This window comes from Polaromonas sp. P1_G1, from assembly GCF_056405595.1.
Window position 1 is genome coordinate 113031 of sequence record NZ_JBFUBU010000008.1, and the last position, 54837, is coordinate 167867.

The window sequence follows — 54837 nt, forward strand, 5'->3', positions numbered from 1 at the left end:
TCGTTGGAGTGTGAATACTAGGCAGGCAATTGGTGAGCAGTTGTAAGACAAAGGCCCGAATTGGCCTTCAGCAAGCCGCGAGCGAAGCCCTTAAACTAGCCGTTTCGTGAATTCCGTCACACGGCCTTCCTATTGGCGCAACAGCGCTTTGTCCGTCCTTTCCTCTCAATCCCAAATCCCATGAATAAAGTCCAACTCGGCTCCAGCGACCTGCAGGTGACACCTATTTGCCTGGGCACCATGACCTTCGGTGAACAGGTGGATGAAAAAACCTCGCATGCCATCCTGGACCGTTCGCTGTCGCGCGGCGTCAACTTCATCGACACAGCCGAGATGTATTCGGTGCCGGCGCGCGCCGAAACCTGCGGCTCGACCGAAACCATCATCGGCAACTGGTTCGCCAAAAATCCGTCGGCGCGCAACAAGTTGGTGCTGGCTACCAAGGTGGCCGGCCCCTCGCGCGGCATGCCCTGGGTGCGCGACGGCAGCGGCATGACGGCCAAAGACATCGTGGCTTCGTGCGACGCCAGCCTCAAGCGCCTGCAGACCGAGGTGATAGACCTCTATCAGATCCACTGGCCCGAGCGCCACGTGCCGGCCTTCGGCGCGCTGTACTACAACCCTTCGCAGGAGCGTTCCGCCACCTCCATCCATGAACAGCTGCAGGCGCTGGCCGGCCTGGTCAAGGCGGGCAAGGTGCGCGCCATCGGCCTGTCGAACGAAACCCCTTACGGCGTGCACGAGTTCGTGCGCCTGGCCGAACAGCACGGCCTGCCGCGCGTGGCCGCGGTGCAAAACCCGTACTGCCTGATCAACCGCACCGTGGAAAACGGCCTGGACGAAACCATGCACCGCCTGGGCGTTTCGCTGCTGGCCTATTCGCCGCTGGGCTTCGGCCTGCTGACCGGCAAGTACGACGAATCGGGCTTCGAAGGCCCGACCGCGCCGAAAGAGGCGCGCATCGCCAAGTTCGAATCGACGCGCAAGCAGCGCTGGGGCCGCCCCGAGGCGCTGGCCGCCGCGCGCCGCTACAACGCGCTGGCGCGCGCCAACGGCCTGACGCCCACGCAGCTGGCCCTGGCCTTTTGCTATACCAAGTGGCAGGTGGCCAGCACCATCATCGGCGTGACCTCGGTCGCGCAGCTGGATGAAGACCTGGACGCCTGGGGCACAAAACTGTCACCCGAAGTCCTGGCCGAGATCGACAAAATCAGGTGGGAGTCTCGCGACCCGGCACTGTAAGCCCGGGTTTGTCGCGCACTGCACCATGGCCAAAAAAGACGGCAAGAAGGATCACGTCAGCGAAACGCCGGCTACGCAGTTGTTGAAGGCGAATAAAGTCGACTTCACCGAGCACCCCTACGAGTACCTGGAACACGGCGGCGCCCAGCACAGTGCCGAGGTGCTGGGATTTGACCCCTTCACCGTCGTCAAGACTTTGGTCATGCAGGACCAGGACGCCAGGCCGCTGCTGGTGCTGATGCACGGCAACCGCAAGGTCTCGACCAAAAACCTGGCGCGGCAGATAGGCGCCAAGTCGGTCGAGCCCTGCAAGCCCGAGGTCGCCAACCGCCACAGCGGCTACCTGGTGGGCGGGACCTCGCCCTTCGGCACGCGCAAAATCATGCCTGTCTATATCGAGGAAAGCATCCTGGCTTTGCCTAGAATCGCCATCAACGGCGGGCGGCGCGGCTACCTGGTGGGGATAGACCCGCAGGCCTGTGTCACATTGCTCGGTGCAAAATCGGTGAACTGCGCGCTCAGCCTGGACAATGCCGCCGGCTACGGCTGACCCCGGCCCCCAGGGGCCCGCAGCCACCACACATATAAAGAGGGAGACCCCATGGTTTACGCATACTCAATTGGCGCCACGCTGCTGGCCTACCTGCTCGGTTCGCTGTCCTTCGCGGTCATCGTCAGCAAGCTCATGGGCCTGAGCGACCCTCGCAGCTACGGCAGCAAAAACCCGGGCGCCACCAATGTGCTTCGTTCAGGCAGCAAGCCGGCCGCCGTGGCGACCCTGTTGCTGGACGGCCTCAAGGGCTGGCTGCCGGTGGTGCTGGTCAAATGGATGGGCGCCGACTACGGCCTGGGCGACGGCACGGTGGCAGCCGTCGGCTTCGCGGCTTTTCTCGGGCATTTGTACCCGGTGTTCTTCCAGTTCAAGGGCGGCAAGGGCGTGGCGACGGCGGCGGGCGTGCTGCTGGGCGTGAGCTGGATCCTGGGTCTGGCGACGCTGGCCACCTGGGTGATCATCGCCTTTTTCTCGCGTTATTCCTCGCTGGCCTCGCTGGTCTCGGCGGCCTTCGCGCCCCTGTACTACCTGTTCGGCGACCGCGAGGCCTGGTATGTCGACAAGGCCATCCTGGTGGTGATGTTCGCCATTAGCGCGCTGCTGGTGTATCGCCACCGCGAGAACATCAGCAAGCTGCTGAAGGGAACAGAGTCGAAACTGGGAAGCGGAAAAAAGAGCTGAGGCGGGCGGCATTGCGCGCCAGCCTGCGCTGCGATGAGGTAAATGCAGCCGTCTTAAGAGGCGCTCACAAAACCCAGCGAAGCGGTCCTGGCTAGGCGCGTCGCCGCAGACAGTACACCAGTACGGCAAGGCGGCGCAACAACGCCAGGAGGGTTTTTGAGCGGCTCAAAACCGCCGCGTTAAAACCATTTCTTCGTTCGTGCGATTCATCTGGAAGCGAGTAAGAAAGCTGTTGCCCAGCAGGATGAACGGCATTTCGCGCGCGGCCACCACGGCCGGCACATTGAAGACTTCCACATCACCGACGCGCACCGAGGCAAGCATGGTCTGCCAGCCGAGGATGGTGCCGTTGGCGGTGGTCAGCTGCACGGGCCGGCCCGATTTGTAGTCAATGCCCATGCGCTCGGCATCGGCCAGCGACATCGACACGGCGCTGGCGCCGGTGTCCACCAGGAACTGGGCCATCTTGCCGTTGATCTGGCCCTGGGTCATGAAGTGCCCGCCGCTGCCGGCCGTCAGCACGATGCGGCTGCCCTGTCCGGCCTGCGTGCCTGGGCCTCCGCCGGCACCCACGCTCATGGGCGCATCACCGATACGCAGGGAATGGCGCTTGCCGCCGAGGTCCACCACGGCCTGGTCGCCGGAGGTGGAGACGACCTTGACGCCCTGGTGTGTTTCCCCGGGGGCGACGGTCTTGGGTGGGCCGCCGTCCACAATCAGCAAGGCCTTGTTGCCCAGCATGCCGGCCAGGCCCACGGTCTGGGCTTGCGCGGCGGCGTGAGGCAGGGCCAGCGCAAGCAGCAAAGCCGCCAGTGGACAGGCACCGCGAAAGGCGGCGGTTGCGCCTTGCCATACCCGCGCAGGGGATTTCATCTCAATCCCGGAAATTGTTGAAGCTCAGCGGGAAGTCGCTGATTTCGGCGCGGATCATGGCCATGGCGGCCTGCAGGTCGTCGCGCTTGGCGCCGGTCACGCGCACCGCGTCGCCCTGGATGGAGGCCTGCACCTTGACCTTGCTGCCCTTGATGAGCTGCTGGATCTTCTTGGCCTGTTCGGCCTCGATGCCGTTGCGCACCTTGGTCACCTGCTTGACCTTGTCGCCGCCGATTTTTTCGGACTTGCCGATGTCGAGGAAGCGGATGTCGACGCCGGCCTTGGTGAGCTTGTTGCGCAGGATGTCGTTCATCTGGTCGAGCTGGAAGTCGCTGTCGCCGATCAGCGTGATGTCTTTTTCCTTCAGCTCGATGGAGGCGGAGGTGCCCTTGAAGTCGAAGCGCGTGGCGATTTCCTTGCCGGTGTTTTCCACGGCGTTTTTGACCTTGACCAGATCGGCTTCAAGAACGGTGTCGAAAGAGGGCATGATGCGAATCTTTGTTACGGGTGTTGGGGTGAGACAATCTCCCGGATGTTAGTCGAGAAAAACGTTCCGCTCCAGCATTCCAACAGCTTTGGCATCGTGGCCAAGGCCCTGAGCCTGGTCCGGGTGGCCGGCGAGGGCGATATCGCCGCCGTGCTGCAAGACCCGGCCCTGAAGGCCGCACCCAAGTTCGTGCTGGGCGGGGGCAGCAACATCGTGTTGACCGGCGACGTCAAGCCGCTGGTGCTCAAGGTCGAAATCATGGGCAAGCGCCTGGTGGGCGAAACCGCCAAGGCCTGGATCGTGGAGGCGGGCGCCGGCGAGAACTGGCACGAGCTCGTCGCCTGGACCTTGCAAAACGGCTATCCGGGCCTGGAAAACCTGGCGCTGATCCCGGGCACGGTGGGTGCCTCGCCGGTGCAGAACATTGGCGCCTACGGCGTAGAACTGCAGGACCGCTTCGAGTCGCTGGACGCCGTGGACTTGACGACGGGCCAGCCCTTCACCCTCGAAGCCGCGCAATGCGCTTTCGGTTACCGCGATTCGGTGTTCAAGCACAGCAGTTCGGCGCCGGGGCCGGGCGGCCACGGCTTCGGCTTGGCGGACAAGGCCCTTATCACCCGCGTGCGCCTGGCCCTGCCCAAGGCCTGGAAGTCGGTGCTGGGCTACGCCGACATCGAGAAAAAAATGCAGCAGTCCGGCATCCAGGCGCCCGGCGCTCAGCAGATCTATGAATGGATCTGCGAGATCCGCAAGGCCAAGCTACCCGACCCGCAGGTGATCGGCAACGCCGGCAGTTTTTTCAAGAACCCCACGGTATCGCCCGAACAGTGCGCCGACATCATCCAGCGCGAGCCCAAGATTGTTCATTACCACCTGGCCGACGGCTCGGTGAAGCTGGCCGCGGGCTGGCTGATAGACGCCTGCGGCTGGAAAGGCAAATCCGTCGGCAACGCCGGCGTTTACGAAAAACAGGCGCTGGTGCTGGTCAACCGCGGCGGCTCCGCCGACCCGGTCACCGGCGGCGAGGTCATGACCCTGGCCAAGGCGATCCAGACCAGTGTGTATGAACGCTTCGGCATCCTGCTCGAGCCTGAACCGGTGGTGGTCTGAGCATGGTGCGGCTTGCCAAGGTTTACAGAGGCCCCGAGGTATCGCCCTGGCGCCGGCTGGCGCTGCGTTATTCGCGTTCGACCGCCGCCATGCTGGCGTTCGCCTGGGTCAGCCTGTTGCTGGTTGCCATCTTCGCGGGCTGGCGGCCGCCGGGCTGGACGATGACCACGATTTCCGTGTTGTTCGCCTTCATGCTGACGGCCGGCGTCTGGGCCGCCCGTGAACGCGGCCGCTTGGTCCGCGAAGCGCCGCTGCCCAGGTTCCTCAGGCGCAAGCTGATGGACAGCTACCCAAACCTGAGCCTCAGGGATGCTGAACTGGTCGAGCGCGGGCTGCGCCAGTTTTTCATCGCCTGCCAGCGCAGCAACAAGCGCTTTGTCGCCATGCCGTCGCAGGTGGTCGACAGCATGTGGCATGAGTTCATCCTGCACACCTCGGCCTACCGCGAATGGTGCGACCTGGTGATAGGGCGCTTCATCGACCACGTGCCGGCCGAAGTACTGGGCCGCAAAGCCTCGACCAACGACGGCCTGCGCCGCGCCTGGTTCTGGTCCTGCCGCGACGAGTCCATCAATCCCAAGCAGCCCAGCCGCCTGCCGCTGCTGTTCGCGTTGGACGCCAAGTTCGCGATTCCCGGCGGCTTTGTCTACCTGGCCGATTGCAAGGGCTTGCGCCGTGAGGACTCGCAGGCGGGTGCCCATTGCGGTGAAAGCTTTTCGGACGGCAGCTACAGCGGCGATGCCGACGGGTTTGGCGGCAGCGAATCCTCCAGCAGCAGTGATGGCGACAGTTCCGGCAGTGGCTCCGACGGTAGCAGCGGGTGCGGCTCGGGTTGCGGCGGCGGGGGCGACTGATCGCGCCTTCGATCCGAGTTTCGGACCATGAAAAAAGCCGCCCTCGGGCGGCTTTTTTACGGAGTCTCGCGGCTTACTCGCCGGTTTTTTTACTCAGTTGCGGGATGGCCGCGCCCGGTTCCAGCGACAGCAGGCCGGAGCGCGTGTAGATGCCCAGCTTGTCGCGCGTGTCGACGATGTCCAGGTTGCGCATGGTCAGCTGGCCGATGCGGTCGGCCGGCGAGAAGGGCGCGTCCTCGACTTTTTCCATGCTCAGGCGCTCGGGCTTGTAGGTCAGGTTGCTGGAGACAGTGTTCAGGATGGAATAGTCGTTGCCGCGGCGCAGTTCCACCGTGACCTCTCCGGTGATGGCGCTGGCCACCCAGCGCTGGGCGGTTTCGCGCAGCATGATGGCCTGCGGGTCGAACCAGCGGCCCTGGTAGAGCAGGCGGCCCAGCTTGCGGCCGTTGTCGCGGTATTGCTCGATGGTGTCTTCGTTGTGGATGCCGGTGACCAGGCGCTCGTAGGCAATGAACAGCAGGGCCAGGCCCGGAGCTTCGTAGATGCCGCGGCTTTTGGCTTCGATGATGCGGTTTTCGATCTGGTCGCTCATGCCCAGGCCGTGGCGTCCGCCGATGCGGTTGGCTTCGAGGATCAGCTCGACCATGCTGCTGAAGGTCTTGCCGTTCAGCGCGACGGGCCGGCCTTCTTCAAAGCGCACCGTGACTTCCTCGCGCTTGACCTCGACTTCGTCTTTCCAGAAGGCCACGCCCATGATGGGGTTCACGATCTTCATGCCGGTGGCGAGCTCTTCCAGGTCTTTGGCCTCGTGCGTGGCGCCCAGCATGTTGGAGTCTGTCGAGTAGGCTTTTTCGGCCGACATCTTGTAGCCGAAGCCGGCCTTGGTCATGAAGGCCGACATTTCGGCGCGGCCGCCGAGTTCATCGATGAAGAGCTGGTCCAGCCAGGGCTTGTAGATCTTCAGGCCCGGGTTGGTCAGCAGGCCGTAGCGGTAGAAGCGCTCGATGTCGTTGCCCTTGAAGGTGCTGCCGTCGCCCCAGATGTTGACGTCGTCGTCTTTCATCGCCGACACCAGCATGGTGCCGGTCACGGCGCGTCCCAGGGGCGTGGTGTTGAAGTAGGTCACACCCGCGGTCGTGATGTGGAAGGCGCCGCTTTGCAGGGCGGCAATGCCTTCGGCCGCCAACTGGCTGCGGCAGTCGATCAGGCGGGCTTTTTCGGCGCCGTACTGCATGGCCTTGCGCGGGATTTCGTCGTAGTCGGGCTCATCGGGCTGGCCCAGGTTGGCGGTGTAGGCGTAGGGGATCGCGCCCTTGAGCTTCATCCAGTGCAAGGCGGCGCTGGTGTCGAGTCCGCCGGAGAAGGCGATGCCGACTTTCTGGCCGGCGGGGAGGTTCTGGAGGATGGTGGCCATGAGGGGTTCCTGAAAGGCGTGGGAAGGATTAACCGAAGTGGCAGATGTAGTGGTAGGCCGCTTCGCCTGCGGCAACGCGGATCTCGAATGTGGCATTGCCGGGTACGCTGAATTTTTCGCCGGCCGAGGACTTCACCCAGCTGTCGCTGCCGGCCAGCTTGTATTCGCAGGCGCCGGCCACGCATTCCATGATCTCGGGCGCACCGGTGTTGAAGGTCAGGGTGGCCGGCAGGATCACGCCCACCGATTTTTTGCTGCCGTCGGCAAAGGTGATGCCGTGGCTCACGCATTTGCCGTCAAAGTACACATTGGCCTGGGTGCTGACGCTGACGTTGTCGATTTTTTCGGTGGGCATGAAGAATGGGGCTGAAAAGAAGCAGGAAAGGGCGGGGAAGGGCTGGGACGGCGCCAAAAACCCCTGATTTTAGGTCACGCCGCGCCCCGGGGCCGGGCTGCCGTGAATCCGTTGGGCCTTCTGTCGCGTATCCCCTGTCAATACCTCACAATGATCCTCATGAAATCAGAAAGCCCTGACCTTCAATTGATCGCGCTGATCGAGCGCGTGGCCCGGGCCGATGAATCAGCCCTGCGGCAGCTGTACGACCTGAGCTCGTCCAAGCTTTACGGTGTCGCGGTGCGGGTGGTGGGCAATCGCGAATGGGCCGAAGACGTGCTGCAGGAGGCTTTCCTGAACATCTGGCGCATTGCCGGTGACTACAAGGCCACCCTCTCGCCGCCCATGGCCTGGATGGGCTTGATCGTCAGGAGCCGCGGCCTGGATTTTCTGCGCCGCCGAACGTCCGACCGGGCCGATTTGATGCAGGAACTGGACGACGTGCTGTCGGACACCGTGGCGGGCGATTCGCCCAACCCCATGGACACCACCCAGGCCAGCGAACAGGCCTGGGCCCTGCACCAGTGCCTGGACAAGCTGGAACAGAAGCAGCGCGAGGTTGTGAGCCTGGCCTACCTGCGGGACCTGAGCCATAGCGAACTGGCGGAACAGCTCAAACTTCCTTTAGGGACCGTGAAGACGTGGATACGCCGCGGGCTCGAGCAACTGCGCGGCTGCATGGCGAGGTTCGCGTAATGAACATCCGCAACAACCCCTCCCTCATGGATCAGCTGGCGGCCAGCTACGCGCTCGGCACCTTGCGCGGAGGTGCGCGCCGCCGTTTTGAAGCCCTGGCGCGCGACGACGCCACCCTGCGCGCCGCGGCCCTGGTCTGGCAAAGCCGGCTGGCTTCCGTCGCCGAGCTTCAGCCGCAGGCGGCGCCCAGCCCGGCGGTCTGGACGCGCATTGAAAACCTCGTCAAGGCCGACAAGGAGGCGCGCGCCATGCAGGCCGCGCGCGCCGCCGCACCGGCGGTGGGCGGCTGGTGGGCCAGCCTGGGGCTGTGGCGCGGCGCCAGCGCTGCGGGTGCGCTGGCGGCGGCTGTGGCCGTCGTTGTCGGGCTGAATGTGAACTCGCGGCTGAGCGGGCAGGTCAGCGAGCTGTCGGCCAAACTCACGGCCACGCCTGAGATCGAGTACGTGGCCGTGCTGACGGATGACAAGGCGTCTGCCTCGCTGCTGGTGACCTTTGACCCGAAGAACAAAAGCCTGGTGCTCAAGCGCGTGGGCGGGTTCCGGGAGCAGCCCGACAAGTCGCTGGAGCTGTGGGCCTTGCCGCCCGGCGCAGCGCCGAAGTCGCTGGGGGTGCTCAATGCGGACCCGGTGGTGCGCCTGGCCGCCGCGGGCACCGACATGCGGCAGGTGCCAACACTCGCGATCACGCTCGAACCCCGTGGTGGCGTGCCGCCCGGCAGCGGGCCTACCGGGCCGGTGCTGTTCAAGGGTGCGCTCATCGAGACGCCGAAGTAAGAGCCATCCCAAGCGGGCAGCAAAAAGGGGCGTTGTTAACGCCCCTTTTTTTGTGGAATCGACCTGCAGGTCTTAGCGCCAGTGGCGATGTCCGCCATAACCCCGGCTGTAGCCGAAATTCAGCGACAGGCCGATGGGCGGGTAATAGGGCGCGGCGTAGTAAGGCCGGGGATAGTAGACCGGGTAGGCCACAGGCTGCACATAGGCAGGCTGCACGTACACCGGCTGTTGTTCAACCGGTGCGGGCTGCACGTAGGCCTGCGGCTGCTGCGGTGCGGACTGGAAGGTCTGGGGAGCGGGAGTCATGGCGCCGACCGGCGTGACCTGCAGGCGCACGTACTGGCCGGGATCGTTGGCCATCTGGGTGCTGTACTGCGTGCCCTGGTATTCATAGACCACGTTGTAGTGGCTGGGGCGGTTTTCGTAATAGGTCTGCGTCGTGCATTGCTGCATGTTCTGGACCTGGTTGTTCGAGCCCTCGATACGGTCGCCAATCATCGCGCCGCCGACCAGGCCTATGACCGTGGCCACCGCACGGCCGCCGCCATTGCCGATGGCGTTGCCGGCTGCACCGCCGGCGATGGCGCCCATGAGTGCGCCGGCGCCTGAATTGGGAGATTGCGTGATGACCGGCTGGTTGGTGCAGACCTGGCGCGGCACGGCGACCTGTTGCACCACCGGCGTGCTGGAAATCACCCGCGCCAGGATGTCCATGGCGGAGGCGGGTACGGCGGCAAGGCCTGCGGCTGCGGCGAGGGTGGAAAGGACGAGTGCTTTTTTCATGGTTCGAATCCCTTTTCAGCAAATAGCTGAAGTTGCGCCGCCTGGTGGTGCTGCCCGGGGTGCGGGCAGCGGCGCTGGCGGCTACTGCGATTTTAGTAAGTCAGAGCCGTTTTGGGGCTCGGAGTTCGGTAAATCGACGGTAAAGCTGCCTGAAGACAGTAAAGCATGGTCTCCATAGGCAAAAAACGTGAAAAAGCACCTGTTTTCGGGAGGGGCGCAACATTTGCGCCGCAGGCTCAAACTCGCGCCGCCCAGGCCGCGGCATCAAAGCCGACGGTGATGCCCTTGCCCCAGTCCACCACGGGGCGCTTGATGACGCTGGGGTTGGCGAGCATCAGGGCCTGGGCGCTCGCGCTGTCGTGCGCGCCGGCCTGGGTTGCCGCATCCAGCTTGCGCCAGGTCGTGCCCTTGCGGTTGAGCAGTGTTTCCCAGCCGGCGGCCTGGGCCCAGCGCGCCAGCTGTTCGGGCGGCACGCCCTGTTTTTTGAAATCATGGAACTGGTGCTCGACGCCGTGCTCGGTGAGCCAGCCACGGGCTTTTTTGACCGTGTCGCAATTGGGGATGCCGTAGAGGATGATCATGCGGTGATTCTGGCAGATGCAGCGGCTGCACCTGCGGCGTGAGAGGCTGGAATAATCAAACGACGCTGGCCATCCGGCCACCCCCTGTTCGCCTCAACATTTCACGGATCCTCCCTTCATGACTGCTGCCTCGGCCACACCCACCGATTCATCCCAAACCGTCTTGTACCCGCCCATCGAGCCCTTTCGCACCGGCGTCCTGGAAACCGGCGACGGCCACTCGGTCTACTGGGAGCTGTGCGGCAATCCCAAGGGCAAGCCGGCGGTCTTCCTGCACGGCGGCCCCGGCGCGGGCTGCWCGCCCGAGCATCGCCGCCTGTTCGACCCCGAGCGCTACTGCGTGCTGCTGTTCGACCAGCGCGGCTGCGGCCGCTCGCGCCCCAGCGCCTCGCTGGACAACAACACGACCTGGCACCTGGTGGCCGACATCGAACGGCTGCGCAGCCTGCTGGGCGTGGAGCGCTGGCTGGTGTTCGGCGGCTCTTGGGGCAGCACGCTGGCGCTGGCCTATGCGCAAACCCACCCGGCCCGGGTGTCCGAACTGATTGTGCGCGGCATCTTCGCGTTGCGGCGAGCCGAGGTGCTGTGGTACTACCAGGAAGGGGCCTCCTGGCTGTTCCCCGACCTGTGGGAGAGCTTTCTCGCGCCGATTCCTGAAGCCGAACGCGGCGACCTGATGGCCGCCTACCGCAAACGCCTGGTCGGCAGCGACAGGGCGGCGCAACTGGCGGCCGCCCGCGCCTGGAGCCTCTGGGAAGGCCAGACCATCACGCTGCTGCCGGACCCGGCTTTCACCGCGCTGCACGGCGACGATGATTTCGCGCTGGCCTTCGCGCGCATCGAAAACCATTATTTCGTGCACGCCGGCTGGCTCGAAGACGGCCAGCTGATCCGCGATGCGCACAAGCTGGCCGGGATTCCCGGCGTGATCGTGCAGGGCCGCTACGACGTGGCCACGCCGGCCAAAACCGCCTGGGACTTGCACCGCGCCTGGCCCGAGGCCGATTTCCAGCTGGTCGCCGATGCCGGCCATGCCTTTAGCGAGCCTGGCATCCTGCATAGATTAGTCGCCGCAACCGATCGCTTTGCCCGCTGAGCCCAAGGTTTTGGCCCGTGCGCGACAATTCGGGCCTGTATGCAAAACCTCAACACTCTTGAAGATTGGCTGGCCTACTGCGAGCACCTGCACCCTGTCGGCATAGACATGGGCCTGACGCGTGTCAGCGCCGTCGCCAAACGCATGGGCCTGGCCTTTGACTGCCCCATCATCACGGTGGCCGGCACCAACGGCAAAGGCTCGACCTGCGCGATGCTCGAGGCCATCTTGCTGGAGGCCGGCTACCGCACCGGCGTTTTCACCTCGCCGCACCTGGTGCATTTTGAAGAGCGCTGCCGTGTGCGCGGCGATATCGTCAGCGCCGCCGACCTGGTGAAACAGTTCGCGCGCGTCGAGGCGGCCCGCACGCAGGGCGAGGCGATTTCGCTGACCTATTTCGAATTCACCACCCTGGCCATCCTGCAACTGCTGGCGGATGCGAAGCTGGACGTCGTCATCCTCGAAGTCGGCCTGGGCGGGCGGCTGGATGCTGTCAACATGCTGGACGCCGACTGCGCGGTGATCACCAGCATAGACCTGGACCACATGGAGTACCTGGGACCGGACCGCGAAAGCATAGGCCGCGAAAAAGCCGGCATCATGCGCGCCGGCAAGCCGGTCATCGTGAGCGACCCGGTGCCGCCGCAAAGCGTGGTGGACCATGCCGCCGCGGTGGGCGCCGATTTGTGGCGCTTTGGCACGGACTTCAATTTTTCGGGCGACAAGCAGCAGTGGGGCTGGGCCGGCCGCGGGCGCCGGTATGCGGGCCTGGCCTACCCGGCGCTGCGCGGCGCCAACCAGCTGGTCAATGCCTCGGGTGTGCTGGCGGCGCTGACGGCGCTGCGCGACCGCCTGCCGGTCACGGCCCAGGCGGTGCGCAACGGCCTGTCCATGGTCGAACTGCCGGGGCGCTTCCAGATCGTGCCCGGCCAGCCCACGCTGGTGCTGGACGTGGCGCACAACCCACATTCGGTGGCCGCGCTGGCCGAAAACCTCGACGCCATGGGTTTTTACCCCTGCACCCATGCGGTGTTCGGCGCCATGGCCGACAAGGACCTCGCGCCCATGCTGGCGCGCGTCGCGCCGCTCATCGACAAGTGGTATTTCACCGACCTGCCGACGCCGCGGGCCGCCACGGCGGCGGATTTGCAGGCGCGTTGGACGGCGGCCAACACCCGGCCCGACGCCACCTCCAGCACCCATCCGTCCCCCGAAGCGGCGCTGCAGGCGGCGGTCAAGGCCGCAACCCCCGCTGATAGAATCGTTGTGTTCGGCTCGTTCTACACGGTGGGCGGTATTTTGAAGGACGGCGTGCCGCGTCTTTCGGCCCCGCACCTGGCCAGCTGAAGCAGTACACACCGGCCCGGCCGGGTGTTCCGCAGGGCCTGGAGCCCACGTTCACCGCTAACGTCACCCCTTATCGGATTCAAGCCACACCATGCCGTTTTTCAACTTCCGCCGGGGCGGCTCCAGCACTGCCCCCAACGCCGGGCCAGCCGCTCAACCGGAAAGCGTGGAAGTGATGCGCAAGCGCGCCAAGCACCGCCTGATCGGCTCGGCCGTGCTGGTGCTGATCGGCGTGGTGGGTTTCCCCCTGCTGTTCGACACCCAGCCCCGGCCCATCCCGGTCGACATCCCCATCGAAATTCCCGGCAAGGGTACGGTCAAGCCGCTTGCCGTGCCGGCAGCGCCGACCGCCACGGCCCCCGCGCCGACGGCACCTGCTCCCACGCCTCCCGCGCCCGCTGACAAAGTGGCCGCAGCCGCGAGCCTGGCGCCCAAGGAAGAAATCCTGCCGTCCAAACCTGCCGCTGCAGCGTCTGCGCCGGCTGTCAAACCCGAAGCCAAGCCCGAGGTAAAACCTGCGGCCAAACCTGAGCCCAAGCCGCCCGTTAAGCCTGAACCCAAACCCGTGGCCAATGCCGATGCCGCCCGCGCCAGCGCGCTGCTCAACGGCAGCACGCCGCCGGCCGCCGCCAAACCGGCCGCCGCCGAGGCCGAAGGCCGGCTGGTGGTGCAGGTGGGCGCCTTTGCCGACGTCGCCAAAGCGCGCGAGGCGCGCCTGAAGCTCGAAAAAGCCGGGCTGAAAACCTATACGCAAGTCGCAGAAACCAAGGACGGCAAGCGCATACGGGTCCGTGTGGGGCCGTTCGCCACCAAGGCCGAGGCTGAAAAAGCGGCCGGAAAAATCAAGAGCCTTGATTTACCGGCCGCCATCCTGACCTTGTAAGTAACGTAGCTGCTTGACTCGTGACGGCTGTTGACTGGATTTTGCTGGGAGTGCTGGTTTTTTCCATGCTGCTGGGCGCATGGCGCGGGTTGGTGTACGAGGTGTTGTCGGTGCTGGGCTGGGTCGTGTCGTTTTTTGTGGCGCAATGGTTTGCGCCTGACCTGGCCACCCGGCTGCCGCTGCAGTCGGCGGCCGACCCGGTGCGCTATGCGGCGGCCTTTGTGCTGATCTTCATCGCCTCGGTGTTCGCGGCGGGGCTGCTGGCGTTTTTGGTCAAGAAGCTGGTGGCCGCCGTCGGCTTGGCGCCCATTGACCGCGTGCTGGGCGCCGCGTTTGGTGTGCTGCGCGGCGTGATTTTGTTGCTGGCCGCGACCGTCGTGATCGACATGACGGCGCTGAAAACCAGCGACTGGTGGCGGGAATCAAAGGGCGCGCCGGTGTTGGCGGCCACGCTCAAAGCCCTGAAGCCGGTGTTGCCCGAACAGTTTGCGAAATATTTAACCTAACTTTGAAGAGTCAACTCATCATGATCGGAACACCATGTGCGGGATAGTCGGCGTCGTCAGCAAAGCCCCCGTCAACCAGCTCATCTATGACGGCCTGCTGCTGCTGCAGCACCGCGGCCAGGATGCGGCGGGCATCGTCACGCAGCAGGGGCGCAAGTTCTACATGCACAAGGCCAAGGGCATGGTGCGCGACGTGTTCCGCACCCGCAACATGCGCGCGCTGCCGGGCACGGTGGGCTTGGGCCAGGTGCGCTACCCGACGGCTGGCAACGCCTACAGCGAAGACGAGGCCCAGCCTTTTTACGTCAACGCGCCTTTCGGCCTGGTGCTCTCGCACAACGGCAACCTGACCAACGCGGCCGAACTCAAGGCCGAGCTCTTCAATACCGACCACCGCCACATCAACACCGACAGCGACTCCGAAGTGCTGCTCAACGTGCTGGCGCATGAGCTTGAAAAAACCACGCGCGGCCTGCCGCTCAAACCCGTCGACGTGTTCGCCGCCGTGCGCGGCGTGCACAAGCGCGTGAAGGGCTCCTACGCCGTCGTCGCGCTGATCGCCGGCCACGGCCTGCTGGCCTTCCGCGACCCCTTTGGCATCCGCCCGCTGTGCATAGGCCGCGGCCAGAACGAAAGTGGCGACACCGTCATGGTGGCCAGCGAATCGGTGGCCCTGGAAGGCACCTCGCACCAGTTCGAGCGCGACATCGCGCCGGGCGAGGCCGTGTACGTGGACATGGAAGGCGTGGTGCACGCCGAGCAGTGCGCGCCGAATGCAAAGCTCAACCCCTGTATCTTTGAATTCGTCTACCTGGCACGCCCCGACTCAGTGCTGGACGGCATCTCGGTCTACCAGGCGCGCCTGAACCTCGGCGAGACGCTGGCCAAGCGCGTGGTCTCCACCGTGCCGCCCAGCGAGATCGACGTGATCATCCCGATCCCGGAATCCAGCCGCCCCAGCGCCACGCAACTGGCGCACCTGCTGGGCATTCCCTACCGCGAGGGCTTCGTCAAGAACCGCTACGTGGGCCGCACCTTCATCATGCCGGGGCAGGGCGTGCGCAAGAAATCCGTGCGCCAGAAGCTCAACGTGATCGCCAGCGAGTTCAAGGGCCGCAACGTGCTACTGGTCGACGACTCCATCGTGCGCGGTACCACCAGCCGCGAAATCGTGCAGATGGCGCGCGACGCCGGCGCCAAAAAGGTCTACCTGGCCAGCGCCGCGCCGCCCGTGCGCTTTCCCAACGTCTACGGCATCGACATGCCTACGCCCGGCGAACTCGTGGCGCACGGCCGCACCATCGAGGAAATCCGTGAAGTCATAGGCTGCGACGCGCTGATCTACCAGGACGTCGAGGGCATGAAACGCGCCATCGGCTCGCTCAACGGCAAGCTCGACGGCTTTGACGCTTCCTGCTTCGACGGCGTCTACATCACCGGCGACGTCACGGCCGAAACCATTGCCGCGATGAACTCCCAGCGCGCCGACACCGCCGAGAAGATCGGCGAGGACAGCGACGTCGATGTGTCCCGCCTGGCGCTGCCCAATCCGCAAGAAGCCTGAGCATGACAAAAAGAAAACTGCCCGACAACCTGCACCGCGACACGCTGGCCGTGCGCGTGGCGCTGGAGCCCAGCCAGCACGGCGAAAACTCCGAAGCGCTGTACCTGACCAGCGGTTTTGTGCAGCCCGATGCCGAGACCTCGGCGCGGCGCTTTGCCGATCCGACGGAAGGCTACACCTACGGCCGTACCTCCAACCCCACGGTCACGAGTTTCGAGCGCCGCCTCGCCGCGCTTGAGGGCACGGAAGCTGCCATTGGCGCCTCTACCGGCATGGGCGCCATCCTCATGATGTGCATGGGCCTGCTCAAGGCCGGCGACCACGTGATCTGCTCGCGCTCTATGTTCGGCTCGACGATTGCGCTGATAGGCCGCGAGTTCGGCAAGTTCGGCGTTGAGACCACCTTTGTCTCGCAGACCGACATCAGCGAGTGGAAGGCCGCCTTGCGTCCCGGCACCAAGCTGCTGTTCGCCGAAACGCCGACTAACCCGCTGACGGAGGTCTGCGACATCCGGGCGCTGGCCGACCTGGCGCACAGCGTGGGCGCCTTGCTGGCCGTTGACAACTGCTTTTGCTCGCCGGCGCTGCAACGCCCGGTGGAATTCGGCGCCGACCTCATCATGCATTCGGGCACCAAATACCTGGACGGCCAGGGCCGCGTGATGGCGGGCGCGCTCTGCGGCCCGTCCAAGCTGATCGTCGACGTGTTCGGGCCCATCGTGCGCACCGCCGGCATGACGCTGGCGCCCTTCAACGCCTGGGTGGTGCTCAAGGGGCTGGAGACATTGAGCATCCGCATGCAGGCCCAGAGCGCCAACGCGCTGGCCGTTGCGAAATGGCTGGAGACACAGCCCGCCGTGAAGCGTGTGTACTACCCGGGCCTGGCATCGCATCCGCAGCACGAACTGGCCATGCGCCAGCAGTCCGGCCTGGGCGGCGCGGTGCTGTCCTTCGACGTGCGCGGCGACACGCCGGAAACGGCGCGCGCCAATGCCTTCCAGGTGATCAACAGCACGCAGGTACTCAGCATCGCCACCAACCTGGGCGACACCAAAACCATCATCAGCCACTCGGCCACCACCTCGCACGGGCGCCTCAGCGAAGAGCAGCGCCAGGCCGCCGGCATAGGCCAGGGCCTGGTGCGCGTGGCCGTCGGGCTGGACCACGTGGACGACATCAAGGCCGACCTTTCCCGCGGCCTCAGCCTCATCGCATGACAGTTCCCATGACGCAAAAGACCCGCACCCGCTTCGCCCCTTCACCGACCGGCTTCATCCACCTCGGCAACATCCGCTCAGCGCTCTACCCGTGGGCCTTTGCCCGCGCCACTGGCGGCGACTTCATCCTGCGCATCGAGGACACCGACGTGGAGCGCTCCAGCCAGGAGGCCGTCGACGTCATCATCGAAGGTATGCGCTGGCTGGGCCTGAACCACGACGAGGGCCCGTTCTTCCAGATGCAGCGCATGGACCGCTACAAGGCCGTGCTCGCGCAGATGCGCGCAGACGGCCTGGTCTACCCTTGCTACATGAGCGTGGCCGAGCTCGACGCCCTGCGCGAAAAGCAGATGGCCGCCAAGGAAAAACCGCGCTACGACGGCACCTGGCGCCCCGCCCCCGGCAAGACCCTGCCGCCCGTGCCCGAAGGCGTGCAGCCGGTGCTGCGCTTCATGAACCCGCAAGGCGGCAGCGTGGTGTGGGACGACAAGGTCAAGGGCCGCATCGAGATCAGCAACGACGAACTCGACGACCTGGTCATCGCGCGGCCCGACGGCACGCCGACCTACAACTTCTGCGTGGTGGTCGACGACATCGACATGGCGATGACCCACGTGATACGCGGCGACGACCACGTCAACAACACACCGCGCCAGATCAACATCTTCAGGGCCCTGGGCAAGGAGCCGCCGGTCTATGCCCATTTGCCGACCGTGCTCAACGAGCAGGGTGAAAAACTCAGCAAGCGCAACGGCGCCAAGCCGGTCACGCAGTACGCCGCCGAAGGCTATCTGCCCGACGCCATGGTCAACTACCTGGCGCGCCTGGGCTGGAGCCACGGCGACGACGAGATCTTCAGCCGCGAACAGTTCATCTCGTGGTTCAACCTCGACCATCTCGGCAAGAGCGCCGCGCAGTTCGACGAAGCCAAGCTGCGCTGGGTCAATGCCCAGCACCTCAAGGCCATGTCCGACGACAAGCTCGCCGAAGCGGTCACACCTTTCCTCGCGGCGCAGGGCGTCACGGGCCAGGACGCCGCATGGATCGCACGCGGCTGCGGCCTCTTCAAGGACCGCTGCAGCACGCTGGTGGAACTCGCCGGCTGGCTGCAGCGCCTGGTCACCGGCGGTCAGCCCGGCGCCGAAGACCTGGCCACGCACGTGACCGATGCCGTGCGCCCCGCGCTCGCCAAACTCGCCGAAGCCTTGGGCAGCGCCGAGTGGAACAAGGCCGCGATTTCCGCGGCCATCAAGCAGGTGCTGGCCGACACCGGCCTGAAGATGCCGCAGCTCGCGATGCCGGTGCGCGTGCTCGTGATGGGCACGCCGCAGACGCCGTCACTCGACGCGATTCTGGAGCTCATGAAACGCGAAGATGTGGTCTCCCGGCTCAAGCTTGTCTGAGGATTTGAAAAAGAGCAAATTTTCGGGCTATAATTCAAGGCTCGACACAATTGCAGGGCAACTTGCAATAGTTTGAAGGGGGTATAGCTCAGCTGGGAGAGCGCTTGCATGGCATGCAAGAGGTCAGCGGTTCGATCCCGCTTACCTCCACCAAAGTTTGTCGCGAAGAATTTGAAGTTAGCCGGGACTTTGTGTCATCACAAAAGCCCGTCCGGAAATTCCAAGGTTTTGACCCTATCGTCTAGAGGCCTAGGACACCACCCTTTCACGGTGGCTACAGGGGTTCGAATCCCCTTAGGGTCGCCAGCATTCATCACCTCGTGTGATGCCCAAGGCGCAAGTTGACAACCGCAGTCCCGCAAGGGCCAGCGACTTGGCTCGAAAGAGCGAATGTTGTCACTACCAGGAGTGGTAGTTCAGTTGGTTAGAATACCGGCCTGTCACGCCGGGGGTCGCGGGTTCGAGTCCCGTCCACTCCGCCAAAATCCGAAAAGGGCCTGCAAGATTTCTTGCAGGCCCTTTTTTCGTTTTCGGCCTTCGTGTCCCTGCGTTTGGACGGTAACGAAATAGTGGAACTCACCCATCGATCACGACCTGCATGCCAAGGTCAGCGAAACAGGGTTGAGCAGCGCGATGATGCGCTGCACCGAGCCCATTGATTTCAGGCGCTCCTCGCGGCGCAAGCAGGCAGCGGGGCTCAGGTGCACCTTGGCCACCAGAGGGCCACATTGGAGATCGATGCATCGCGCTGGAGCAGGCGCAGGATCGTGCGATCGACCCGGCCCAGGTCAGGCACCGGGTAATCGTTTCATTCTGTAAACGAATTTTTATTTCTTTAAATTATTTTTTAAAACAATTTTTGAAAATTTTTTATCGGATTCTTCAAATATTTAATCTAAAAAATCGATCATATTGCAACCCTGTTATACGGCCTCGGCGATAGACTTTCTTTCAACGCGGCCCATGCCGTATCAAAGAGGAGCAATGCGATGATGAAACCAAGGTATGAGAAGCGCTTCTTCCTGGCCATGGCGCTGGTCTTGCTGGCCCCCTGGTCCGGCGTCCACGCGCAGGGCTATCCGTCCAAGCCGGTCCAACTGGTCATCCCTTTTCCACCGGGTGGCGCCACCGACATCGCCGGACGCCTGGTTGCCAAAAAGCTGGGCGAGCGCCTGGGGCAGCCTGTGGTCATCGACAATCGCCCGGGCGCCGGCACCATCGTCGGTGCCGCATACGTCGCCAAGGCGGCGCCGGACGGCTACACGCTGCTGATCAGCTCGGGATCGACCTTCACGGTCAACCCGGCACTCATGCCCAAGCTGCCTTACGACCCGATCAAGAGTTTCGAGCCTGTCGGGATGGTGGCGCGCGTTCCCCTGGTTTTGCTGGCTAACGTCGATGTCCCAATCAACGACCTGAAGCAGTTGATCGCGGCGGTGCAACGCGCACCGGACAAGTACGTGTACGGCTCCTTCGGCAACGGTACCACGGGACACTTCGCCGGCGAATTGCTCTGGAGCACCGCCGGCATCAAGCTGCAGCACATCGCTTACAAGGGCAGCGCGCCGGCAATGACCGACTTGATGGCCGGCCAGATCCCGTTCGCGATTGACACCGTCGCAGCGGCGCTGCCGCAGCTGAAGGCGGCGAAGCCGAAGATCAAGGCCATCGCCGTCACCGGCGCGAGCCGCGCGACACAAATGCCCACCGTGGCGACCGTTGCGGAGAGCGGCTTCACCGGCTTCTCGGCCGATTCCTGGCTCGCCATTGCCGCGCCCAAGGGCTTGCCGGCGGACGTGAAAGCCAAACTGCAGAAGGCGCTGGCCGACACCATGAAGGATCCCGAGATCCGCGACAAGCTCGTCGCCAACGGACTCGAGCAAGCCTGGGAACCCGCTTCCGCGGTTGCGGCGCGCATTGAAAACGAACTCCCCCGCATGCGCGCGGTCGTTATGCGCTCCAACATCCGGGTCGATTGAGCGTTGCACGTGCGGGTTGGACCTCGTGAAGGAAACTGGAAATGAGAACTGGTCAGTGGATCGCCCGCCTGGCGGGCTTGGTCATCGCAGGCGGCATAACGTCGTCCGTGCTGGCCGCGCAGCTTGTCGTCGGCCAGGTGGCGCCGTTGACCGGCATCGACGCGAGCCAGGGCCGCGCCTACGCGGCCGGCATGCTGTTGCATTTCAACGCTGTGAACAAGGCCGGTGGGGTCAACGGAAACACCTTCACCCTGGCCCGCCGCGACGACGCCGGGCGACCCGATGAAACACTCACCCAGACACGCGCGCTTCTGGCCGAGGACAAGCCGGTGGTGCTTGCCGGCTACTTTGGAAGCCGCAATATCGCTCAACTGATCAGCGCGGGCGTCTTTGAGCGCGAGCGCATCGTGCTGGTCGGCTTCCGCGCGACCGAATTGAATCTGGACGCTCCACAACTTTACGGCGTGCGTGCCACATTGCGGGACGAACTTACGAGAATCACGGCGCACCTGGCCACGGTCGGAATCACCCGGCTTGGCTTGTTTTACGAAAACGGCGCCGGCGCTGCACCACTCATCGCCGCCGCACAGGAAGCCGCGGCGAATGCCAAGGCCAAGATCGTGCAAACGGCGGGTTATGACGTTGGAACCAGCCGCGTGAGCGCCGCCGCCGACGCCATGCTGCAGGCAGCACCGCAGGCGATCATCATGATTGCCAGTGGCGGCGCTGCTTCCAGCTTTGTTGAGAAATACCGTTCAGCCGGGGGAACGGCCCAACTGTTCGCGCATTCGGGCGCGGACATTGAGCAGATGTCGAAACGGCTGTCAGAAGAGCAGATGCAAGGCATCGCGATCGCCCAGGTCACGCCCAGCCCCTACAAAATGACTAACCGGCTTTCCAAGGAATTCAACGACATCGCGGCAACGGCAGGAGCGCAGGATGTTCCGATCAGCTACGCCATGATGGAAGGCTTCATCGCTGCAAAGGTGATCGTTGAAGCCGCTCGGCGGCAAGGCGCGCGTGTGACCCGTGAAGGTTTTGCTTCCGCTTTGGATGGACTGGAAAGCTTTGACCTCGGAGGATACGTCATCGGATTTCGGCCGGGAATGCGCAATGGTTCGCGCTTCGTGGAGATGACCATCATCAGCGGGAACGGAAGAATCCGGCAGTAAACATCCAGGGAATCGCCAAAAGCCGCCTGTCACGCTGAGGGACGAGGGTTCGAATCCCGGCCACTCCGGCGACCCGCATGCGATTTTGATTTTGGCAGCAGGGCAGGGCGCTGGTATCAAAGGTAACGAGGCGCCCCGAACTGGAGCGCATTGACGCGCTTCGGCCATAATGAGAATAATTCCCATCTACGACGCGCGCGCCTGGTCAGCCACCGCCACATCTCGTCTGCCGCTTGGAGGGGTTCGTCACTTCCCATGGCATTGACCGACCTGTGCTTGAGCGCTATTACCAAGAACTGCTGAACTTCTGTTCCCGCACGGTGCGCAACCGCGATGCCGCGGCTGACGTCGTGCAGGAGAGTTATGCGCGCGTCCTGGCGGTCCAGCATTCCGGCCAGGCGGTGCCCGAGCCGCGCGCGCTGCTTTACCGCACGGCGCGCAACCTGCAGATCGACCAGCACCGCCGCAGCGAAGTGCGCGGCGAGGCCCTGCACCCGGACGCCGAGGCCTCGGCCGCCGAGCTCGACAATCTCGCGGCACCGGAGGCCTCTGAGCCCGATGCCGCCGCGTCGTCAGCGCAGGGAGTGAACGCCTTGCTGGCCGCCATCGATGCCCTGCCTTTGCGCTGCCGCGAGGCCTTTATCCTGCACAAGTTCGACGGCTTGCCGCATTCGGAGGTGGCCGAGCAGATGGGCATCTCGCGCAAGATGGTCGAGCAGCACATCAAACTGGCCATGGATGCCTGCAGGCGATGCAGGGATGGGCTAGCCGGAACGCCTGTTGCCGCCCCCGCCCCCAAGCTTCGAAGAAGAAAATCTGCCCGCGAATGACTTTTTGTATGCGTTCTTACTTTCCCGGCCTAGGGTTTTGCTGTGCTCGTGCGTCTACATCCAAGAGCCGATAAGCACATCATGACCATCCCGCCGCCAGCCCACCCGCCAGCCGCACCGTCCACTGACCCCGACGAAGCGGCGCTGGACTGGTTCGTGCGGCGCGCCGGCGGGCTGCTGGCTGCGGCGGACGAGGCCGCATTCCAGGCCTGGCTGGCAGCGGATAGCGCCCACTTCGCGGCCTTCGCGCGCCACCAGGACGACTGGCGCGCGCTTGATGCGCTGCCGGCGGAAGGCCTGCGCACGCTGAGGCAAAACCTCGCCGACGACAAGGCTGCCGCCGCACCGCGCCGGCAGCCCTGGTGGCGCGAACTGTCCACCTGGGCGCCGCAAGGCGCACTGGCCGCCGTGGCGCTCATGGTCTCCTGCGGCGGCTACCTGGCCTGGGGCCTGTGGCAGCAGCAAGCCCTGTTCACGCAGACATTTGCCACCGCGCGCGGCCAGCAGCTTGAGGTGACCTTGCCCGAAGGCAGCCGCCTGAGGCTGGACACTTTGACCAGCGCCGAGGTGGCGATTTACCGCGGGCGCCGCGAGGTCCGCCTGCCGCAGGGTCAGGCCATGTTCCAGGTCAAGGGCGATCCGGCGCGACCCTTCGACGTGCTGGCCGGTCCCTTGCGCATCACCGTCGTCGGCACGCGCTTTTCGGTGCGCTACACACCCGGCGTTCCGGGCCGCGCCGGCGTCCAGGTTGCCGTGGAAGAAGGGCGGGTGCGCGTGGCGCGCGCCGAACGGTCTTCGGCGGGCGATGCCGGCGTTGAACTCCTCGCCGGCCAGCAGATTGCCAGCGACATGACGGGCCTGCTGGGCGCCGTGTCCGCCGTCCCCGCCGCGGGCATCGCGCCCTGGCGCGAAAGCCGCGTCAGTTTTGACGACACGCCGCTGCACCAGGCCCTGGCCGAGTTCGGCCGCTACGGCGCGGTGAACCTCACTGTGCGCGAGCCCGCTGTCGCCGCGCTGCGCATCACCGGCACCTTCGACCCACGCCGTCTCGACAACTTCTCGCGCATCCTGCCGCAGGTCCTGCCCGTGCGGCTGCGCGAACGCGACGGCGAAGCCGAGATCGTCTCCGCCGGCCACTAGCCGGCCACCAGCCGGCCATTCGCCGGCGATCAAACCCATCGATTCGCGGCGCAAAAAAAACTTTGCGCCCGACCTAGGGTTTCCCAAACCCCATGCGTCTACATGAGAAGGATTCTTATTTGAACCCCATTTAACCCTTCTTCCGGAGATTGCACGCATGCCTCGTTCCCGCTTCCACCTGCCCCCTTTGGCCCTCGTTATGGCCCTCGGCAGCCCGGTGGTTTATTCACAGAGCGCCGCCGGCGCGCGGGCCGCCACCCCCCTGCAGATCAGCATGGGGGCGCAGCCCCTGGCCCAGGCGCTCAACAACCTGGCGCAGCAGGCCGGGCTCGAATTGATGGTGCAGCCCGCGCTGGTGGCCGGGAAGACTGCGCCCGCGGTGTCCGGCCGGTTGACGCCGCAACAGGCGCTGGACCGGCTGCTGGCCGGCAGCGGCTTGGCGGCGAGCATAGACGGCAATGTGTTTGTCGTGAAGGCCGCTTCGGCTACGCCGGGCGCCCAGACTTTGCCGGTGGTCACCGTGACGGCCGGCGCGGAGGAGACCGCCACCAGTGGCGGCAACGGCTATATTGCTAGGCGCAGCGCCTCGGGCTCCAAGACCGACACGCCCATCATCGAGACGCCCCAGTCGATCTCGGTGGTCACCAAGCAGCAGCTTGAAGACCAGAAGCCGCGCAGCGTTCCCGAGGCCTTGAATTACGCACCCGGCGTTTTCACCGGGCTGGTCGGTTCCTCCAATCGCTACGACTACGTGGCCCTGCGCGGCTTCAAGGACAGCAGCGTGGACAGCACGCTGCTCGACGGCCTGCGCATGCTGAGCGACCAGGGCAGCTACACCTCCATGCAGGTCGACCCGTATTTCCTGGAGCGCATCGACGTGGTGCGCGGCCCGGCCTCGGTGCTGTACGGCCGCGCATCGCCGGGCGGCCTGGTGGCGCTGACCAGCATGACGCCGCAGTACCAGCCCTACCGTGAAGTGCAGCTCACGGTCGGCAACCGCAACCGCCGCGAAGCCGCCGTCGATCTTTCCGGACCCATTGACAAGGACGGCGTGATGGCGTTCCGCGTGACGGCGCTGGCGCGCTCGCTCGACTCGCAGTTCAGCACGGTCAAGGAAGAGCGCCAGGCGCTGGCCGCCTCCCTGGCGATCAACCCGTCCACGGACACGCGATTGCTGCTGCAGGCCTACCTGCAGGACGACCCCGAGGGCAGCTACCACAGCGGCGTGCCGGCGGACGCCAGCCTCAATGCCGGCCACAACGGCCGCCTGATATCGCGTTACTTTTTTGATGGGGATCCCAGCGTCGAGAAATACCAGCGAAACCAGCGCTTCCTCGGCTACCAGTTCGAGCACGCCTTCAACGACGCCTGGAAGTTCCGGCAGAACTTCCGCCACGTGAGGGCAGACACCACGCTGCGCCAGATCTACGGCTTTGGCTGGGCCAGCGCCAACGAGCTGACCCGCTTTTATTCCGGCGCCAACGAATCGACGCGCGGCAACACCATAGACAACCAGCTCGAGGGCCGCTACCAGACCGGTTCGCTCAAGCACACCGTGCTGGCCGGGCTCGACTACCAGAAGCGCCGCGTCAGCGGCAGCTGGGAATCGGGCAGCGCGCTGCCCATCAATGTGCTCAACCCCAGCTACGGCGCCCCGGGCCTGACCGGCGTGACCAGCGACCCCATAGACCGGAAGCTTGAACAGACGGGCCTCTACCTGCAAAACCAGACCGAACTGGACCGCTGGCGCTTCACCCTGGGCGGCCGCATGGACTGGGCCAAGGCCTCCAACCAGTACGGCACCGGCACCCCGGCGCAGTGGAGCGGCTCCAAGTTCACCAAGCGGGCCGGCGTTGTCTACCTGTTCGACAACGGCCTCGCGCCCTATGTGGGCTACTCCGACGGCTTCAACCCCAGCCTGCGCAACGACCGGCTGGGCAACAACCTGCAACCCGCCGAGACAAAACAGCTGGAGGTCGGCATTCGCTACCAGCCCAAGGACTCCAACACCTTGCTGTCGGCGGCGGTGTACGAGCTGTCGCAAAAAAATGTCGCCACGCGTCCGGTGGGCGTCTTCTACTATGAGCCCACGGGCAAGGTGCGCTCGCGCGGCCTCGAGCTGGAGGCCCGTTCGAAGCTGAGCCGCAGCGTATCGGTGATCGCCAGCTACACCTACACCGACATGAAGTTCACCGAGTCCTCGGACGGCTTCACCGGCAACACGCCCTACCAGGCGCCGCGCCACATGGCCTCGGTCTGGGGCGACTGGAACTTCACGCCGGGCTACACCATGGGTGCCGGCGTGCGCTACGTGGGCTCCAGCTGGGTCGACAACGCCAACAGCATGAAAGTGCCGCCCTACACGCTGGTGGACCTGATGCTGCGCGTCGACCTGGCCCAGCTGAACCCCTCGTTCAAGGGCGCCAACCTGCGCCTGAGCGTCAACAACCTTTTCGACAAAAGCTACGTGGCTTCGTGCCTGAGCCAGCAGTACTGCTACTGGGGTGATGCGCGCAGCATGGCCGCGACCGTGACCTACCAGTGGTAGCAGCGCGGCCGGCTTGGCCGCCGGCCGCGTGCATTCTTTTCACCATCATGGCCGCCGCCCGGCGCGCCATTCCATCAGGGAGCTGAGTGCAATGAACAAGAATATTTATGACTTCGTCGCGATCGGGCTGGGGCCCTTCAACCTGAGCCTGGCCTGCCTCGCCGAGCCCATCGCCGGGCTGAACGCGGTTTTCCTGGAGCGCAACGCGGAGTTCAACTGGCATCCCGGGATGCTGATCGACAACACCACACTGCAAAACCCTTTCCTGGCCGACCTGGTCAGCCTGGCGGACCCCAAGAGCTACTTCAGCTTCCTGAACTACTGCAAGGAAGAAGGGAAGATCTACTCCTACTACTTCCGCGAAAGTTTTTACCTGACGCGCGCCGAGTACAACGCCTACTGCCGCTGGGCTGCCGCGCGGCTGTCCAAGGCGCGCTTCGAATACGACGTGCAGGAGATCGTCCACGACGCCGAATCCGGCTGCTACGTGGTGACCGGCGTGCAGGGGCCGCAGCGCGAGCCTTTCATCATGCGCTGCCGCAAGCTGGTGCTGGGCGTCGGCTCCCGGCCGCTGTTCCCGGCCTGCTGCGCGCCCGGAGGCCACCGCTACCTGCACACCGCCGACTACATCACCAGCAAGGCCGAGCTGCAGAAAAAACGCTCCATCACCATTGTCGGCAGCGGCCAGAGCGCCGCCGAGGTCTACCACGACCTGCTGAAAGAGGCTGAAGCGCACGATTACAGCCTGACCTGGATCACCCGCTCCTCGCGCTTCTTCCAGATGGAGACCACCAAGCTCACGCTGGAGATGTTCTCCCCGGACTACATCGACTACTTCTACAACCTCGACGACGGCAAGAAGGAGCGCATCGTGCGCGCGCAGGACAGCCTCTACAAGGGCGTCAACGCCAGCCTGATCAACCAGATCTACGACCTGCTCGACGACAAGCGAAAGCAGGGGCCGCTGCGCACCCACCTGATCACCAACTGCGAACTGCAGGGTTGCCGCTACGACGCGGCGGACGGCTGCTACGAGATCGAGTTCCGCCAGCTCGACAACGAGGCGCGCTACGCGCACCGCAGCGAGGGCCTGGTCTTCGCCACCGGCTACCGCGAGAACATCCCGGCCTTCGTCGACGGCATACGCCACCGCCTGCGCTGGGACGAGCAGGGCCGCTACCGGCTGGCGCGCAACTATGCCGCCGACTTCAACGGCGGCGAGATCTTCGTGCAGAACGCCGGCCAGCACACCCACGGCATGACCAACCAGGACCTGGGCATGAGCTGCTACCGCAACTCCTACATCCTGCGCGAGCTGACCGGCGTCGAGCACTACAAGATAGAGCGGCGCGTCGCGATCCAGGATTTCACCATTCCGTCCACCGCGGACTTCGTCCTGCTCTGAGGCTTGAGGCGCACAGCAAACATGAACCTCAGATTCCACATCATCACCATGACGGTGCTCGCCGTCATCAGCGACGCCATCCTGATTCCCTTCTACCCGCAGTTCTTCAGCGCGCGTTACGGCATCGACAGCCCCGTGCACGTGGGCGCCTACGTGGCGGCGATCTCCATCGCCGTGATGTGCACGCTGCCCTTCTGGGCGCGCGTGGCGCGCCGCGTCGAGCCGCTGCACCTGCTGGTCTACACCCAGTTCGCCGCCGGCACTTTCAGCCTGCTGAGCGACCGGGCACCCACCGTCGAGGCCTACTGGGTGCTGTCCATGCTGATGTTCATGTGCAAGAGCAGCTACCTGCTGATGTACCCCTACATGATGCGTCTGACGCCCAAGGAAGAGCACGCCGCCACCATCGGCATCCTGTCGGTGGTGGTGCACTTCGGCGCCATCTTCGGGGCGGTGGTGRGCGGCTTTGTGCTGCAGACCTGGGGGCCGCGCGCCAGCATTTTTGCCATGGCCGCCGGCGACTATTTCCAGATGGCCGTCTGCTTCTACCTGATACGCAGCGGAAAAATCATCCGCGTCAACACAGGCGAGCAGGCGCTGGCCGAAGCCACCGAAGCCAGGCGCGTCGGCCTGCTGGCCCGCCTGCCCATCCTGAAGCTGGCGCTGGTGATGCTGATGTTCGACTTCAGCGCCTACCTGATCCGCCCCTTCTTCGCCCTCTACTGGCAGAAGATCACCGGCAACGACAGCGAGCTGCTGTCCGGCATGGCTTTTGCCATCCCCGGTGTGGTGGCCATCGTCGCGCTGCGCCTGCACGGCTGGATACGCGCGCGCGGCGGCCACCTGCCCGACCACACGCTGGGCAACCTGCTGCTGGGCGCCGTGGGCCTGCTGCTGCATGCCGCGCCCGACCCGCTGCTGGTCGTGCTGGGGCGCGTGCTCTACGGCTGGGCCTTCTTCCAGATCATCGTCAAGCTCGAAGTCAACCTGTTCCGCCTGTCCACGCCCCAGCGCTATGCGCAGGACTACAGCATCACCAACTTCTTCCAGAACATGGGTGTGCTGCTGTCCTCCTTCGCGGCCGGCGCCATCGTCAACCAGTACGGGCTGCATGTGCCTTTCCTGCTGGCGGCCGGCGGTTTTGTGCTGACCGCGCTGCTGGACCGCCTGATCCTCAAGGTGCCCAGCGCCGGGCACCTGGATGAACCCGCCAATGCCGCTACCTTGAAGGAGCCCGCCCATGCCAATTGACACCCTCCACCGCCGCGCCGATGCCGAACGCAGGCCTTACCGCGACGAAGCCGGTTTTGTGTTCCGCCCGCTGCGCATACCCGCCGACATCCCCACGCTGCACCGCTGGTTCATCCAGGAGCGCGCCGCCTTCTGGCTGATGCAGGACAAGACTGAAGCCGAGGTCCGCGAGGCCTACCAGCGCATGCTGGATTCGGGCGGTGCCACGCCCTACATGGTCTGGCACGAAGGCCGGCCCGCTTTCCTGGCCGAATGCTACGACCCCGCGCAGGACCGCATCCGCACTTTCTACGAGGTGCGGCCCGGCGACCTGGGCATGCACATCTTTATCGGGCCGCCCGAGCGGCGCATCGCCGGCTACTCGCGCAGCGTGTTCCATGCGCTGATGCGCTTCATGTTCGAACACCTGGGCGCGCAGCGCATCGTCGTCGAGCCCGACGCCAGCAATCACAAGGTCCATGCCTTGAACCGGTCGGCGGGCTTCGCCTACGACCGTGATGTGGTCTTCCCCGAGAAGATCGCCAGCCTCGCCTTTTGCACCAGGCGGGATTTTGAACAGGCTACGGCCGCCACCCTAGAGGAAGTCCATTCATGAACGTCACCATCGCCCACCAGATCGCGCACGACCCGGCCCGCTTCGCCGCCCACCTGACGCCCGAGGCCTGGGCCCAGGCCAACCGCCTGCTGCTGCGCAAGGCCATCGCCGAATACGCCCACGAGCTCATCGTCGAGCCCGAACAGCTGCGCCCGCGCGACGGCGGCTTTGCGCTGTACCAGCTGTTCTCGGATGACGGCGCCGCCTGCTACCAGTTCGAGGCACAACGCCTGGCGCTGCGCCACTGGTTCATCAAGCCCGAATCCATCCACAAATACCTCAAGGGCGCCGAGCAGCCGCTGGACGCCCTGCAGTTCATCATCGAGTGCCGCCAGCGCCTGGGCATACGCGAGGAACTGCTGCCCATCTACCTCGACGAGATCAGCAGCACGCTGTTCGGCAGCGCCTACAAGCGCATGAAGGCCGACGCGCCCAGCAGCGCCCAGCTGGCCGACGCCACCGATTTCCAGTCGATTGAAGTCGCCATGACCGAAGGCCATCCGGGGTTTGTCGCCAACAACGGCCGCCTGGGTTTCACCGCGGCCGACTACCAGGCCTACGCCCCCGAAGCCGGCTCGCACATCCGCGTGGTCTGGCTGGCCGTGCACAAGGACCATGCGGCTTTCTCCAGCATCTCCACGCTCAGCTACGAACAGCTGCTGGCCGAAGAACTCGGGCAGGAAACCGTCGACGGCTTTACCCGCGAAGTGGCCGCGCTGGGCGTCGACCCGGCCGACTACAACTTCATGCCGGCCCATCCCTGGCAGTGGTTCAACAAGCTGTCGATTGCCTTCGCCGGCTACGTGGCCCAGCGCAAGATCATCTGCCTGGCCTACGGCCGCGACAACTACATCGCCCAGCAGTCGATACGCACCTTCTTCAACACCAGCGACCGCAGCAAGCGCTACGTCAAGACCTCGCTGTCCATCCTCAACATGGGCTTTATGCGCGGCCTGTCGCCGTATTACATGTCGGGCACACCGGCCATCAACGAGTTCATCAAGAAGCTGGTGTCCGGCGACGCCTTCCTGCGCGCCAACGGCTTCACCATCCTGCAGGAGGTCGCGTCCATAGGCTTTCGCAACCACTACTACGAGGCCGCGATACCCGCCGACACGCCGTACAAAAAAATGTTCTCGGCGCTCTGGCGTGAAAGCCCGCTGCCGCTGCTCAAGCCCGGCGAGCGCCTGATGACCATGGCCGCGCTGCTGCACGTCGACAAGGACGGCCGCGCGCTGCTGCCCGAGCTGATACGCCGCTCCGGCCTGGGCGCCAAGGCCTGGTTGCAGAGCTACCTGAAGTCCTACCTGACGCCGCTGCTGCACTGCTTCTACAAACACGACCTGAGCTTCATGCCGCACGGCGAGAACCTGATCCTGGTGCTCGACAAGCATGTGCCGGTGCGCGCCATCATGAAGGACATCGCCGAGGAATGCGCCATCCTCAACATCGAGGCCAAGGCGCTGCTGCCCGAGCGCGTGGACCGCCTGGCGGTCGACGTGCCCGACCACTTCAAGCTGCTCGGCATCTTCATCGACGTGTTTGACGGCGTGCTGCGCCACATCAACCAGGTGCTGGTGGAGAACGCCTGCTGCACCGAAGACGACTTCTGGCGCGCGGTGGCCGACTGCGTCTCTGACTACCAGGACGCCCACCCCGAGATGGCCGCGAAGTTCGCGCACTACGACATGTTTGTGCCCGAGTTTTTGCATTCCTGCCTGAACCGCCTGCAGCTCGGCAACAACGTGCAGATGGTTAACCTGGCCGACCCGGCGTCCAGCCTCAAGATGGCCGGCAACCTGGTGAACCCGATCGCCGGCATGCGCCGCCGCGCGGCCAGGCGGCCTGCTGCGGAAACCGCGGTGGAAAGCGTCGCATGAGTTTTGACATGCGGTCAGGGGATTCGGTGCACGACGGTGCGCCGATGCCGGCATGGGCCTGCGTGCCCGACGCCGACCTTGCCCGCGTGTTGCGGCTGGCCGCCTCCATCGCCCCCGCGCTGCGCGGAGAGCAGGGCGATGCGCCGCTGCCCGGTGCGCTGCGCCACGGCGATGAGATCGCCGCCGGCACAGGCCCCCTGCGGGCGCTGTGCCGCCACTGGGAACAAGCCTATCCGGAAGCCGGTGCGCATTATGTGGCGCTGCGTTGCTGGGGCCTCGCGATCTGGCAACCGGTCTACCTCTGCGTGATCGCCGCGCACCTTGACACCCACGTCCCGCGGCTCGCCGGCCTGGCGCAACCGGTGGAGGACGGCTTTCCCAGCGGCTTCCAGTTGCCGGCGCATGCGCCCATCAAGGCCGCGGCCCTGGCCTCGCGTATGCGCCTGGCGGCCGGCGAGCTGCGCGGCCTGTGCCAGTCCACGCGCGCGGCGCTGATGCCCCTGGTGGCCCTGCATGCCCGCGCCGCCGACCGGCTGCAGGCCGAGTGTGTGCTGGGCGCGCTGCTGCTGGTGCACCGCAGCCGGCCTGGCCTTCTGGAGGATGCCGAGGTCACCGCGTTGGGGGAGGAATGGCTGGCCCAGCTCGGCATCCCCGGCGGCTGCGGCTTCTTTGCCTACCGGGCTCGCGACGGGACGCCCGCGCTGGCGCTAGACCGCAAGGTGTGCTGCCACTACTTTCGCCGCCATGACGGCGAGAAATGCAGCACCTGTCCCAAGCTCCCGCTCGACAAGCGCATCGCCCGATTGCTGGCCGATCCTTCGTAGTCCGGGTCATTGATTCCGCGATGCGGACCTGCCTTTGTCAAGGCCGGTGTGCCTCGCCACGCCCTGGAGAGTTCCATGAACGATATCGCACGCCTGGTGCATCTCATGCCGGCGGACCCGCAGCTGTCCGTCAGCGCCTACTTCGACGAGGCCTTGTTCGCGCGAGAACAGGCCTTGATCTTCAACCAGTCCGCCCGCTACCTCGGCCATGAAAAAGCCGTGCCGCAGGTCGGCGACTGGCACAGGCTCGCGCAGGAAGGGGGAGGGCGTGTACTGGTGCGCAACCCCCAGGGCGTCGAGCTGCTGTCCAACGTCTGCCGGCATCGGCAGGCGCTGATCCTGGGCGGCGAGACCGGCAACGTCAGCGGGCCCGCCAACCCCAAGGGCAACCTGGCGGCTGCCGGCGGGAATATCGTCTGCCCCTTGCACCGCTGGACCTACAACAGCAGCGGCGAGTTGCTGGGCGCGCCGCAGTTCGAACAAAAACCCTGCAAGAACCTGCAGCGCTTTCCCCTGCGCAACTGCCACGGCCTGCTGTTCGAAGGCCCGCGCGACCCGGCGCGCGACATGGCGCCCTTGTTCGAAAGGCCGGAGTTCGATTTTTCGGACTACGTGCTCGACCACGTGGAAGTGCACCAGTGCAACTACAACTGGAAGACTTTCATCGAAGTTTACCTCGAGGACTACCACGTCGCGCCCTTCCACCCCGGCCTGGGCAGCTTTGTGAGCTGCGACGACCTGAGCTGGGACTTTGCCGACTGGTACAGCATGCAGCGCGTCGGTGTGCACGAAGCGCTCAACGCACCAGGCTCCGACATCTACAGCGCCTGGCACGACCGCCTGCTGCAATACCGCACCGGCACGCCGCCCGATTTCGGCGCGGTCTGGGTCACCTACTTTCCGACCCACATGATCGAGCTCTACCCGCATGTGCTGGTGCTGTCCACGCTGTATCCCAGAGGGCCGCAGGACACGGTCAACGTCGTTGAGTTCTATTACCCCGAAGAGATCGCCGCCTTCGAACGCGAGTTCATTGAAGCGCACCGCGCCGCCTATATGGAAACCGCGAGGGAGGACGACGAGATCGGCGAGCGCATGGATGCGGGCCGGCGCGCGCTGCTGGCGCGCGGCACCTCGGACACCGGGCCTTACCAGTCGCCGCTGGAAGACGGCATGCAGCATTTCCACGAGTGGTACCGGCGCACCATGGGTGCTTCCAGCCCGCCTTGAAAGAAAGGTGGGCTTGAAGCCGGGGCGCCACCGGCCCCACAATGCACCCATGCGCAAACACTTCTCAGAAACCACCGGCCCGCAGCGGCTCACCCTGGGCCTGGTCACGGGATTGATCGTGGCGGCCTTGCCGCTGCCCCTGGGCTGGCAGTTCTGCGGCCTGCTGGGCTGGTGCGCCGGCGTCGGCGTTTACCTCGGGTTGGCCTGGTGGCTGTGCGTGCGCTTTGACGCCAAACGCACACGCGAGCGCGCGCAGGCCCAGGACGAGCCCAGCGTCGTGCTGTTTTTGCTGATGCTGCTGGCCACCATGGCCTGCGTCGCGGCCATCACGCTGATGATGCAGCAGGCCAAAAACCTGTCGGGCATGGAGCGAACCCTGCACATCGTGCTCGCCGTCGCGGCCCTGGCCGCTTCCTGGCTGTTCATGCAGACGATTTATGCGTTTCGTTATGCGCACCGCTATTACCACGAAGAAAAACTCAACGAGCCCGACGGCCCAGGCCTGTGTTTCCCCGGTGGGCTGGACCCGGATTACTTTGACTTTCTGTACTACGCCCACGTGGTCGGCATGACCTCGCAGGTCTCCGACGTGCAGGTCACCTCGCGCGAGATGCGCCGGCTCACGCTGGTGCACAGCGTGCTGTCCTTCGGCTTCAATATGCTGATTTTGGCGCTCAGCATCAATGTGGTGGCGGGGGCCTTGCAGTAAATGACCGGGCCATGCCAACAAGAGTGAAGTCACCCATGTCCTTTGACAAGATAATCGAACGCAAGCTGTGGCTTGTCGATTCAATAGCGGGAAGCCGGGTAGACCTCTACATCGAAATTGGACGCCCTCGGTGGTCGGAGCCTGAAATTGAGGCAGTCTGCCCTGTTTATATTCGTGGCCTCATGAGTGAGCCTCTAAATATCTTCGGTTCTGACCTGCTCAGCGCTTTGGAATGTGCGCTCGATTTTGTAAAGTCGGTGTTGAAAAACCGTACGGCGAATCAAGCCGTGCAATGGCCGGGTGGGGAGCCGTACTTCGACTGAAAATTCGCAATCAAGTGGCGGAGCCGGATGAATCGCAAAATCTATTGGATGAGCTGGATAGTCGCGGCCGTCGCCTTCTGGCTTTCGGTGGGATGGTTTGGCGTCGGGTGGTTGATGATGATAAGGCGGCGCGTCAGGAACCCAGTAGCCGGCCAATACCCAAGCAGAGGGCAGATTAATGCTGGATAAGCAGAGCAAAGGCGGTATCGAAAAAGAATTTGCGTACTACTACAGCGTCAGGTTGCTCATTGGGCACCCGACCATGTCTGTAGACGAAGTCACCACTGCTTTGGAGATGGAGCCTGATCACGCGTGGAACGCCGGTGAGCGTAAATTCACCAAGAACATGATGTGGAACCATACGTCATGGACTGAGGACGCGCGGCTGTTCTTCGACGAAGTTCACGAGGTTCTGGTGTGGCTGCATGAGAAAGAAGCATTCGTTTCGCGTTTGCTCGCATCCGGAGGCGAGTTGCAAGTGATCGTGCAACTGCCCGGCGCGATCAATATTGGCGATAGCCTTAAGGTGGAGACGATGTCTCTTGCGGTAAAGCTGGGGGTTTCTATTGGTGTTGAAGTTTTCCCCAATCTTTCGCGGCCAAGGTCGGACTGAGGTCACCTCCGAAGATGATGCGCAGCTGAAGGATGGCTAGGCCTCGGGTTCATGACAAACCACCTCGATGTTATGCCCGTCCGGGCCAATGACAAAAGCCGCATAGTAGTTCGCGTGGTAGTGCGGGCGCAGGCCAGGTGGGCCATTGTCTTTGCCACCCGCCTCCAGGGCCGCGCGGTAGAAGGCTTCGACTTGCCGGCGATTTTCGGCCATGAACGCCAGGTGAAGATGCGCCGGCTTTTCCGCGGTCTGGAACAAGCATAAGGAAGCCTTGGCCTTTGGGCTACTCAGCTCGACGCCGTACGATGGCTGCCCCTCTGAGGCAATAGCGACACCGAGCGGCTCAAGTGCCTTGAGGAAGAAGACTTTGCTCGCTGCATAGTCGCTGACGCCGAATTTGACGTGGTCAAACATGGGTTCTCCTGAAGTTGTATGGGCCTGGGCGAGGCATGGCATTGCCCGATGAAGGGTTCAGGGCTGCTTCGTTTCCTGCCAAAGCCCCGGATTGCCGCGAAAGAAGCGCAGCAGTTCCTTGAACTTGGCTTCATCGTCCGCGTACGGATTCGGGACGGATTTGTACGCCCGTTCTGCGGCCTCTTCGTCCGCGGGTGCCTGGCGTACCGATGCCAATGCCTTGGCGAGGGCGTGTGCTTCGGAATGCATGCCTATCCGTTCATAGGCGTCCACTGCGTGCTGAAGAAGTTCCCCACCCGCATTTGTCAGCGCGGTCCAGCCGTTGAATTCATAGTCGTCTTCAAGCCAGAAGATCGGAAATGCGAGCTGAAAGGCGAGGGGCCATTCGGCGAAGCGGTCTTGCGCTTCTTCGCTGATGTGCAGGGGCATATAGCTCAGGATCTCGAGGAAGAGCTCGTCGTCGTCGACCGACCAGAAGTCTATCGGTATGGGATCGCTGTGGGCGCGGTCAGGGTAGAAGCGGTGCATGTAGTCCTGCAAAGCGCGCAGGGACGGCTCAAGCAGGGGCGGCGGCGAGTAGGGCGGCATTGGCGGAACCTCAAGCCTCACATCACGAGACAGAAATGGAACTGGTCCGCTTCTTTCTCGGCCTCGGATACCTTGGCCAGGCAGTCTTCAAGTTCTCCAATGAGTTCGGGGCGCAGCTTTTCCTTGATGCCTTTGACTTCGCCCGATTTCAAGCGCTCGACGATCTTTGTGAGCGAAGGCAAGGCATCCGCAGGTACAAACCACTTTTCGTTCTCGGCGATCCACGACTCAGGAAGCTCTTCTTCGGAAAAGTTGTACTGCATGTCGGTGGTGTCGATGAAGTCTGAAAGCACACGCACCCCCAGGCTTTTGGCGAGTTCATCGAGTTCTTCAGAGGCCTTGCAAAAAAGCGAGTGGTCGTAGTCGTCGCCTGAATCATCGGTGCCGACCCTGGACTTTCTGCGGACCCAGATGGTGTCGCTCATGCCTTCCTCCGTGGTGTGTGGGTAACAAGTTCCGCCAATATATCCCCGAAATGGACAGGCAGCGGCACTGCAATGCAGCAGTGCCGTCACGCTGCATTTTTCTACTTCGCCGGCGTTACATCCCGTCCATAAAGCTTCCCGGCCGGCTTCCGCATCACATCGTCGATATTCGGCGTCGCCAAGGAAAAGGCGCTCAAGCCCGCTTCGGCTTGTCTTGCCTTCGGAAGGCAAGCCAGGCACCGATGGCCAGGCTCGCCGGCAGCGATATCGCCCATAGCTCCAAGCGCAAGTGGGATTGCGTGGCCGGAAACTGGGCGAAGAACACATAGATGACGACAAGCGCGAGTAGCGTGATGGGCGCGGCCCATGAGCGTGCCGGGCTCAGGTTCTTCGCGACGTACCCAACGCTTAGCAGCGCGAGACAACAAACGCCAATAGAGATGAGCCAGACGCCGCTGTTCGCCCAATCGTTTGCCTTGGCCCGAGGCTCCGCTTTCACCGGCTCCATCGCCAAAGCGATAAGAAACGGCTCTGCCACGATTGACGCGAAAAAGAGCCCGGTGAGGGCAAGGATTCCGATGAGCAATGCAAGCCATGCGCGGCGGCGCTTTGGGGAAGTCGCGAGTTCAGGATTCATGCCGCCTCCCGCGCTTGCGTTGCTGTATCGAGAGAAGTGTCAGGCATCATTGCCTCCCCCCACGTTCTTCCTTGTCTTCGTCTTGGGGTCGTACCTGCTTCCGCGCATGATAGGTAGCGGCCCTGGCAGGGTCGAACTGATCGTATTGCTCCTCCGTCCGTTCAGCCACCAAAAGTAAGCGACCCATATTCCTGCCCCGACAGCCAAATTGCCAACCATCGCAAGCAGGAAGAGCACCGGTGAATCTGCCCACGAAACCCCAGCCGGGCCACTCTTCGAAGCGTAGGAAGGGAGGAACAACGTCTCGCCGCTAACGGCGCCCAGGATGAAAGAAGCCGTCGCAAATACGGCCAGGAAAAGCAGACCCCAGCCGCGCCAAGACATTGAACGCCACCAACTGTGGCTTTCCGCGGCGAACCTAAAGTGATCGCGTCCAAAGAGTGACATTGATTTTCCGTGATGCCTGTTTCGTTACTTGGTTTGTATATCTAACGAATGAAGCTGAAAAGCGGAGCGAGGTTGCCGGGGGCGTTCGCCTCGAACGCCAGGTCAGGCGCCCCTATTTCGCTTCCGGCGCAAAACCCAACCCGCCGCCATAAGTGCAATGCCAACACCCAGAACCGTGAACTCAATGACGCGGTGACCCTCTGCCGGAACAAGCCTGAAGTACCGGCTCCCGTCGGAAACTCCATGCATCCAGGCCCAAAGTTCAACCGGCAGAAGATCCGCAGCAGCGGACAACAGCGAGACCCCGATGAGTGCCAGTACGCAACCCAGGCGGATCAGGAAATTGCTCATGCGGAGTTCAGCTGCCATTCCCGGAGCCATTTCCAGAGGTCTGTCCTTGATCCGCCATGACCTTCGTCCTGAACTGCGAACCCTCTACCAAGGTCGGCAATATCTTGGACAAGACCCAGCCATTCGTCCTCAGGTAGCTTTTGCCGCTGACGTTCATGCTCCAGGGCCAGGCTTCGTTTCCTGTCGGGGTAAAAGAACGCACCAGCTTGTCGCCACGGTACTGCTCAATGATGAACTCACAGTTCTTCATGTGCACCCTCACTCTTGAATGTGTAGTACCGGCCATCTTACAGGTGGCCTTCCACGCAGTGAATGGTTGGCGCCTTGATTCTCACCCAGCCAGGGCGCCGCGCATATTACAGCTGAACCAGCTGCTTCTTCAGCGCCATCTTTTCCTTCTTGCGCAGGCTCGCTTCAGACTTGCGGTGCGAGCCCGCCTTACGCTGCGCCGCGGGCGCGACCAGCGGATTGCGCGGCTTGGGCGCGGTCAGCTTGAGTTTGGTCTTGCGGGCTGAGGTCATGCCTTCTGCTGTTCAGCTTTGCGGCCCAGCTTGAGCAAGCCGGTCGACAGCGCGGTGCCGATCACAATCACCACGGCGCAGATCACCATCCAGGCGGTCACGTGCTCGCCGAGGAAGAGCACGCCGTAGATCACGGCAAACACGGGCACCAGGAAGGTGACCGACAGCGCGCGCGGTGGGCCGGCGTTTTCGATCAGGCGGAAGAACAGGATGTAGGCCAGCCCGGTGCAGACCACGCCGACGGCCAGCAGCGCCAGCCAGGCGTGCATGCCCGGCATCTGCGCGGGCCACAGCCAGGCGGCGGGCAGGGCCAGGCCCAGGGTCGCGCCTATCTGGCTGCCGGCAGCGGTCACCAGCGGCGGCATGCCCGTCAGGTAGCGTTTGGTGTAGCTGGCTGAGATGCCGTAGCAGATGCAGGCAAACAGGCAGGCCAGCACGGCCCAGCCGGGCGCCACACCCGAGGCGTCGGGCTTGAAGGTGGCCTTGTCCCAGGCCAGCATGGCGACGCCGGCAAAACCGACGATGAGGCCCAGGATGCGCGAGGCATTGAGTTTGTCCTTGAGCCACAGCCAGGCGATCAGCGCGCCGAACATGGGCACGGTGGCGTTGAGGATGGCCGAGAGGCCGGTGGTGATGGACAGCAGCGCAAACGAAAAGCAGGCAAAGGGAATGCCCGAGTTGAGGATGCCGATGAGGAAAATTTTCTTCCAGCTCTTCTTCAGTTCCGGCAGCAGGCCGCGCAGCCACACGATGGGCAGCAAAAACAGCGCGGCGATGCCTACGCGCACGGCGGCGGTCGGCAGCGGGCCGAACTCCACCGTGCTGATGCGCATGAACAGAAAGGACGAGCCCCAGATGGCGGCCAGCATCACAAAATCGGCGGCCCAGCTTTTGGGTTGGGKGGCGGCCGCGCCCAGGGGCGCGGCGATACCGGAAGGACTGGAACTCACAGCATGCTCTCCTGTAGTGCGCCTTCGAGTTTAAGCAAAGCGGTCTTGCGGTGCAGGCCGCCGGCGTAACCCGTGAGGGAGCCGTCGGAGCCCAGCACGCGGTGGCAGGGCACGATGACGCTGACCGGGTTGCGCCCGACGGCCGCGCCCACGGCGCGCACCGCTGCGGGTTTCCCGATGTTCTGGCTCACCTGGCCGTAGCTCAAAGTGCCGCCTTGCGGGATGGCCAGCAAGGCTTGCCACACCGACTGCTGGAAGGCCGTGCCGTGGCCCAGGTCCAGCGGCAGGTCAAAGGTCGTGCGCGTGCCGGCATAGTATTCGGTCAGCTGCTGGATGGTTTGCTTGAGCACCGGGTGCTCAGGGTCTTCGCGCCACACATAAGGCTTCACGAGTTGTGGCGGCAGGTGCCGCTGGCCCGCGAACCAGGTGCCGGCCAGGCCTTTGTCGGTCGCGGCAATGATCATTTCGCCCAGGGGGCTGTGGAAGGTCGTCTGGACGATGGAGTTGTCGAATTTCATCTTTGTCACCTTTTGAATGGTTTCGAGTGTCTGCCTTATCAGGTCTTTTCCAGTCCTGATCAGGCTGCTTTGGCTGTCCTTGTCTCTTCGCGGGCAAATGCTGGCTCGATCATTCAGCGGCGATGTTCGCGCCTGGGCGCTGTACCGTCCAATGAAATCGAGACCATGCATTCATTCCGCCCGCGCATGAATGGCCATGTCGTCGCTGTACGCCGTCAGCCGGGGCGCTCCAGCGTGCCGCTCCRGGCGCGTATCACGGCGTAACTGCGCCAGGGTTTCCAGGCGGCCGAGGCGAGTTCGGCTTCCCGGGCCGGGTTTTTCAGGCCCTGCACGCCCAGGGCCTTGTGCAGCGCCACGTCGCCCGCCGGAAAGGCGTCGGGCCACCGCAGCGCGCGCATGGCGATGTACTGCGCGGTCCAGTCGCCTATGCCGGGCAGTTCTTTCAGCGTGGCCAGCGTGGCGCTGACGTCGGCGCCGCTGTGCAGTTGCAGGCGCTTGTCGGCCACCGCCTGCGCGATGCCCACGATCGCGGCCTGGCGCTGTTTGACGATGCCTAACTGCCCCAGCGCGTCGCCGCTGGCCGCCGCCAGCACGGCCGGTGCGGGGAAGAGGCGGGTCAGCTTGGGCCACGGCGTTTCGATCGGTTCGCCGAAGCGGTCCACCATGCGCTGCGCCAGGGTTCGCGCGGCGGCCACGGTGATCTGCTGGCCCAGCACGGCGCGCACCGCGAGCTCGTAGCCGTCGAGCGCGCCTGGCACGCGCAGGCCGTCGCCTTCGGGGAAGGCGTCGTGCAGCACGCTGTTGATGGCCGTCGGGTCGGCGTCGAGGTCGAAGGTGGTGCGCGCGCGGCGTATCACCAGCGGCAACACTTCGCGCAGCGAGTCGCTCACGCGCAGCACCAGGCGCGAACGCTCTTCCTCAAAGCTGGCCAGCAGCCAGCCGGTGTACAGCTTGCCGCCGGATTCGATGCCCAGGGTCCGGCCCAGGCAGGGCTGCGCTGCTTCCGCATCGATGAACTCGATGGCGCTGATGCAGCGCTTGCTGAAGAAGGCCAGCATGGCCTGCACGTCGTAAGGCGGGCGGTAGCCCAGCCGTATGGTCGCGCCTTCGCCGACGTCGCCGCTGCGCGCCGGCCCCTGGCGCCGCAGCTGCGTGGGGTTGAGCTTGTAGTGCTCGACAAAAGCGGCGTTGAAGCGGCGCACGCTGGCAAAGCCGCTGATCAGCGCGATCTGCGTGATCGGCAGGTTGGTGTCGGCCAGCAGCTGCTTGGCGGTGTGCAGCCTGTGCGTCTGCAAATACTGCATGGGCGAGACGCCGAACTGCGCCTCGAAGATGCGCCGCACGTGGCGGTCGCTCACGCCCAGCCGGGCGGCGAGCTTTTCGACCGAGGGCGCTTCGCCGGCCCAGACCTCGGGCTCGTCGAGCAGGCGGGCCGCCTGGTGCGCCAGGATGTAGGAAGCGTCCTGGATGGACCACACCACCGAGTGCGGCGCCAGCTCGGGCCGGCAGCGCAGGCAGGGGCGGAAGCCGGCGTTCTCGGCCTGCGCCGCATGGTGGAAGAAACGGCAGTTCTCGCGTTTGGGCGTTTTCACGCTGCAGACCGGGCGGCAATAGATGCCGGTGGAGGTCACGCCGGTGAAAAAGCTGCCGTCGAAACGCGCGTCCCGCGCCTTCAGGGCGAGGTAGCAGTCGTTGTCGGCAAGAGGGGTGTTTTCGCGGTCCATGGAAGAAATGATACGCCGCTGGCCGGTTTCGACTGGCCGTTTTCGGACATGTCCCTCACCTCGCCGCGGACCCTCTTTTCGGCGGCTTTCCGGCTTTTGGGCGGGCCCGCAATAGTCTGAACGGACTGGCCGGAAACGGCTGCCGCCTACAGGAAGCGGCAGGGCCGCCACCCTACAATGAAACTCGCTTCTCCGGGCCATCGTCATCCATCATTGAGCCCATTCCCGTACTTCCAGGAACCAGGAACCGCAGCCGATGCAAATCAATCCGTCCATCTTCAAGGCCTATGACATACGCGGCGTCGTGCCGTCCACCATCCATGAAGCGATGGCCGAGGCCCTGGGCAAGGCCTTTGGCATGGCGGCGCTGGCGGAAGGCGAAAAAGCCGTGGCCGTGGGCCGCGACGGCCGGCTCAGCGGGCCGTCGCTCAGCGCGGCGCTGATGCGCGGCCTGGCCGCCACGGGCATTGAGGTGATCGACGTGGGCATGGTGACCACGCCCATGCTGTACTTTGCCGCCAGCACGCTGGCCGGATCCGGCATACAGGTCACGGGCAGCCACAACCCCAAGGACTACAACGGCTTCAAGATGGTGCTGGCCGGGCGCGCGATCTACGGCGAGGAAATCCAGGCGCTGCGCCGTGTCATCGAGGGCGACAAGTGGGTGCTGCCTTCGAAAAGCGGAACTATTCGCCAGGTCGACGTCGGCACGGCCTACCGCGACCGCATCGTCTCGGGCATCAAGCTGGAACGCCCGATGAAGATCGTCGTCGACTCCGGCAACGGCATTGCCGGCGCGTCGGCGCCCGCCATCTTTCGCGCCCTGGGCTGCGAAGTCACCGAACTCTTCAGCGAAGTGGACGGCAACTTTCCCAACCACCATCCCGACCCGAGCAAGCCCGAAAACCTGCAGGACCTGATCAAGGCCCTGCAAAGCGGCGACGCCGAACTGGGCCTGGCCTTTGACGGCGACGGCGATCGCCTGGGTATCGTCACCAAGGACGGCCAGAACATCTACCCCGACCGGCAGATGATGCTGTTCGCGCGCGACGTGCTGTCGCGCGTGCCGGGTGCGACGATTTTGTTCGACGTCAAATGCTCGCAGCGCCTGGCGCCCGAGATCGAGGCCGCCGGCGGCGTGCCCATGATGTACAAGACGGGCCATTCGCTGATCAAGGCCAGGATGAAAGAAGTCGATTCGCCGCTGGGCGGCGAGATGAGCGGCCATATCTTCTTCAAGGAGCGCTGGTACGGTTTTGACGACGGCACTTATGCCGGCGCGCGCCTGCTGGAAATCCTGAGCCGCGTGCCGGATGCCGGCATTGTGCTCAACGCCTTGCCGACCAGCTTCAGCACGCCTGAGCTCAATGTGGCCTGCAAGGAAGGCGAGCCGCATACGGTCGTGGAAGCCTTGATCAAGTCCGCGAAATTTCCGGCGCCCGCAAAAATCTCGACGATTGATGGCGTGCGCGTTGACTGGCCCGACGGCTTTGGCCTTATACGCGCCTCCAACACCACGCCGGTGCTGGTGCTGCGCTTTGAAGGCCACACCCAGGCGGCGATGGAGCGCATCGAGGCCGACATGCTGACTTTATTGCGCAGCGTGAAGCCGGACGCCAGCCTCGCGGCAGCCGCGCATTGAGGGATTGAGGGCGGTCATTTAGCCTTTTTTCGGCTTTCCCCGTCCAAGGGGCGTTCTGCGGTGAAAATCAGCGTTTTTGCCTTTCGCCGCTTTAATGAAAATTCTCCTGGTCAAGCTCTCGTCCCTGGGCGATGTGGTGCACACCCTGCCCGTGGTGCAGGACATACGCGCCGCATTCCCCGAAGCGCAGATTGACTGGGTGGTGGAAAAGGCCTTTGCCCCCTTGCTGGCGCGTTGCGAGGGCCTGCAGCGCGTGATTCCCTGCGAGATACGGCGCTGGCGCAAATCCTTCTGGACGGCCGCCACGCGGCGGGAATGGGGCGCTTTCAAGGCGCAACTCCAACTGGAGGCTTACGACGCCGTCATCGACCTGCAGGGCCTGACCAAGTCCGCGCTGGTGGCGCGGCTGGCCCGGCTGGCGCCCGGCGGCAAACGTTATGCGCTGGCCAACCAGACCGACGGCTCGGGCTACGAAGCGCCCACGCGCTGGRTGGCCGATGTGGCGATCGCCGTCGAGCCGCACACCCATGCGGTGCGGCGTTCGCGCGAACTGGCGGCGCGCGCACTCGGCTATACCCCTGCAGCCGCGACGCACTTTGGGCTGAAAGTGCCCACAGCAAGCGCGAAGATCAATGGCCATTTCCCCAAGGGCCGCATCGCTTTTGTCCACGGCACCTCACGCGCCGACAAGGAATGGCCGCCCAGCCATTGGGTGGCGCTGGGGCAGCGCCTGCACACGGCCGGCTACCAGCTGGTGCTGCCGCACGGCAATGCCGCGGAACTGGCCACCAGCCGGGCGATTGCCGAAGCGCTGAACGGCACGGCGGCGGATTCGGCCGTGGTGCTGCCCCCGCTGGCGCTGGACGCATTGACCGAAGAGCTCGCGCACTGCACAGGCGTGATCGGCGTGGACAGTGGCGTGAGCCACATCGCCGTCGCGCTGGACCTGCCGCATGTGCAGATCTACAACTTCGACACGGCCTGGCGCACCGGGCCCGATACCCGGGGCGGCCGGCAGCTCAGCGTGTTCGCGCAGCCGGCACCCGGCGTCGAGGACGTCTGGCAGGCCTGGCTGGCCTGCAGCGCGGCCGGGGCCGCCGCATGAGCGCCCTGGCCCTGAAGCTTTATTCGCTGCTGATGTGGTGCGGGCAGCCGCTGCTGCGCCGCAAGCTGGCACGCCGTGGCAAGCAGGAGCCCGGCTACCTGGAGGGGATCGAAGAGCGCTTTGGCCGCTATGCCCAGCCGGCTGAAACCAGCTCCGAGCTCATCTGGGTGCATGCCGTGTCGCTGGGCGAAACCCGTACCGCCGCCATGCTGCTCAAAGCGCTGCGCGCGCGCCACCCAGGCCTGCGCATATTGCTCACGCACGGCACCGCCACCGGGCGCGCCGAGGGCGTGGCCCTGCTGCAGCCCGGCGACGTGCAGGTGTGGCAGCCCTGGGACAGCCCGGGCGCGGTGGCCCGCTTCCTTGAGCACTTCAAGCCGCGGCTGGGGCTGTTGATGGAAACCGAGGTCTGGCCCAATCTCGTGGCGGCCGCGAAAGCGCGTGCGATTCCCCTGGTGCTGGCCAACGGCAGGCTGTCCGAAAAATCCCTGCAAAAAGCGCTGAGGGTATCGCTGCTGTCGCTGCCGGCCTATGCCGCTCTCTCGGCGGTGTATGCGCAGACGGACGAGGACGCGCGCCGCTTTCGCCGGGCCGGCGCGGCGGTGGCCGGCGTGTTCGGCAACCTGAAGTTCGATGCCGCCGCTGACGATGCCCAACAGGAAAAGGGCAAGACCTGGCGCCGCGCGCTGGCACAACCGGTGCTGATGTTCGCCAGCTCGCGTGAAGGCGAAGAGGCGCTTTTCTTGAAGGAAATAAGTGCCGTGGCCCAGTCGGAACAACGTGCACAGGTCCAGGCGGAGGCGCCGCGCGCGGACGCTGAAGGAACAGGAAGCCGTTTCAAGGTGCTGCTGGTGCCGCGCCACCCGCAGCGCTTCAATGAGGTCGAGGCACTGGTTCTGCAGCACGGCCTGCGCGTATCGCGCCGCTCCGGCTGGGACGATGCCGCCGGCGGCCCGGCGGCCGATGCTGCGCAGCAAGCCGATGTCTGGCTCGGTGACTCGCTCGGCGAGATGGCGCTGTATTTCTCGATGAGCGACGTCGCCTTGCTGGGCGGCAGCTTCGCGCCGCTGGGCGGGCAGAACCTGATCGAGGCGGCCGCCTGCGGCTGCCCGGTGGTGATGGGCCCCCACACCTTCAACTTCACCGAAGCCGCTGAACTGGCCGTGGAAGCCGGCGCGGCGAAGCGCGTGGTCGACATGGAGCAGGGCGTGCGCGCCGCGCGCAAGTGGATGGACAGGCCCGACGCGCGCGCCGCGGCCGTGGCCGCCGGACTTGCCTTTGCCGACCGCAACCGCGGCGCCACGGCGAAGACGGTGGATGCGCTGGAGTTTTTCCTGCCCTGACAAGCAGGTGCGGCAGGCAGCGGTCCCTCGTAAGGGGCGGTATTCCACACCAGCAGGGGCCGCGGAACCGGCTTTGCCGGGCCGCAGGCGCAGCGCCCCGAGGGGCTGGAGCCCGCGGCTCCAAGCCTGCCTGCGCAGGCTTGGACGGGCGAAAGAGGCGAAGCGTCTCGCGAGCCGCGGCCTGCAAGGCCTCGCGTATTACACGAAGTGAAAAGCGTGGGGGCTAACGTCTCACCTGGTGACAGGTGCAATTGCCCCAGGCGTACATACGAAGGTGATGCGCCCAGTCTCGCAGTGTGGCCCAGGCGCCGCCGGTGGCGACTTCCCCGGGCGTGAGGCCGAACATACCCAGGCTGATGGAGGGCTCCACAGAGACCACTGAATGCCAGGTCCGTTTGGGAATGAACAGGGCATCGCCGGCTTCAACGCGGGCGTGGTAGCCGTGGGCTTTTTCGAAGGATGCGAGTTCGCGGACTTGCTCGGGCAGGCGCGAGACGTTGATGTCGCTGAGCGTGGCGCCCCAGTCGTATTTGGCGGCTGGGCACATGTGCTGGCGCTGGTCGGGTGAGAAAAGGATGAACTCCTTGACGCCCTGGAGCTGCACAAACCAGTTGTGCGGGAAATCGTTGTGCAGGCCGGTCACGGTATTGGCTGGGCCCATGAACACGTATTCCCAGGTCATGCGGCCGGGCCACAAACTCTTGATGAGCAGGTCTTCGCGCAACTCGGGGTATTTCTCGAGGATGTCCCACTGCGCCAGGTACAGGGTCGTCGGCTTGAACGACTGCATGTGGGCCCAGTTCAGGTGAAAGCGCTCGCCGGGTTTGTAGCCGTCCCGCACCGGCTTGGGCAGCAGGCCGGCCATGGGGTCCGGCGCGCGCTGCGCCGCCTTGCCGAGTTCCCGCAGGTAGGGCGCGACCGGAAGAAAGGGGCGGCCCTTGGTCACGCCCTGTTCGACCAGGCCGTCGGTGAACTTGACCGGCACCTCGGCGCCCTTGCCGGCGCAGACGTCGGCGAGGAATTCAAACGACCATTTTTTCCAGGCCGGCCAGTGGTGGATGCCGCCCTTGACCAGCACGGGTTTGTCGAACGGCTGCGTGCGGCCCGCGCGCTTGAGTTCTTCCCAGGTGGTTTCCTCGATCAGCTCGAAGCTGGGGCCTTTTAGAGCGTGCACCGGCGCATCGGTCACGCGTTCGGCCTCAATCGGCAGGGGCAGGGGATTGTGTGCGGGCATCAACATAGAAATTCTGGCCGGGGGACCGGCCTTTGTTGGAGTGTTGTGAAGCGGGCCGCGAATTCAGGGGGCGAGCAGCGCGTTGATCTTGAGCAGGTCTTCGGGCGTCAGCGTGCCGTTGGCCTGGCGCAGCTTCAGGTCGCCGAGCAGCACATCGTAGCGCGCCTTGGCCAGGTCGCGTTTGGTCTGGAACAGCTGGCTTTGCGAATTGAGCACGTCGATGTTGATGCGCACGCCGACCTGGTAGCCCAGCCGGTTGGCGTCGAGCGCGCTCTGGCTGGACAGCTCGGCCGCTTCCAGCGCCTTGACCTGGCCCTGGCCGGACTGCACGCCGAAGTAGGCGGTGCGCGTGGCCTGGGCCACGGTGCGCCGCGCGCCTTCGAGGTCGCTCTTGGCCTTGTCGCGCAGCGACAGGGTTTCGCGCACGCGGTTTTGCGTGGCGAAGCCGGCGAACAGCGGCACGTTGAGCACCACGCCGACGGTGGTGGTGTTGGTGCGGAAAGCGAACGGCGGGATGGTGGTCGCCGTGCCCGAGGGATTGCGCGTGACGTTGTAGCTGGCCTGCGCGTCCAGCGTGGGCTTGTGGCCGGCCTCGGCTTTGTTCACTTCAAGCTCGGCGATCTCGACATTGCTCTGCGCCTGGCGGATGCTGGGATGCACCAGCTCGGATTGCTCGACCCAGGTGTTGACGTCGGCGGGCGTCACGACCGGCAGGCCGACGGGGGTGGCCAGGGGCTTGGGCTGGGTTTCGGTTTTGCCGACCAGGGTGTCGAGCGCGATTTTTTTGACGCGCAGGTCGTTMTCGGCGGCSAGYTCCTGGGCRATCACCAGGTCGTAGCGGGCCTGSGCTTCRCGSSTGTCGGTGATGGTGGAGGTGCCGACCTCGAAGTTGCGCTTGGCTGACGCCAGCTGTTCGGCCACCGCGGCTTTCTGGGCGCGCACAAAGGTCAGGGTGTCCTGCGCGGCCAGCACGTCAAAGTAGGCCTGGCTGGTGCGCACGATCAGGTCCTGGTCGGCGCCCTGCAACTGGGCCTGGGCCAGTTCCACCTGCCGGGAGGCCTGCTGGTAGGTGGCCCAGTTGGCCGGACGGTACAGCGGCTGGGACAGGTTGAGCGCGGCGTTTTGCGTGTTGAAGCTGCGGTCTATCACCGGAGCGGTGTTTTCAAACGAGGTGCGCGACGCGCCGGCCGAAATGCCCGCCGTCGGCAGGATGCCGGCCTTGGCCTGGTCGGCCCTGGCGAGGTTGGCGTCGTACTGCAGCTTGGCCGACTGGTAAGAGGCGTCGAAGGCGCGGGCCGACTCATACAGCTCGACGAGACTTTGGGCGTGCGCCAGGGGCGCCATGGCCAGCAGTGCCACGGCGGCCGCAATCGACAAGGGCAACATCGCCGGGCGGGCCGGCGGTTTCTTGGGCGTGGTCATAAGGGTCCTGAAGAAATGAGTGAATCGGCGAATGAAAAAAACGGCGGGGCTCAGTAAAGCGGCACGGAGCGGTCCACCTGCTGCGACCAGGCGTTGATGCCGCCCTGCAGGTTGACGACTTCGGTGAAGCCGCTTTGCATCAGATAGTTGGCCACCTGCAGGCTGCGCATGCCGTGGTGGCACAGGCAGGCAATCGGCTGGCCGGCGCCGGCTTCCTGAAGCTCGGCCAGGCGCTGCGGTATCTCGCGCATCGGGATGTGGACCAGCCTGAAGCCGTCTTCCTTGACCGAGGCCGTCTGCAGCTCCCAGGGCTCGCGCACGTCGAGCACCACGGGCAGGGCGGGCGCGCCGGCGCCGGCGTTGTCGCGCCAGGCGCTGAAATCGGCGGGATTGAGCTGGGGAATCATGAACGGTGCTTTCGGGCGTTGTTTCAGAAGCTGAAGACCGAGGGCTCGGGGAAGTTCAGCAGGCGCGGCGCGACGGTGTCCCAGGCCTGGGTGGTGCGCCAGGCGTCTTCGGCCACGCGCGTGACCAGGGTGGCGCGCATCATGGGCTCGAAACCGACGATGGCGCTCAGGCGGCCGCCGACCTTGAGCAGGGACAGCAGCGAGGCCGGCACCTCGGCGACGGAGCCGCTCAGCACGATCACGTCGAAGGGGCCGCGCAGCGGGTCGTTGCCGGCGACAGCCTGCGCCAGCTTGGCGGCGCCGTCGCCGGTGCGCACTTCGGCGTTGTAGAGGCCGGCGCGCTGCAGGTTGTCGCGCGCGGTTTGCGCCAGCACCGGGTCGATTTCAAGCGTGATCACCTGCTGGGCGCGGTGCGCCAGCAGGGCGGCCATGTAGCCGGAGCCGGCGCCGATCTCGAGCACTTTTTCGTGCTTCTGCACGGCCAGTTCCTGCAGGATGCGGGCTTCGACCTTGGGGGCTAGCATGCACTGGCTGGGGTTGGCCTGGGGCGGCAGCGGGATTTCCATGTCGACGAAGGCCAGGGCCTTGTGGGCCGCCGGCACGAAGTCTTCGCGCTTGACCACGGCGAGCAGGGAGAGGATCTGGTTGTCCAGCACTTCCCAGGGGCGGATCTGCTGTTCAATCATGTTGAATCGGGCTTGTTCGTAGTTCATGGCGGGCCTGTGGTTTGGCGAATTTTGGGGGGAAAGAGGGGAAGAACGGGTGTTCACGAGATAAACCTTTGATTTTAGCGGCCGGCCATGACAGGCACGGGAGGGGCGGGCGGTGTTTCAGAGGGGTCAGCGGCCCGGGTTTTGCGGCCGAACTTGCGCTTGAACCATTGGCCCAGATCGTCCAGGTAGCAGTAGGTCACGGGCACCACCACCAGCGTCAGCAGCGAGGAGGTGATCACGCCGCCGATGACGGCTTGGCCCATGGGGGCGCGCTGCTCCGAACCTTCGGTCAGGGCGAAGGCCAGCGGCACCATGCCGAAGATCATGGCCAGCGTGGTCATCAGGATGGGGCGCAGCCGCACTTTTGCGGCATGCAGCAGGGCTTCGCCGCGCTCCATGCCGGGCACGCGGTGGCCGTCAACGTCGAGCCGGTCGGCGCGCATGCGGATGGCAAAATCGACCAGCAGGATGGCGTTCTTGGTGACCAGGCCCATCAGCATCACCACGCCGATGATGGAGAACATCGACAGCGTGGAGCGGAACAGCAGCAGCGCCAGCACCACGCCGATCAGGGTCAGCGGCAGCGAGGTCATCAGCGCCATGGGCTGCAGAAAGCTCTTGAACTGGCTGGCCAGGATCATGTAGATGAACAGGATGGCCATCACCAGGGCGGACACCGCGTAGCCGAAGGATTCGGCCATGTTTTTGGTGGAACCGCTGAACTGGTAGCGGTAGCCGGGCGGGAAGCTGAAGTTGTCGAGCACGGCCTTGATGTCGCTGGAAACCTCGCCGGCCGAGCGGTTGTAGACATTGGCGTTGATGGAGACCTCGCGCGCCATGTCGCGCCGGTTGATCTGGTTGGGCCCGGTGCTCTCCTTCACGGTCGCCACCTGGTTGAGCCGTATGACGCGGGAGGAGCCGTCGGCATTGCTGCCCATGGCGCCGCTCATGAAGGGCAGGCGCTCCAGGTCTTGCGGGGCGGTGCGGGCGCCTGGCGCACGTTGACGTCGTAGGTCTGGTCGTCGGGCGCGCGCCAGTTGCCCACTGTCTGGCCGGCCACCAGGGTGCGCAGGGAGGCGGCGATCTGCGACACCGACAGGCCCAGGTCGGAGGCGGCGTCGCGCCTCACGTCGACCTCGATCACCGGCTTGTCGGCCTTGACGCTGGAGTCCAGGTCGACCAGGCCGGGGATGTTGCGGATCTTGTCGCTGATCGCGCGGGTGAGCCGTTCGAGTTCCTTGAGGTCGGTGCCCTGCAGGGAAAACTCCACCTGCTTGTTGCCGCCCACCGAGTCGAGCAGGCCGACGTGCGTTACCGTGATGCCGGGCACCTGCTTGAGCCGCTCGCGCAGCGCGCCCGACATCTCGTCGACGCTGCGCGAGCGCGCCTTGCGATCGATGAGGCGCACATAGAGGCTGGCGTACATCTTGCCCTGGGCATTGCCGGTGTTGAGGGTGGCCAGCGTGAACTTCACCTCCGGAAACTCGCGCACGATGGCCTCGACCTGGCGCGCCTTGGCCTCGGTGTTTTCCAGCGATGAGCCGACCGGCGTGTAGAAGTTCAGGGTAGTTTCCGAGAAGTCGGCCTTGGGCACGAACTCGGTGCCCAGCAGCGGCACCATGAAGATGCTGGTGACAAAGATCGCCACGGCCATCACCAGCGTCGCCAGCTTGTGGCCCAGCGACCAGCGCAGGATGCCCTGGTAGCTGCCGCTCAGGGATTCGGTGGCGCGGTCGAACCAGCCGGTGACGCGGCCTATGGTCTTGTCGTAGAAGGTGACGGGCACGCCGCGCCGGCCGTGGGACGCGATGGCCGGGTCGTGCCAGATGCTGGAGAGCATGGGGTCCAGCGTGAAGCTCACGAACATCGAGATCAGCACCGCCGCCACGATGGTCACGCCGAACTCGTGGAAGAACTTGCCGATGATGCCGCCCATGAAGCCGATGGGCAGGAACACGGCCACGATGGAGAAGGTGGTGGCCAGCACGGCCAGGCCGATYTCCTGSGTKCCGTCCATCGAGGCACGGTAGGGGTCCTTGCCCATCTGCACGTGGCGCACGATGTTCTCGCGCACCACGATAGCGTCGTCGATCAACAGGCCCACGCACAGCGACAGCGCCATCAGCGTGATCATGTTGATGGTGAAGCCGAACAGGTTCATGAACAAAAAGGTGCCGATGATGGAGATCGGCAGCGTCAGCCCGGTGATCACAGTGGAGCGCCAGGAGTTCAGGAACAGGAAGACGATGAGCACGGTGAGCAGCGCGCCTTCGATCAGCGTGCGGCGCACGTTCTCTACCGCCACGCGTATCGGGCGCGAGCCGTCGCCGATGAGTTCAAGCCGCGCGCCGGGCGGCAGTAGCGGTTGCAGCTCGGCCACGGCCTTGTTCAGGCCGTCGACCACGGCAATGGTGTTYTCGTCCTGSGMYTTYTGCACMKTSAGCAGCAGGGTGCGCTGGCCGTTGTAGAGCGCCATGCTGTCGAGTTCCTGCGCGCCGTCGGCGATGCGGGCTACCTGGTCGACGGTGACCGCCGCGGCCGTGCCGCCGGCCGCGCCCTTGCGCGCCACGATGATCTTGCCGAAGTCTTCGGGCCGCTTCATGCGGGCGTCTATCTTGACGACGCGCTCCTGCTGCAGCGAACGGATGGCGCCCACCGGCAGGTCCTGGTTCTCGTTGCGCACGGCGTTGACCACCTGGTCGGCGCTGATGCCCAGCGACTCCATGGCCTGCGGATTCAGGTAGACGTTGATTTCACGTTTGGTGCCGCCGACCAGCGTGACGGAGCCGGCGCCGCGCACGTTTTCCAGGCGCTTCTTGAGCACCTGGTCGGCCCAGTTGGTCAGCTCCACCGCATCCATGGCCTTGCCGCTGCCTGCCTGGGTCTGGGGCAGGACGGCCACAGACCAGATGGCGCGGCTGGCCGGGTCGAAGCGCAGCACGCGCGGCTCCTTGACCTCGTCGCGGAAGTTGGGCCTGATGGCCGCGATTTTTTCGCGCACGTCCTCGGCCGCGCGGCGCCCGTCGATATAGAGCTGGAACTCCATGATGACGACGGACTGGCCTTCATAGCTGCGCGAGGTCAGCGCATTGATGCCGGCGATCGAGTTGACGCCTTCCTCGATCTTTTTGGTGACTTCGCTCTCGATGATTTCGGGCGAGGCGCCGGGATATTCGGCGGTGATCACGACCACCGGGAAGTCGATGTTGGGGAACTGGTCGACCTGCATGCGCTGGTAGGAGAACAGGCCCAGCACCACGATGGCCAGCATGACCATGGTGGCGAACACGGGATTCTTGAGGCTGACCTGCGTGAACCACATGCGCGTGAAGCCTCAGGGCGCCGGCTTGGCGGGCGTGCTGGCGGGAGGCTGCGCGGAGCCGGCCGCGGACAGCTGCGTGAAGCGCACTTTGGTGCCTTCGCGCAGCGCGCCTATCTCGCCGCGAACGACGAGCGCGCCGTCTTCCAGGCCCTTCACCGCCACCACGGCATCGCCGCCGGCGGCGCCGCGTGTGCCCAGTTCGACGGGCTTGTGCACCACCACGCCGTTTTCAACGGCCTGCGCATAGGGCGCGGGCTTGTCGGTGCGCACGGCGCTGACGGGCAGCGACAGCAGCGAGGCGCGCGCCGTGCCCAGGGTGCCCTGGGCGAACAGGCCTTGGCGCAGCGGCGGGGCGCTGCCCTCGCCGGAGGCGCCGGGATTGTCTATGGTCAGGTAGGCCAGCACGCTGCGGCTGCCGGCCTGCGCGCTGGGGTTGATGCGCGCGACCACGGCCGTCACGGGCTGGCGGCTGCCTTCAACCTGCAATTGCGCGCTCTGGCCCACGCGCACGTCCATGGAATCGGTGGCGCTCAGCGTGGCCTCGAGTTCGAGCCGGCTCAGGTCCACGATCTCCACGATTTTGGTGTCAATGCCCACGCGCTCGCCGGGCTGCGCCAGGCGTTGCGAGACCTGGCCGGTGATCGGCGCCTTCAGCACCGTGTCGTCCAGCGATTTAGTGGCCACGTCGGTGGCGGCCAGCGCGGCCTTGTAGGTGGATTGCGCGGCGTTGAGGTTGGCCAGCGAAGTGTCCAGCGCGGTCTTGGAAATAAAACCCTGGTCGACCAGGGCCTTGTTGTTGTCGTACTGGCGCTGCACCACGTCGACCTGGGCCTTGGCGGACTCGGCCTGTTCGCGGGCCTGGCGCACGCGTGACTGGTATTCGGCGGCGTCGATGCGCGCGATCACCTGGCCGGCCTTGACCACGTCGCCCTCGCGCACGGCCAGCCCCTGCAGCTCGCCGGCGACCCTGGCCTTGATGACGGCGGAGTTGACGGCCTTGAGCGAGCCCGAGACGGGCAGGCCCTGCACGACTTCGCGCGCCTGGACCTTGACCACATCGGTGCCGGCGAGCTCCACCAGGCCCATGTCCCTGGCCGTGCTGCTGACGGCCAGCGCCTGCTGCTGGGCCTTGCGCGCGGCCMGCGCGCGCAGCACCCCACCCGCGATGAGCAGCACGATGAGCCCGGCGACCGCCCACTTGATCCAGCGCTTCATGCCGCGGCTTTCCTGTGGGCCCGGACGGCGATGCCGGCCGGTGCGGAGATGCCGTTCAGGATGGTTTCCACCTGGAAGGCGATGTATTTTTGGGGGTCCAGTTCCGTGTCGCTGCTCAAACACACGCCGGCGGAGTGCCTGGACAGGATCAGGAAGATCATGGGCGCGATCACCAGGTAGACGGCGTAGTCCAGGTCCATGGGACGGAACTCGCCGCGGTCCATGCCGCGCTGCAGGACGGCGCGAATCAAGGCCTGGCCGGGCATGATGACTTCCTGCTGGTAAAAGGCCGCGATGTCGGGGAAGTTCTTGGCTTCGCTCATCATCAGCTTGGTCAGGCCCGAGGCGCGTGTCAGGCCCACGCGCTCCCACCAGCTGTTCATGCAGTAGGCCAGCAATTCGGGCGTGGTGCCTTCAAAGGCGTCCAGCTCGGCGCGCCATTCGGTGAAGCGGCCCGAGATGTTTTCGCGCACCACGGCCTTGAACAGTTCTTCCTTGCTCTGGAAGTAGAGGAACAGCGTGCCCTTGGAGACGCCGGCGCGGGCGGCGACTTCCTCGGCGCGGGTCGCGGCAAAGCCTTTTTCGACAAAAAGGTCCAGCGCGGCCTCTAGCAGCTCGCCCGGGCGTGCTTCCTTGCGGCGCTCGCGTTTGGCGGCGACGGCCGTGGTGTCGCTGAAGAGTTTGGTAAGTGACATAGTTACTGACTGACTGGTTAGTAATATATCTGCTTACTTTCCGACCGTCAACCCAAACCGCCTAGGCTACACCGGGGTCGCTGGAGGACCTCGCCCTTCAAAGTAAACCCGCGGTAAAGCCGTTGCGGGTGCGACTTTGCGGCTACATGGGCCCCTGGGCACAGGCTCACGCAGGCCGGCGGCGCCCGGCTGCCACCTGACAGCCCCC

The 54837-nt window shown here is 64.8% G+C and carries 53 protein-coding genes, 3 tRNA genes and 2 pseudogenes; 34 read left to right on the forward strand and 24 right to left on the reverse strand.

From position 1 onward, the window contains the following. Positions 1 to 180 precede the first annotated feature (180 nt). Genes AC1D1Y_RS05360 through plsY form a run of 3 tightly spaced genes read left to right on the forward strand, consistent with a single transcriptional unit; the run spans position 181 to position 2476 of the window. Positions 181 to 1242: an aldo/keto reductase gene (locus tag AC1D1Y_RS05360; protein WP_477681443.1), complete on the forward strand. Its 1062-nt coding sequence runs from the start codon at positions 181 to 183 to the stop codon at positions 1240 to 1242. A gap of 25 nt (positions 1243 to 1267) precedes the next feature. After that, positions 1268 to 1792 (forward strand): aminoacyl-tRNA deacylase, encoded by a 525-nt coding sequence (locus tag AC1D1Y_RS05365; protein ID WP_477681444.1) that lies wholly within the window; start codon positions 1268 to 1270, stop codon positions 1790 to 1792. A gap of 51 nt (positions 1793 to 1843) precedes the next feature. Beyond that, positions 1844 to 2476, forward strand: coding sequence for a glycerol-3-phosphate 1-O-acyltransferase PlsY (plsY, locus tag AC1D1Y_RS05370; RefSeq protein ID WP_477681445.1), 633 nt, complete (start codon positions 1844 to 1846; stop codon positions 2474 to 2476). 165 nt (positions 2477 to 2641) lie between these two features. On the opposite strand, the gene AC1D1Y_RS05375 is transcribed toward plsY, so the two are convergent. Further along, complete coding sequence (locus AC1D1Y_RS05375) at positions 2642 to 3349, reverse strand: retropepsin-like aspartic protease family protein (RefSeq protein WP_477681446.1); 708 nt, start codon at positions 3347 to 3349, stop codon at positions 2642 to 2644. Position 3350: 1 nt separating this feature from the next. Beyond that, entirely contained in the window at positions 3351 to 3836 is a 486-nt protein-coding gene (locus AC1D1Y_RS05380; protein ID WP_477653420.1) for a YajQ family cyclic di-GMP-binding protein, read from the reverse strand. Between the two features lie 45 nt (positions 3837 to 3881). Here AC1D1Y_RS05380 and murB point away from each other — a divergent pair, with 45 nt between their 5' ends. Both murB and AC1D1Y_RS05390 read left to right on the forward strand, forming a co-directional pair. Continuing rightward, positions 3882 to 4946, forward strand: coding sequence for a UDP-N-acetylmuramate dehydrogenase (murB, locus tag AC1D1Y_RS05385; protein ID WP_477681447.1), 1065 nt, complete (start codon positions 3882 to 3884; stop codon positions 4944 to 4946). Between the two features lie 2 nt (positions 4947 to 4948). Continuing rightward, positions 4949 to 5800 (forward strand): glycine-rich domain-containing protein, encoded by an 852-nt coding sequence (locus tag AC1D1Y_RS05390; RefSeq protein WP_477681448.1) that lies wholly within the window; start codon positions 4949 to 4951, stop codon positions 5798 to 5800. A gap of 73 nt (positions 5801 to 5873) precedes the next feature. Here AC1D1Y_RS05390 and argG read toward each other — a convergent pair whose 3' ends face one another. After that, the gene (gene argG / locus AC1D1Y_RS05395; protein WP_477681449.1) at positions 5874 to 7214 is read right to left on the reverse strand and encodes an argininosuccinate synthase; all 1341 of its coding nucleotides are present in this window, start codon (positions 7212 to 7214) and stop codon (positions 5874 to 5876) included. A gap of 28 nt (positions 7215 to 7242) precedes the next feature. Continuing rightward, on the reverse strand, positions 7243 to 7569 hold the full coding sequence (gene ppnP, locus AC1D1Y_RS05400; RefSeq protein WP_436157910.1) for a pyrimidine/purine nucleoside phosphorylase: 327 nt from the start codon (positions 7567 to 7569) through the stop codon (positions 7243 to 7245). Positions 7570 to 7728: 159 nt separating this feature from the next. On the opposite strand from ppnP, the gene AC1D1Y_RS05405 reads away from it, so the two are divergent. After that, a complete protein-coding gene (locus AC1D1Y_RS05405) occupies positions 7729 to 8304 on the forward strand; it encodes an RNA polymerase sigma factor (RefSeq protein WP_477681450.1) in 576 nt (191 codons plus the stop codon). Then, a complete protein-coding gene (locus AC1D1Y_RS05410; protein WP_477681451.1) occupies positions 8304 to 9077 on the forward strand; it encodes an anti-sigma factor in 774 nt (257 codons plus the stop codon). The genes AC1D1Y_RS05405 and AC1D1Y_RS05410 overlap by 1 nt, the downstream gene beginning before the upstream one ends. A gap of 72 nt (positions 9078 to 9149) precedes the next feature. On the opposite strand, the gene AC1D1Y_RS05415 is transcribed toward AC1D1Y_RS05410, so the two are convergent. Both AC1D1Y_RS05415 and AC1D1Y_RS05420 read right to left on the reverse strand, forming a co-directional pair. Then, complete coding sequence (locus AC1D1Y_RS05415) at positions 9150 to 9860, reverse strand: glycine zipper 2TM domain-containing protein (protein ID WP_477681452.1); 711 nt, start codon at positions 9858 to 9860, stop codon at positions 9150 to 9152. A gap of 236 nt (positions 9861 to 10096) precedes the next feature. Beyond that, positions 10097 to 10441 (reverse strand): ArsC family reductase, encoded by a 345-nt coding sequence (locus tag AC1D1Y_RS05420; protein WP_477681453.1) that lies wholly within the window; start codon positions 10439 to 10441, stop codon positions 10097 to 10099. Positions 10442 to 10604: 163 nt separating this feature from the next. On the opposite strand from AC1D1Y_RS05420, the gene pip reads away from it, so the two are divergent. The 10 genes from pip to AC1D1Y_RS05470 all read left to right on the forward strand — a co-directional run bounded on the left by pip (position 10605) and on the right by AC1D1Y_RS05470 (position 18939). Beyond that, complete coding sequence (pip, locus tag AC1D1Y_RS05425; protein WP_477681508.1) at positions 10605 to 11537, forward strand: prolyl aminopeptidase; 933 nt, start codon at positions 10605 to 10607, stop codon at positions 11535 to 11537. A 39-nt stretch (positions 11538 to 11576) separates the two neighbouring features. Next, positions 11577 to 12884, forward strand: coding sequence for a bifunctional tetrahydrofolate synthase/dihydrofolate synthase (gene folC / locus AC1D1Y_RS05430; RefSeq protein WP_477681454.1), 1308 nt, complete (start codon positions 11577 to 11579; stop codon positions 12882 to 12884). Between the two features lie 91 nt (positions 12885 to 12975). Further along, positions 12976 to 13767, forward strand: a complete 792-nt coding sequence (locus tag AC1D1Y_RS05435) for an SPOR domain-containing protein (protein ID WP_477681455.1) — start codon at positions 12976 to 12978, stop codon at positions 13765 to 13767. Between the two features lie 20 nt (positions 13768 to 13787). After that, a complete protein-coding gene (locus tag AC1D1Y_RS05440) occupies positions 13788 to 14273 on the forward strand; it encodes a CvpA family protein (protein ID WP_477681456.1) in 486 nt (161 codons plus the stop codon). A gap of 34 nt (positions 14274 to 14307) precedes the next feature. Further along, the gene (gene purF, locus AC1D1Y_RS05445) at positions 14308 to 15837 is read left to right on the forward strand and encodes an amidophosphoribosyltransferase (RefSeq protein WP_477681457.1); all 1530 of its coding nucleotides are present in this window, start codon (positions 14308 to 14310) and stop codon (positions 15835 to 15837) included. Positions 15838 to 15839: 2 nt separating this feature from the next. Continuing rightward, positions 15840 to 17054 carry an O-succinylhomoserine sulfhydrylase gene (locus tag AC1D1Y_RS05450; RefSeq protein WP_477676412.1) on the forward strand — a complete coding sequence of 405 codons (1215 nt, stop codon included), beginning with the start codon at positions 15840 to 15842 and terminating at the stop codon, positions 17052 to 17054. 8 nt (positions 17055 to 17062) lie between these two features. After that, positions 17063 to 18457 (forward strand): glutamate--tRNA ligase, encoded by a 1395-nt coding sequence (gltX, locus tag AC1D1Y_RS05455; RefSeq protein WP_477681458.1) that lies wholly within the window; start codon positions 17063 to 17065, stop codon positions 18455 to 18457. Positions 18458 to 18534: 77 nt separating this feature from the next. Continuing rightward, a tRNA-Ala gene (locus AC1D1Y_RS05460) sits at positions 18535 to 18610 on the forward strand. Positions 18611 to 18687: 77 nt separating this feature from the next. Further along, positions 18688 to 18763: transfer RNA gene (locus AC1D1Y_RS05465), tRNA-Glu, on the forward strand. 99 nt (positions 18764 to 18862) lie between these two features. Then, positions 18863 to 18939 (forward strand) — tRNA-Asp (locus tag AC1D1Y_RS05470). A 126-nt stretch (positions 18940 to 19065) separates the two neighbouring features. Here the strand turns inward: AC1D1Y_RS05470 and AC1D1Y_RS05475 are convergent. Continuing rightward, positions 19066 to 19253 (reverse strand): annotated as a pseudogene (locus tag AC1D1Y_RS05475) (Lrp/AsnC family transcriptional regulator); the annotation flags it as partial. A 196-nt stretch (positions 19254 to 19449) separates the two neighbouring features. Between AC1D1Y_RS05475 and AC1D1Y_RS05480 the strand changes: the two are divergent. The 14 genes from AC1D1Y_RS05480 (at position 19450) to AC1D1Y_RS05545 (ending at position 34956) form a co-directional block, all read left to right on the forward strand. Continuing rightward, positions 19450 to 20436, forward strand: coding sequence for a Bug family tripartite tricarboxylate transporter substrate binding protein (locus AC1D1Y_RS05480; protein WP_477681509.1), 987 nt, complete (start codon positions 19450 to 19452; stop codon positions 20434 to 20436). A 41-nt stretch (positions 20437 to 20477) separates the two neighbouring features. Next, entirely contained in the window at positions 20478 to 21608 is a 1131-nt protein-coding gene (locus tag AC1D1Y_RS05485; protein ID WP_477681459.1) for an ABC transporter substrate-binding protein, read from the forward strand. Between the two features lie 272 nt (positions 21609 to 21880). Beyond that, on the forward strand, positions 21881 to 22438 hold the full coding sequence (locus AC1D1Y_RS05490) for a sigma-70 family RNA polymerase sigma factor (RefSeq protein ID WP_477681460.1): 558 nt from the start codon (positions 21881 to 21883) through the stop codon (positions 22436 to 22438). Positions 22439 to 22519: 81 nt separating this feature from the next. Next, the gene (locus AC1D1Y_RS05495) at positions 22520 to 23578 is read left to right on the forward strand and encodes a FecR family protein (protein ID WP_477681461.1); all 1059 of its coding nucleotides are present in this window, start codon (positions 22520 to 22522) and stop codon (positions 23576 to 23578) included. A gap of 157 nt (positions 23579 to 23735) precedes the next feature. Then, positions 23736 to 26126 carry a TonB-dependent siderophore receptor gene (locus AC1D1Y_RS05500; RefSeq protein WP_477681462.1) on the forward strand — a complete coding sequence of 797 codons (2391 nt, stop codon included), beginning with the start codon at positions 23736 to 23738 and terminating at the stop codon, positions 26124 to 26126. Between the two features lie 91 nt (positions 26127 to 26217). Further along, on the forward strand, positions 26218 to 27531 hold the full coding sequence (locus tag AC1D1Y_RS05505; protein ID WP_477681463.1) for a lysine N(6)-hydroxylase/L-ornithine N(5)-oxygenase family protein: 1314 nt from the start codon (positions 26218 to 26220) through the stop codon (positions 27529 to 27531). A 21-nt stretch (positions 27532 to 27552) separates the two neighbouring features. Beyond that, positions 27553 to 28782, forward strand: a complete 1230-nt coding sequence (locus AC1D1Y_RS05510; protein ID WP_477681464.1) for an MFS transporter — start codon at positions 27553 to 27555, stop codon at positions 28780 to 28782. Continuing rightward, positions 28772 to 29377, forward strand: coding sequence for a GNAT family N-acetyltransferase (locus AC1D1Y_RS05515; RefSeq protein ID WP_477681465.1), 606 nt, complete (start codon positions 28772 to 28774; stop codon positions 29375 to 29377). Before AC1D1Y_RS05510 ends, AC1D1Y_RS05515 begins: the two co-directional genes overlap by 11 nt. Then, complete coding sequence (locus tag AC1D1Y_RS05520; RefSeq protein ID WP_477681466.1) at positions 29374 to 31257, forward strand: IucA/IucC family protein; 1884 nt, start codon at positions 29374 to 29376, stop codon at positions 31255 to 31257. Before AC1D1Y_RS05515 ends, AC1D1Y_RS05520 begins: the two co-directional genes overlap by 4 nt. Further along, positions 31254 to 32081 carry a siderophore ferric iron reductase gene (locus AC1D1Y_RS05525; protein ID WP_477681467.1) on the forward strand — a complete coding sequence of 276 codons (828 nt, stop codon included), beginning with the start codon at positions 31254 to 31256 and terminating at the stop codon, positions 32079 to 32081. The genes AC1D1Y_RS05520 and AC1D1Y_RS05525 overlap by 4 nt, the downstream gene beginning before the upstream one ends. A 75-nt stretch (positions 32082 to 32156) precedes the next feature. Then, positions 32157 to 33311 (forward strand): aromatic ring-hydroxylating oxygenase subunit alpha, encoded by a 1155-nt coding sequence (locus AC1D1Y_RS05530; protein WP_477681468.1) that lies wholly within the window; start codon positions 32157 to 32159, stop codon positions 33309 to 33311. A 49-nt stretch (positions 33312 to 33360) separates the two neighbouring features. After that, positions 33361 to 34020, forward strand: coding sequence for a DUF1345 domain-containing protein (locus AC1D1Y_RS05535; RefSeq protein ID WP_477653448.1), 660 nt, complete (start codon positions 33361 to 33363; stop codon positions 34018 to 34020). Between the two features lie 35 nt (positions 34021 to 34055). After that, entirely contained in the window at positions 34056 to 34343 is a 288-nt protein-coding gene (locus tag AC1D1Y_RS05540; protein WP_477681469.1) for a hypothetical protein, read from the forward strand. Between the two features lie 178 nt (positions 34344 to 34521). Further along, the gene (locus AC1D1Y_RS05545; protein ID WP_477681470.1) at positions 34522 to 34956 is read left to right on the forward strand and encodes a DUF4279 domain-containing protein; all 435 of its coding nucleotides are present in this window, start codon (positions 34522 to 34524) and stop codon (positions 34954 to 34956) included. Between the two features lie 36 nt (positions 34957 to 34992). Here the strand turns inward: AC1D1Y_RS05545 and AC1D1Y_RS05550 are convergent, their stop codons facing one another. From AC1D1Y_RS05550 to AC1D1Y_RS05595, 10 genes are all read right to left on the reverse strand, one after another. Continuing rightward, a complete protein-coding gene (locus AC1D1Y_RS05550; RefSeq protein ID WP_477681471.1) occupies positions 34993 to 35370 on the reverse strand; it encodes a VOC family protein in 378 nt (125 codons plus the stop codon). A gap of 57 nt (positions 35371 to 35427) precedes the next feature. After that, positions 35428 to 35958 (reverse strand): DMP19 family protein, encoded by a 531-nt coding sequence (locus AC1D1Y_RS05555; protein WP_477681472.1) that lies wholly within the window; start codon positions 35956 to 35958, stop codon positions 35428 to 35430. A gap of 17 nt (positions 35959 to 35975) precedes the next feature. Beyond that, positions 35976 to 36383 (reverse strand): hypothetical protein, encoded by a 408-nt coding sequence (locus AC1D1Y_RS05560; protein WP_477681473.1) that lies wholly within the window; start codon positions 36381 to 36383, stop codon positions 35976 to 35978. A gap of 193 nt (positions 36384 to 36576) precedes the next feature. After that, on the reverse strand, positions 36577 to 37020 hold the full coding sequence (locus AC1D1Y_RS05565; protein ID WP_477681474.1) for a hypothetical protein: 444 nt from the start codon (positions 37018 to 37020) through the stop codon (positions 36577 to 36579). A gap of 549 nt (positions 37021 to 37569) precedes the next feature. Next, complete coding sequence (locus AC1D1Y_RS05570; RefSeq protein ID WP_477681475.1) at positions 37570 to 37818, reverse strand: LPXTG cell wall anchor domain-containing protein; 249 nt, start codon at positions 37816 to 37818, stop codon at positions 37570 to 37572. Between the two features lie 7 nt (positions 37819 to 37825). Beyond that, positions 37826 to 38068 carry a hypothetical protein gene (locus AC1D1Y_RS05575; RefSeq protein WP_477681476.1) on the reverse strand — a complete coding sequence of 81 codons (243 nt, stop codon included), beginning with the start codon at positions 38066 to 38068 and terminating at the stop codon, positions 37826 to 37828. Between the two features lie 106 nt (positions 38069 to 38174). Further along, entirely contained in the window at positions 38175 to 38339 is a 165-nt protein-coding gene (locus tag AC1D1Y_RS05580) for a hypothetical protein (RefSeq protein ID WP_477653455.1), read from the reverse strand. Then, on the reverse strand, positions 38336 to 39289 hold the full coding sequence (locus AC1D1Y_RS05585; RefSeq protein WP_477681477.1) for a DMT family transporter: 954 nt from the start codon (positions 39287 to 39289) through the stop codon (positions 38336 to 38338). Before AC1D1Y_RS05585 ends, AC1D1Y_RS05580 begins: the two co-directional genes overlap by 4 nt. Next, positions 39286 to 39807: a methylated-DNA--[protein]-cysteine S-methyltransferase gene (locus AC1D1Y_RS05590; RefSeq protein WP_436157887.1), complete on the reverse strand. Its 522-nt coding sequence runs from the start codon at positions 39805 to 39807 to the stop codon at positions 39286 to 39288. The genes AC1D1Y_RS05585 and AC1D1Y_RS05590 overlap by 4 nt, the downstream gene beginning before the upstream one ends. A 215-nt stretch (positions 39808 to 40022) precedes the next feature. After that, positions 40023 to 41531: a DNA-3-methyladenine glycosylase 2 family protein gene (locus AC1D1Y_RS05595; RefSeq protein WP_477681478.1), complete on the reverse strand. Its 1509-nt coding sequence runs from the start codon at positions 41529 to 41531 to the stop codon at positions 40023 to 40025. A gap of 256 nt (positions 41532 to 41787) precedes the next feature. Between AC1D1Y_RS05595 and AC1D1Y_RS05600 the strand changes: the two genes are divergently transcribed. The 3 genes from AC1D1Y_RS05600 (at position 41788) to AC1D1Y_RS05610 (ending at position 45621) form a co-directional block, all read left to right on the forward strand. Further along, complete coding sequence (locus tag AC1D1Y_RS05600) at positions 41788 to 43173, forward strand: phosphomannomutase/phosphoglucomutase (RefSeq protein ID WP_477681479.1); 1386 nt, start codon at positions 41788 to 41790, stop codon at positions 43171 to 43173. 94 nt (positions 43174 to 43267) lie between these two features. Further along, a complete protein-coding gene (gene waaC, locus AC1D1Y_RS05605) occupies positions 43268 to 44278 on the forward strand; it encodes a lipopolysaccharide heptosyltransferase I (protein ID WP_477681480.1) in 1011 nt (336 codons plus the stop codon). Then, positions 44275 to 45621 carry a 3-deoxy-D-manno-octulosonic acid transferase gene (locus AC1D1Y_RS05610; RefSeq protein WP_477681481.1) on the forward strand — a complete coding sequence of 449 codons (1347 nt, stop codon included), beginning with the start codon at positions 44275 to 44277 and terminating at the stop codon, positions 45619 to 45621. Before waaC ends, AC1D1Y_RS05610 begins: the two co-directional genes overlap by 4 nt. Positions 45622 to 45844: 223 nt before the next feature. Here AC1D1Y_RS05610 and AC1D1Y_RS05615 read toward each other — a convergent pair whose 3' ends face one another. The 7 genes and pseudogenes from AC1D1Y_RS05615 to AC1D1Y_RS05645 form a co-directional block, all read right to left on the reverse strand. Beyond that, positions 45845 to 46855: a cupin-like domain-containing protein gene (locus AC1D1Y_RS05615; protein ID WP_477681482.1), complete on the reverse strand. Its 1011-nt coding sequence runs from the start codon at positions 46853 to 46855 to the stop codon at positions 45845 to 45847. Positions 46856 to 46918: 63 nt separating this feature from the next. Then, a complete protein-coding gene (locus AC1D1Y_RS05620; protein ID WP_477681483.1) occupies positions 46919 to 48277 on the reverse strand; it encodes a TolC family outer membrane protein in 1359 nt (452 codons plus the stop codon). Between the two features lie 50 nt (positions 48278 to 48327). Further along, positions 48328 to 48684: a rhodanese-like domain-containing protein gene (locus AC1D1Y_RS05625; RefSeq protein ID WP_477653465.1), complete on the reverse strand. Its 357-nt coding sequence runs from the start codon at positions 48682 to 48684 to the stop codon at positions 48328 to 48330. 23 nt (positions 48685 to 48707) lie between these two features. Further along, the gene (locus tag AC1D1Y_RS05630) at positions 48708 to 49397 is read right to left on the reverse strand and encodes a protein-L-isoaspartate O-methyltransferase family protein (protein ID WP_477653466.1); all 690 of its coding nucleotides are present in this window, start codon (positions 49395 to 49397) and stop codon (positions 48708 to 48710) included. Positions 49398 to 49471: 74 nt separating this feature from the next. Next, a pseudogene (locus AC1D1Y_RS05635) lies at positions 49472 to 52719 on the reverse strand (efflux RND transporter permease subunit). Positions 52720 to 52731: 12 nt separating this feature from the next. Then, positions 52732 to 53934, reverse strand: a complete 1203-nt coding sequence (locus AC1D1Y_RS05640; RefSeq protein ID WP_477681484.1) for an efflux RND transporter periplasmic adaptor subunit — start codon at positions 53932 to 53934, stop codon at positions 52732 to 52734. Beyond that, positions 53931 to 54629 (reverse strand): TetR/AcrR family transcriptional regulator, encoded by a 699-nt coding sequence (locus AC1D1Y_RS05645; RefSeq protein WP_477677369.1) that lies wholly within the window; start codon positions 54627 to 54629, stop codon positions 53931 to 53933. Before AC1D1Y_RS05645 ends, AC1D1Y_RS05640 begins: the two co-directional genes overlap by 4 nt. Positions 54630 to 54837 lie beyond the last annotated feature (208 nt).

What these genes read in the sequence shown, in the direction of transcription:
- AC1D1Y_RS05360 (WP_477681443.1), top strand. Translation starts at nt 181, where the DNA reads ATGAATAAAGTCCAACTCGGCTCCAGCGACCTGCAGGTGACACCTATT.
- AC1D1Y_RS05365 (WP_477681444.1), top strand. Translation starts at nt 1,268, where the DNA reads ATGGCCAAAAAAGACGGCAAGAAGGATCACGTCAGCGAAACGCCGGCT.
- plsY (WP_477681445.1), top strand. Translation starts at nt 1,844, where the DNA reads ATGGTTTACGCATACTCAATTGGCGCCACGCTGCTGGCCTACCTGCTC.
- AC1D1Y_RS05375 (WP_477681446.1), bottom strand. Translation starts at nt 3,349, where the DNA reads ATGAAATCCCCTGCGCGGGTATGGCAAGGCGCAACCGCCGCCTTTCGC.
- AC1D1Y_RS05380 (WP_477653420.1), bottom strand. Translation starts at nt 3,836, where the DNA reads ATGCCCTCTTTCGACACCGTTCTTGAAGCCGATCTGGTCAAGGTCAAA.
- murB (WP_477681447.1), top strand. Translation starts at nt 3,882, where the DNA reads ATGTTAGTCGAGAAAAACGTTCCGCTCCAGCATTCCAACAGCTTTGGC.
- AC1D1Y_RS05390 (WP_477681448.1), top strand. Translation starts at nt 4,949, where the DNA reads ATGGTGCGGCTTGCCAAGGTTTACAGAGGCCCCGAGGTATCGCCCTGG.
- argG (WP_477681449.1), bottom strand. Translation starts at nt 7,214, where the DNA reads ATGGCCACCATCCTCCAGAACCTCCCCGCCGGCCAGAAAGTCGGCATC.
- ppnP (WP_436157910.1), bottom strand. Translation starts at nt 7,569, where the DNA reads ATGCCCACCGAAAAAATCGACAACGTCAGCGTCAGCACCCAGGCCAAT.
- AC1D1Y_RS05405 (WP_477681450.1), top strand. Translation starts at nt 7,729, where the DNA reads ATGAAATCAGAAAGCCCTGACCTTCAATTGATCGCGCTGATCGAGCGC.
- AC1D1Y_RS05410 (WP_477681451.1), top strand. Translation starts at nt 8,304, where the DNA reads ATGAACATCCGCAACAACCCCTCCCTCATGGATCAGCTGGCGGCCAGC.
- AC1D1Y_RS05415 (WP_477681452.1), bottom strand. Translation starts at nt 9,860, where the DNA reads ATGAAAAAAGCACTCGTCCTTTCCACCCTCGCCGCAGCCGCAGGCCTT.
- AC1D1Y_RS05420 (WP_477681453.1), bottom strand. Translation starts at nt 10,441, where the DNA reads ATGATCATCCTCTACGGCATCCCCAATTGCGACACGGTCAAAAAAGCC.
- folC (WP_477681454.1), top strand. Translation starts at nt 11,577, where the DNA reads ATGCAAAACCTCAACACTCTTGAAGATTGGCTGGCCTACTGCGAGCAC.
- AC1D1Y_RS05435 (WP_477681455.1), top strand. Translation starts at nt 12,976, where the DNA reads ATGCCGTTTTTCAACTTCCGCCGGGGCGGCTCCAGCACTGCCCCCAAC.
- purF (WP_477681457.1), top strand. Translation starts at nt 14,308, where the DNA reads ATGTGCGGGATAGTCGGCGTCGTCAGCAAAGCCCCCGTCAACCAGCTC.
- AC1D1Y_RS05450 (WP_477676412.1), top strand. Translation starts at nt 15,840, where the DNA reads ATGACAAAAAGAAAACTGCCCGACAACCTGCACCGCGACACGCTGGCC.
- gltX (WP_477681458.1), top strand. Translation starts at nt 17,063, where the DNA reads ATGACGCAAAAGACCCGCACCCGCTTCGCCCCTTCACCGACCGGCTTC.
- AC1D1Y_RS05480 (WP_477681509.1), top strand. Translation starts at nt 19,450, where the DNA reads ATGAAACCAAGGTATGAGAAGCGCTTCTTCCTGGCCATGGCGCTGGTC.
- AC1D1Y_RS05485 (WP_477681459.1), top strand. Translation starts at nt 20,478, where the DNA reads ATGAGAACTGGTCAGTGGATCGCCCGCCTGGCGGGCTTGGTCATCGCA.
- AC1D1Y_RS05495 (WP_477681461.1), top strand. Translation starts at nt 22,520, where the DNA reads ATGACCATCCCGCCGCCAGCCCACCCGCCAGCCGCACCGTCCACTGAC.
- AC1D1Y_RS05500 (WP_477681462.1), top strand. Translation starts at nt 23,736, where the DNA reads ATGCCTCGTTCCCGCTTCCACCTGCCCCCTTTGGCCCTCGTTATGGCC.
- AC1D1Y_RS05505 (WP_477681463.1), top strand. Translation starts at nt 26,218, where the DNA reads ATGAACAAGAATATTTATGACTTCGTCGCGATCGGGCTGGGGCCCTTC.
- AC1D1Y_RS05515 (WP_477681465.1), top strand. Translation starts at nt 28,772, where the DNA reads ATGCCAATTGACACCCTCCACCGCCGCGCCGATGCCGAACGCAGGCCT.
- AC1D1Y_RS05520 (WP_477681466.1), top strand. Translation starts at nt 29,374, where the DNA reads ATGAACGTCACCATCGCCCACCAGATCGCGCACGACCCGGCCCGCTTC.
- AC1D1Y_RS05525 (WP_477681467.1), top strand. Translation starts at nt 31,254, where the DNA reads ATGAGTTTTGACATGCGGTCAGGGGATTCGGTGCACGACGGTGCGCCG.
- AC1D1Y_RS05530 (WP_477681468.1), top strand. Translation starts at nt 32,157, where the DNA reads ATGAACGATATCGCACGCCTGGTGCATCTCATGCCGGCGGACCCGCAG.
- AC1D1Y_RS05535 (WP_477653448.1), top strand. Translation starts at nt 33,361, where the DNA reads ATGCGCAAACACTTCTCAGAAACCACCGGCCCGCAGCGGCTCACCCTG.
- AC1D1Y_RS05540 (WP_477681469.1), top strand. Translation starts at nt 34,056, where the DNA reads ATGTCCTTTGACAAGATAATCGAACGCAAGCTGTGGCTTGTCGATTCA.
- AC1D1Y_RS05545 (WP_477681470.1), top strand. Translation starts at nt 34,522, where the DNA reads ATGCTGGATAAGCAGAGCAAAGGCGGTATCGAAAAAGAATTTGCGTAC.
- AC1D1Y_RS05550 (WP_477681471.1), bottom strand. Translation starts at nt 35,370, where the DNA reads ATGTTTGACCACGTCAAATTCGGCGTCAGCGACTATGCAGCGAGCAAA.
- AC1D1Y_RS05555 (WP_477681472.1), bottom strand. Translation starts at nt 35,958, where the DNA reads ATGCCGCCCTACTCGCCGCCGCCCCTGCTTGAGCCGTCCCTGCGCGCT.
- AC1D1Y_RS05560 (WP_477681473.1), bottom strand. Translation starts at nt 36,383, where the DNA reads ATGAGCGACACCATCTGGGTCCGCAGAAAGTCCAGGGTCGGCACCGAT.
- AC1D1Y_RS05565 (WP_477681474.1), bottom strand. Translation starts at nt 37,020, where the DNA reads ATGAATCCTGAACTCGCGACTTCCCCAAAGCGCCGCCGCGCATGGCTT.
- AC1D1Y_RS05570 (WP_477681475.1), bottom strand. Translation starts at nt 37,818, where the DNA reads ATGAGCAATTTCCTGATCCGCCTGGGTTGCGTACTGGCACTCATCGGG.
- AC1D1Y_RS05575 (WP_477681476.1), bottom strand. Translation starts at nt 38,068, where the DNA reads ATGAAGAACTGTGAGTTCATCATTGAGCAGTACCGTGGCGACAAGCTG.
- AC1D1Y_RS05580 (WP_477653455.1), bottom strand. Translation starts at nt 38,339, where the DNA reads ATGACCTCAGCCCGCAAGACCAAACTCAAGCTGACCGCGCCCAAGCCG.
- AC1D1Y_RS05590 (WP_436157887.1), bottom strand. Translation starts at nt 39,807, where the DNA reads ATGAAATTCGACAACTCCATCGTCCAGACGACCTTCCACAGCCCCCTG.
- AC1D1Y_RS05600 (WP_477681479.1), top strand. Translation starts at nt 41,788, where the DNA reads ATGCAAATCAATCCGTCCATCTTCAAGGCCTATGACATACGCGGCGTC.
- AC1D1Y_RS05610 (WP_477681481.1), top strand. Translation starts at nt 44,275, where the DNA reads ATGAGCGCCCTGGCCCTGAAGCTTTATTCGCTGCTGATGTGGTGCGGG.
- AC1D1Y_RS05615 (WP_477681482.1), bottom strand. Translation starts at nt 46,855, where the DNA reads ATGCCCGCACACAATCCCCTGCCCCTGCCGATTGAGGCCGAACGCGTG.
- AC1D1Y_RS05625 (WP_477653465.1), bottom strand. Translation starts at nt 48,684, where the DNA reads ATGATTCCCCAGCTCAATCCCGCCGATTTCAGCGCCTGGCGCGACAAC.
- AC1D1Y_RS05630 (WP_477653466.1), bottom strand. Translation starts at nt 49,397, where the DNA reads ATGAACTACGAACAAGCCCGATTCAACATGATTGAACAGCAGATCCGC.
- AC1D1Y_RS05645 (WP_477677369.1), bottom strand. Translation starts at nt 54,629, where the DNA reads ATGTCACTTACCAAACTCTTCAGCGACACCACGGCCGTCGCCGCCAAA.